Source organism: Barnesiella sp. WM24, assembly GCF_004570975.1.
Lineage (GTDB): Bacteria > Bacteroidota > Bacteroidia > Bacteroidales > Muribaculaceae > Muribaculum.
In genome coordinates, this window is the sequence record NZ_SPPC01000007.1 from 115,344 (window position 1) to 173,014 (window position 57,671).

Sequence of the window (57,671 nt, forward strand, 5' to 3'; positions counted from 1 at the left end):
AAGCTCGCTGTGAAATTCAAATATGCGGCTGAAAGCAAAGGAGCAGAGGATTACAATCGTCACGTTGACGAGATTGTTGGCAATAAGGATTGTGGCGAGAAGCCTTTCAGGCGCGGAGAGGAACCGGTTGATGACGGGACCTTTCGGAGAGTCTTCGATTTCTTCAATCTGTTGCGGGGTCAGGGAGAAATAGGCGATTTCACTGCCTGATACAAAGCCTGAAATCACCAAAGCGAAGACGGCAAATATAAGCGCGACAATACACCCGAAGTCGGGGGCGTTGACTGTCACGAGATGTTCAATAGCCAGTATTAAGCCCATGCAATCGGGCATGGCTGGCAACGGGTCGATATCCAATTGTAAGTAGATTAGTTAAACAATAGCCGCAAAAAATGCGGCGGTCAATCAATGACCACCGCAAATTTATAAGAAATAGTCTAAAAAAACAAATAATTGGGGAACGGGGTCTTATTTCACGGGCATCTTTTCGATGCGGCGTTCGTGGCGTCCGCCGTCAAATGGAGTGTTAAGGAAAGCGTCTACAATGGCAAGCGCAAGCGTAGGCTCGATGAATCGCGCCGGTAATACGAGCACGTTGGCGTTGTTGTGGGCGCGTGCGAGGCGTGCAAGCTCTACGGTCCAGCAGATAGCCGCGCGTATGCCCTGATGCTTGTTAAGGGTCATGCTGATGCCGTTGCCGCTGCCGCAGATGCCTATGCCGGGATAATCCCGTCCTTCTTCTACCGCAAGCGCGCAGGGGTGGGCAAAATCGGCGTAGTCGCAACTCTCTTCACTGAAACATCCAAAGTCCTCTGATTCGATTCCCTGAGAGAGCAGGTAGCCCTCTACAATGCTTTTAAGCTCATAGCCGGCATGGTCGCTACAGATGGCGAGTTTTTTTCCGGGTTCAATAATTGACATGATTTGTAAGAATTAGTGTAATTATAATATGAGAATGATGTCATCAAAATTTCTGCATGTCGACAAGACGTTTGTAGTATCCGTCTTTTGCTAAAAGCTCATCATGAGTGCCTGCCTCCACGATGCGTCCTTCGTTCATGACACATATCATGTCGGCGTTCTTTATCGTGGAGAGGCGGTGGGCTATCACGATTGTGGTACGGTCCTTCATGAGGCGGTCGAGTGCGGTCTGGACCACTTTTTCGTTTTCGCTGTCGAGCGCTGAGGTGGCTTCGTCAAGGATAAGAATCGGCGGATTTTTCAGGATTGCACGGGCTATGGAAAGCCTCTGCCGCTGTCCGCCCGACAGGCGGCATCCGCGGTCGCCTATGTTGGTGTCATAGCCGTTTTCCGACGCCATGATAAAATCATGGGCGTTGGCTATCTTGGCTGCTTCGACCACCTGTTCCATAGTCGCTTCATTTACTCCGAAGGTTATGTTGTTGTAGAAGGAGTCGTTAAACAATATCGCTTCCTGGTTGACATTGCCCATGAACGAGCGGAGGTCTTTTACCTTCAGGTCCTTTATGTTTATGCCGTCAATGGCGATTTCACCGTCGGCGATGTCGTAAAATCTGGGAAGAAGGTCGGCAAGGGTGGATTTGCCCGAGCCGCTCTGACCTACAATCGCCACTGTCGCTCCTGCCGGCACGTGGAGCGACACGTCCTTCAGCACCTTGACATTGTTATTGTAGGAAAAGCTTACATCCTTGTAGTCGATTTCGCCCTTCAATGACTCTACCTTTATCGGCTTTTCCGGGTCGCGGATGGTGTTTACCGCGCCAAGTATGCGGTCGACACGTTCCATCGAGGCAAGACCTTTCTGGATGGCATACATAGCCTTGGAAAGCTCTTTTGCCGGATTGATGATGCTGTAGAATATCACCATGTAGTAGATAAACGACGCCGCGTTGATCGATGACACCCCGGTGAGAATCAGTGTGCCGCCAAACCAAAGCACTATGGCGATTGTCAGAGTGCCGAGAAACTCGCTCATGGGGTGGGCGAGCGACTGGCGCCGGGCGATGCGGTTGCTTATGCGGTAAAAAGTCTGGTTTTCGCGATGGAAGCGGTAGCGCACCTTTTCCTCGGCGTTGAACGCCTTGATGATGCGGAGTCCGCCGAGAGTCTCCTCGATGTTTGACATCAGTGTTCCCCATTGATTCTGTGCTTCAAGCGACTGGCGTTTAAGCCTCTTGCCTATGCGCCCCATGACAAGCCCGGCAAGCGGCAGGAGGATAAACACGAATATCGTGAGCTGCCACGAGATGATTATCATCATGGAGAGGCAGACGATTATCATTATGGGGTTTTTGAAAAACATGTCGAGCGATGACATGATTGAGTTTTCAATTTCCGCGACATCGCCTGTCATGCGAGCCATCACGTCGCCTTTATGGGCGTCGGTGAAAAAGGAGATGGGCAGTTGCAGGATTTTGTCATACATGTAGTTGCGTATGTCGCGCACTATGCCCGAGCGCATTGGGATGATGAAGTAGGAGCTGAGGAAGGTAGTGCCGGTCTTGAGTCCGGTCATCACTACGAGCAGGGCGGAGAGCGCGGCAAGCGCACCTGACGGTCCCCAGTCGGCTATCATTACCTGGGTGTAATAGTAAAAGTTGTTGATTGCTACGTCTTTTATTGACGCGCTTCCTACGGGCATAAATGCGTAATGGGCTTCCTTTATGCCAAAAAGCATCTCCAATATGGGGATAATCACTGCAAAGGAGAACAGGGTCAGGATTGCAGCGAGTATGTTGAAGAAGATGTTAAGCGCAAGGTTTACCTTGTAGGGAGGTACAAAGCGCTTTATAATCTTAAAAAAGTCTTTCATGCCACAAAGGTAATGAAAAATCATAACAATCGTGGCGGGGACTCAAACAATTACAATATTTCTGCGCGTGATGAAGGGTGGTGTAGTTACATTGATTCGGTGTGGGATGAGAATGCGATGGGGAGCATTGTGCCTCCGGCAACGGGTATTCCGCTTATGCCTCCGGCACCGAAGTTGACTGAATAAATGTAGCGGCATCCCGGTTGCCAGTTGATGCTGACCGGAATGTGTAGTTCGCCGAAAGTAACGCTTCCGTCAGGATTTTGTTCGCCGATGAGCATTTCGTCGGTTGGCTGTACGCCTTTAGACGGGTCGGCGAGGTGCCACACGGCACAACGGAATGTGATGCAAGTGCCGTCGGTATAGCCGGCAGCTTCGGTGGCGTTGTCCTGCGACTGCGGGATGAGGTGCATAACTGCTTCTTCGCCAATGCTTTCTTCGTGGCTCATGATTGTTTTTGCAGGGAAAGAGGCTGTCGATTTCATAGGCGAGCTTGCGCTGACATCCCATGATGCCTGTCGGCGTCCGGCGGGGAATATGAAGTCGCCGTGCATGTGGACATGGCTGATGGTGACTCCGCTGATTTCTACATGAAGTTCGTCGCTTGAATTTAGTGCGTTAAACGCAATCTCCGATAGCGCGTGGCTGAATGAGACGGGCACACTTCCGTCCTCGGCGGTGCGGTGCATGCTTGTCGCATATTGCAGGGTGGTCTGGGATTTTGCTTCTGTAGGCACGGCAAACATGCACAGGCGGGCGCAGTCCTGCTCGATGTCAAGCACGGGTGAGATGGCGTTGCCGGCGGGTTCGTCATATTTGTAAGCGAAAAAGTCTACATCGCCGTTGTCGGCAGGCCAGAAATGGTTCTTTCCGCGGCTTGTCCATTTTCCGGTAGATATTGCGACCGATTCTTCATTGATGAAAAGTGAGCCGTTATGGCGAGCCGAGATGGTGAACTCGGTTATGTTGTCGTAGCTGGGGGCTGTCGCCTGACGTGACGCATTGTCGGCTGTCACGTCAAAAGTTATTTCATTTGGTGCTTCAGGGGTGTCGAATCCTTCGTCAACTGTGCAAGCTGTCATCATCGCGATTGAAACACTTGCTATAAGGAGCCCTTTTACCATAATGTAGATGAATTAATCGTTGCTAAATTTTCTAAACTAACATTCACTTTTTCTGCATAACAGACAAGGCGGAATTAAGTTCAATAAAAATGCTGTTTTTAACATATTTTTGCTAATTGGCGTTTTGATTTTTTTCTGCCGCTTTTGCTATGTGCTTGTTTCATAGTGTCTTGTCGGGATTGTGTTTAAGTAGAAAAAAAAGCAAAGGGCAGATAGCCTTGTCGATGGCTTCTGCCCTTTTATGGGAAGGGGTCTTAGGGGTAATGTCTTATTTCGCCGGTTCGATGACGAATGTGTAGGTGTATTTACCGGCGGGTAGCCTGTATTGCCGGTGGGGCTTTGCTCCCCAGCTGTTGTCACCGCCCAATCCGCGTTGCGCGAGGTCGACGTTAAGCCATACGTTGTGGCGGGAGTGGCGCACATCGCTGTTGTGCATCTGATGCTTCTTCACTCCCGGGTCAATGTCGGCGGGGGTCACGTCGAGCGCGCTCACATTGAGGGGCTGTGTGCCCGACACTTTGATGCCGAAGCCCGAGGGACCGGTGAGTGTTGCCCAGCGCACGTCAGTGTGGTTGCCTGTCTCTTGCGGGAAAATATAGGGATAGAAAAGGCTGTCGACATCGCTTTTCCAGACACCCATGAATGATGACGTATTGCGGTCGGAATAGTTTTCCCACGGGCCGCGTCCATACCAGGTCAGCGTGTCCATAGAGCGTGGCGCGGGTATCTGCATACCGAAGCGCATCAGCTCCGGGGTGTCGTCGGAGCAGTCCAGGGAGGCGGTCACGGCGAGCCTTCCGTCAGGCATTACCGTGTATATCACGGTATAGTCGGCATTTACATCGGGAAGCCGGTAGCGTGAAGTCACTGTCGGTAGAGGATTGTTGGGGGAGAATGTCACTTCTTTCACCTTTTTGTTGTCGGCTGCACATCTCCATGCGTTTAGTCTGATATGTTCGCCGCTGCCTCTGTCGTTGTCGGTGGGGGCACGCCAGAATGACGGACGGGGAGTGCCGGCAATCAGCTGACGTCCGCCGATTGAATAGCTTCGCAGCTCTCCGGAGCGCTTGTCAATTATGATTCTTGTGTCGTTGGTGCAGTCAAATACCCAGTTGCCGTTTTCTTCTTTCACTTGGGCGGGGGTGCCTCCGTTGTCCTTTATGTCAAATACATTATTTGACTTGATGACAAACTGCTCCCTTGCCACTTCGTGGCCGGCGGGTAGAATGTCGTCGGCGTTACGGGTGAATGTGTAGACCGAGAGGTGATACTCGTTGCCATCCTCCGTGTCGAGTGCCGGAAATCCTTTTATCTTTACTTTTTTGCTCTTTCCGGCAGGAAGGCTTACGGGGATGTCGCCTGAAGCCACGGGCTCGCCGTTTTTCAGGAGTTGCCACCGGAAGTCGTAATCTCCGAGGTCGCGGTATAGGAAGTGGTTTTCGACGTTAAACTCTCCGTTTGCCGCGTCGGCAGGGGAGAAACGGATGTCCTGATACACTTTCTTGACCTCCATAAGTCCGGGGTGAGGTGTGCGGTCGGGCTGTACGAGTCCGTTGATGCAGAAATTTTCATCGTGGGTATAGTTGTATGCACCGAAGTCGCCGCCATAAGCCCAGTAAGAGTCGCCGTTTTCGTCTTTTGTGAGAAGCCCCTGGTCAACCCAGTCCCAGATGAAGCCGCCCTGCATGTGGGGCGATGAGCGTATTATGTCGAAATATTCCTGAAAGTTGCCGGTTGAATTGCCCATTGCGTGGGCGTACTCACACATTATGTAGGGGCGTCCGGGATTGTCGCGGCGGGCGTAGTCGTTCATGTAGTCGATTGACGGATACATCGGACACACAATATCGGTGTTGGAGGTCTCTCCGGCTTGCTCAAACTGCACGGGGCGGCTGTTGTCACGTGATTTTATCCAGTTGTAGGCAGCGATGAAGTTTTCTCCGTTGCCACATTCGTTGCCCATTGACCAGATAATCACGCTGGGATGATTCTTGTCGCGCTCTACGAGCAGTTTCTGACGGTCGATTATTGCCGGTTGCCACAGAGGTTCGTGGGCGGGATGATTGACGGGATCATACCATCCCTGCAGCGCGGCTCCCATTCCATGGGCTTCGATGTTTGCCTCGTCGACGAGGTATATGCCATATTCGTCGCAGAGGTCATACCATAGCGGGGACTGCGGGTAATGGCTTGTGCGCACCGCGTTTATATTGTGGCGCTTCATAGTGGCGATGTCCTTCATCATGGTTTCGCGGTCGACGACGTGTCCGGTAGTCTCGTTGTGCTCGTGGAGATTTACTCCATGAACCTCAATGGGCTTTCCGTTGATAGTGAGCTTACTTTCGATAATCTCCACTTTGCGGAATCCGATGCGTGCCGAAGTGGCTTCGATAAGCTTGCCGTCACTGTCGGAGAGTGTAAGCAAGAGAGTGTAAAGATAGGGCGTCTCGCCGCTCCATTTATTGACATTTTTTATCGTGGCATCCATGTTGACCGGAATGGTCTCGTGGGCGGGGAGCGACGCGGAGCGCGAGATGGATTTTATTTTCTTGCCCGCTTTGTCATAGATAGATGCCTCGATGACTGCCGGGACAGGGGTGTCGGCGAGGTTGCTCAGCTCTACTTCGAGATTGAGCCTGCCGTCGCGGTAGGTGCCGTCAAGACCGGCATCGGCAAAGAAGTCAAGAATGCGCTGCGGAGCCGTGGAGTATAGGTACACGTCGCGGTCGATGCCCGACAGGCGCCAGAAATCCTGGTCCTCAAGATAGGAGCCGTCGGTCCAGCGGTACACCTCACATGAAATCCTGTTTTCGCCGGGGATAAGATAAGGAGTGATGTCAAATTCTGCCGGATTCTTCGTGCTCTGCACATATCCGGCTTTTTGTCCGTTTACCCATACATACATGCCTGCGGTGGAACCGTCAAAGTGCAGGAACACCTCTCTCCCTTTCCATGACGAGGGGAGAGTGAAGGTGCGCGTATAGCTGCCTACCGGATTGTCGTCGTGGGGTATATTGGGGATGTCTTTGGGAAATGGATATGCGACATTTGTATATATGGGAGTGCCGTAACCTTGCATTTCCCAGTTGGAGGGTACGGGAATCGAGTCCCATGACGAGTGGTCATAGCCTGGCTTGTAGAAGTCGGCGGGGCGGTCGGCGGGTTTCGGGGAGAACTTGAACGCCCATTTCCCGTTCAGGCTCATGAAATAGGGTGATGACGCGGGATTGCCTTTTATCGCCTGAGCCGTAGTTGCATAAGGAAACGCTGTCGCTCTCGGTGCAAGCCTGCCCTCTGCAAATACAGCGGGGTTTTCCCAATCGTTGACGGCGGCTGTCACACTTGCCGTAGCAATTGCCGTGACAAGAATAAGTGATGAAAGTCTGTACATCTTAGATTCTATTTTTTGTGTAATTATGGGTTATTAGGGTTATTACCGTAAAATTACGAAATAAAATCAATAAAACCCTCAAAAGTCAGATGCAAAAAACATCCCCCCAGACTTGCGTGCATAACACCTCCACCCGTAGATACACGATTCTTGACTCAACAACTCAAGGGTATATGCCTGACGGTAAGAGTGCATGTATTATTCCCTGATATTGAATGTGTAGTCGCTTGATTATTATTATCTTTGTTTGACGGGATGAAAAAAAATTGCGTCGATGAAACTTTTGGGGCTAAATATGCACCTAACGAGGCAAAGCAAACAAAACAAACGAAGTATGACAGACCCACCAACAAACGAAAGGGATTTTGCCTCGCTTGTGAAGCAGCACTCCCGAATTATCAACAAGGTCAGCTATTTTTATGCTACTGACAGCTTGCCGTTTGATGACCTGCGACAAGAAATCTATGTTAACATCTGGCTGGGATTAAGCCAATTCCGGGGCGACAGCAAAATGTCAACATGGATTTATCGGGTAGCTGTAAACTCGGCACTAATGGCATTGCGTTCGTCAAGACCAAAAATCGAAACTGTGTCGCTTGATTTCGGACTGCTTGATCGCACAACTGAAATTGACGATACGCAGCGAGAGAATCTTCAGGCGCTGCGCTCGCTGATTAACCGACTTGAAGATATGGAGAAAGCAATAATCCTCCTATGGCTCGATGAATATTCCTACGATGAAATAGCCGATACCCTCGGACTGAAACGCAACACGGTTGCAGTTAAAATCCACCGCATTAAAGAAAAACTCTCAAAACAGATATAACACATGCAACTCGACGAACTCAGAAAAAGTATGTCAACGCTTGAGCAGGTGCTCGCCAAGACAAATGCCGATATAAAGATAAACCTGTCTGTCGCACAGTCTGCACAGGCGAAGCTACTCAAAAAATTCCGTCAAGAATTCACTGTGTTGCTGATTTTAGCGGTTATCTTTGCCGCCGCGGCAATCGGTAACGTCAATCCGCTTTCATTTCCTCTCTATCTGAAAATATACCTGTCATCTTTACTTGCTGTCGGTGCAATATGGTACATTTATTTGTACCGTAAATTAAAGGGCATCAACATTGCTACACTCGCGCCAAGTCAACTCTTCTCCGGGACTGCAAATATAAAACTGCTTATACTGTCAGGAGAGATATTCTTCGGTGCCGGCTTTGTAGTCCTCTTCACTCTTCTTTTTCCTAATGCATGGCATTACAATCGGGTAGCTTTTTGGGCGATGGCTGTGGCTCTTTTGATTGTCATCATATACAGCATTGTTCACTACTATCCAAAATACATTAAGCTATTCCGCGACCTTAATTCCATAAAAGAATAGCGGCTGCAATCATCTGAGCCTTTTGGATAAAATGATGACTGAGGCCGACTGTGGATGGCTTAATTAGGCAATGGCAGGAAAAGAAACTGAGGACTCTCGCGATGAGAATCCTCAGTTCAGTACCCCCAACCGTGCCGTGTTAGAACCAATTTTGGCTGACCTCGACCGATTGTGGGAAATGCGTCACTGGATGCCCGAACCTATAATTTGTAAAACTAATATTAATGGTTTAGTCAAACAGTGATAGATAGGATTTGCAAACATATAATCGGTTTCGGCTTTGACCTGTAACCTCTAACAATAAATTATCTTTTGTCATCATCTTGACAAGCGTATTTGCCGAATTATATGTTATATCACAAATAGCCGCGGCATCGTCAATAGTTATATAGGGATTTTTCATAAGCCTATGAAGCAATCTAATAGCATTAGTAGAGCGACTACGGTAAGAGAATCGTATTAAATCCTCTGCATCGCTCTTAAATCGCAATATTGAGGACAATGTTTCGACTGCTTTAGTCGCGGTTTGTTCAATACCCACAAGGAAGTATTTTATCCACTGCGTCATATCATTTTTTGTGCGAATAGAAGAGAGATTGTCATAATAAAGATCTTTTGGATTCTCGAAAAATGTAGAAAGGTAAAGCAATGGCATATCCAAAACTTTTTCTTTGACAAGAAACAAGGTAATCAATAAACGGCCGATACGTCCGTTGCCATCTAAAAATGGGTGTATAGTTTCAAATTGATAATGAGCTATAGCTATTTTCAACAAAGAAGGGAGATGAATTTGATTATTGTTAAGGAATTTCTCAAGATCTCCCATTAGTTCTCCAATGAGTTGATGAGTGGGGGGGATAAACTTAGCGTCAGCAAGAGATTTACCACCAATCCAATTCTGACTTGTTCGGAACTCTCCAGGAAGTTTGTGTTCACCACGAACGCTATCTAACAATAGTTTATGAGTATTACGAATTAGTCTGCTTGAAATGGGGAGCGTCTCCAAACTTTTGATAGCTTCATTTATTGCTTTTATATAGTTTTGAACTTCTTTCCAATCATCTCTTCTTTCAAACTTGATTTCTGCTTCAGGAAGTAGCGCTTCATCCATCCTTGTTTGAGTGCCTTCAATGCGGCTTGAAACAACAGCTTCTTTAGTTACATGTAGCTGTATGAATAAATCTATATTTGGAACAAGTTTGGAAAACGAATTTAGCTCGCCTAATTTTAAAGCTGCTTTCTCTAATAAATGGTTGATTGTAGAATTGTTCCATGTCCAATCTTGATTAATATAGTTAGGTACAAAGTACTTATAACCATATCCATCTTCGTAGTGTCCAGCATTAAATGTCTCTAAACTTATCATATCGCTAGTTTTCTACAAAATTACAATAAAAATTTGGTTATCTCAAATTTTAACAAAAAAATGAAATAACAAAATTCTTATTTCATTTTTTGGAGGAATGCAAAAATCTAACGAATATGATTGTTGAAAGAATATAGAACCGACTCATATAACAAGGCATTGAAACTTATCTATGATCAGACCAATGAGTTAAGAGGAATGGAAAAAGAAACTGAGGACTCTCGTAGTGAGAATCCTCAGTTCTGTACCCAGACCCGGGATCGAACCGGGATGGATTGCTCCACTGGTGTTTGAGACCAGCGCGTCTACCGATTCCGCCATCTGGGCTTTTGCGAGGGCAAAGGTAATTACTTTTTCTTTTATGTGCAAATATTTGGGTTTAAATTGCAGAATATGAGATTTTGGCTGTAATTATTGAAAAATAATTGTATGATAATTTGTTTTATGTGATAAGTTTGATTACATTTGAGCGCAAACCAAATCAAGTATCTTGCTGAAACACATTTAATAATAACCAAAATAACATTTCTCGTATGAAAAAGAACTTAGTAGTAGCGTTGGTCATGGTATTTGCGGGCTTGTGTGCCCATGCCGTCAATTACGTGACGGCAACTCATAAAGAAGGTAAATATACTATAAAAATTAATCTTGATAAGGCGTATGCCGGCAAGACGACATATCTTGAAATGTCGGTATATGAGGACTTTGGCAGAGTTAGAAGCATGAAAATCTCCCCTGCCGAACTTAACGCAGGGGAAGTGAGGACACGGACTTTTTCCGATTCTGCGCTGCCGGAGGGCGATTACTATTGGCGCATATGTATTTATTCAGCGGATAAAGATGGTTCAAAGTGGATATATCCCGGAGAGACCGACATGCAGACGCTGCATATGACAGGCGAGCCCACTAAATACAATATGCAAGCCGACGATACGGAGTTTGAACCGGCGGAGTTTGACGACGGTACCAGGCTTGAGCTGTCGTCGGTGTGGCTCCGGTCAAGTGTGCTTGGCAATCACCCTTACCCGGGTGTCGACCTTCCGGGTCTTGACAATAAGCGTACGATTGTGTATAACCATGGCGTATATGTAAAAGATGGTGTCATATACCTGTGCAGGGGCAGCTTTATGTCGGCGGGTTGGGCAAGCGACCCTACACGTGTGTGGCTGTTACGTTATGACCTTGCGACCGGCGAGGAGTTGCCGATGCTCCGCGTGTATGCTCCGGGCGGAAATGCTTATCCTGATGCTCTTGTGATGCCGAGGATTCATGTTGACAGTGACGGGACGCTTTATTTCACGACATATCAGGTAGCCATCAGTCCGAAGAGAATGACCATGTATACGGTTGACCTTTCCGACGTTACGCCTGAGACTACCTCTGTAGTGGCACGCGAGGCAATATCACTGGAGAGAAAGAAAGGTGATATGCCCGAATTATTTGCCGTTAAAGGAAGCATACTAAGCGGTGATTATGAAATATGGGGTTATTCCGACAACGAAAGTGATATGGATAATATGGATTATACCGACTGGCATGTCGTAAGATGGAAGGTAAGAGGCGGTGTTGCGACTGAGGAGTGGAGCATCCTGCCTAAAACCGTGTCACCGACAAAAGCGTCATTCCGCGTCAAGTTATATCCTGTAGGTGACGATTGTTTTTATGTGTGTGGCTGCAGCATGTATGGCGAATTGATTTTCCCGGCTCTTTACCGTTTTAATGTAAAGGCGGAAGCCGAGTTGCTGAGCAGTTACACTGACGAGGCGATGCTTCCCGAGGAGGCTGAGCCGCAGGCCAGTGGACTCGCAATGCCTATCATCGCCGGCAAGCAGCTGCTTGTCTATGGCATACACGCTGCCGGCAATCCCGAGGCGACGGCTGCGAGGATTGTGTCTACACCGTCTTTGACTGCTGGCTTCGACACTCATAAGATACTCTGGTGTCCGGGTGATTCCAAAGGGTTTTCTACCAATGACATGCAAGGTCTTGACGCTAAATATATCCCTGACGACAGTGAAAACACCGGTGGCATTCTGGTGTTGTTCCTTGGCAACGGTGCGCTCGGGGTGTATCGCGTCAATGTCACGTCTCCAACTGTCTCGATCAATCAGCCGGGCGTCGCGCCCGTTGCAGTGACCTACGACGGCAGTTATGTGAACCTCGGCGTAAAAGTGGCGGGTGCCGGAGTCTATGACATGCAGGGCCGTCGTATCGCTGCCGTGACTGATGTCGCCGACCGTATTTTCACCGGCTCGCTTGACAAGGGAGTGTATATCGTGAAGTCGGGAGACAATAAGCAAACTATGAAATTAATCGTGTATTGATAATTTGGGTGATAATTGTCGGCTTCCGGCGGTCATATTGCTTCGCTTTTGATAGCGGCAGGGTGGCTGCCGGTTGCATTTTTGCTCAAAAATATGTTATATAGCACATTTTTGCGTCGAGTGTGCCATAGGTTAAGGTTGTGTTAAAATGTGTTGTCGAAGCAAATCTTTTATTATATTTGCCATGAGTTTTACAATAACTAACACATTCTCAACATGGCAAAAGTCCAAGGCGCAGTAATAATAAACGAAGAGCGGTGTAAGGGGTGTGACCTTTGTGTGGTCGCCTGTCCCACCGGAGTACTTGCCCTCCAGCCCAAGGAGGTCAACGACAGGGGTTATCATTTCGCATATACAGATAAGCCCGAGGCATGCATCGGTTGTGCAAGTTGCGCCGTAGTGTGTCCCGACGCCTGTATTGAGGTCTACCGGGTGGTGGAAAAGTAAATCACAAGTCAATTAGTGTTATGAAAGAAGAAGTAAGATTGATGAAAGGCAATGAGGCTATAGCCCATGCCGCTATCCGATATGGCGCCGATGGATATTTCGGCTATCCGATTACGCCTCAAAGCGAAATCCTTGAGACCCTTGAAGAACTGATGCCCTGGGAGACCACCGGCATGGTCGTATTGCAGGCTGAAAGTGAAGTCGCCGCAATAAATATGGTCTATGGAGGCGCGGCTTGTGGAAAAGCTGTGTTCACGTCATCGTCATCGCCCGGTGTCAGCCTGAAGCAGGAGGGCATAAGCTATATCGCCGCAGGAGAATTACCGGCATTGATTATCAATGTGATGCGCGGAGGTCCCGGTCTCGGCACCATCCAGCCGTCGCAAGCCGATTATTTCCAGGCTACAAAAGGTGGAGGACATGGCGACTACCGTCTTATAACCCTGGCGCCGTCGTCGGTGCAGGAGATGGCTGACTTCGTAGGGCTTGGCTTTGACCTTGCGTTTAAATACCGCACCCCGTCGATAATACTTGCCGACGGAATCGTCGGTCAGATGATGGAAAAGGTTGTCCTTCCCGAGCAGCGTAAGCGTCGCAGCGACAGCGAGATTGCCGAGCAATGTCCCTGGGCTGTTACAGGCAAGCCGGCAGGAAGAGGGCGTAACGTGATGACCACTCTTGAGCTTGAACCCGCCGCAATGGAGGTCATCAACAACCGCCTGCAGGAAAAATACCGCCTGATAGAAGAGAATGAGGTGCGCTTCCAGACTTACGATATCGAAGATGCCGATTATCTTATCGTTGCTTTCGGATCCATCGCCCGTATATGTCAGAAAGCAGTGGAGGTGGCGCGTGAAAATGGCGTAAAGATAGGGTTGCTCCGTCCTATAACCCTGTGGCCTTTCCCGACAGAGGAGATCGAGCGTCTGTCATCCCGGATGAAAGGCATACTTGTGGTTGAGATTAACGCCGGTCAGATGATTGAGGACGTGCGTCTTGCCTGTCATGACAATATTCCGGTATATCACTTCGGAAGACTCGGCGGCATCGTGCCTAATCCTCAGGAGGTACTTGATGCGTTTTTCAATCATTTTCCTGAAGCCAACTCCTGATTGTATAACAGCTATAAATGACGACAATGGATATTAAAGATATTATAAAGCCTGAAAACAAGGTTTATTCACGCCCGAGGCTGATGACCGAAAATACGATGCACTATTGTCCCGGATGCAGTCATGGTGTTGTTCACAAGCTGGTCGCCGAAGTGGTCGAGGAGCTTGGTCTTGAGGACAAGACCATAGGCATCGCTCCGGTAGGCTGCGCGGTGTTTGCCTATAATTACATAGATATAGACTGGATCGAGGCTGCCCACGGAAGGGCTCCGGCAATAGCCACGGCGGTAAAGCGTCTACAGCCCGACAAGATGGTGTTTACCTATCAGGGCGACGGCGACCTCGCCGCAATCGGTACATGCGAGTCCATACACGCGGCAAACCGTGGCGAAAATATCGTCATAATATTTATCAACAACGGTATCTACGGCATGACAGGCGGTCAGATGGCGCCTACTACCCTTGAGGGCATGAAGACCTCTACCACCCCCTACGGACGCCGCGTCGACCTTAACGGCTATCCTCTCAAGATAGGCCCTATATTTGCCATGCTTGACGGTACATGCTACGTGACCCGCCAGGCAGTCCACACCCCCGCGAGTGTGCGTAAGGCTAAGGCGGCGCTCAAGCAGGCGTTTAAAAACTCTATGGAAGGACGTGGCACATCGGTGGTGGAAGTAGTCAGCACCTGTAGTTCAGGGTGGAAGATGTCGCCTGAGCAGTCCAACAAATGGATGGAAGAAAACATGTTTGCCCATTATCCTCTGGGTGATCTTAAAAACACAGTCAAGCAATGAAAGAAGAAATCATTATAGCCGGATTCGGCGGACAGGGCGTGCTCTCTATGGGCAAGATACTTGCTTATGCGGCGCTTATGAATGACCTTGAAGTGACATGGATGCCTGCCTACGGTCCGGAGCAGCGTGGCGGCACAGCCAATGTCACCGTGATATTGAGCGACACGCCTGTCAGTTCGCCCGTACTTGACAGTTATGATGTGGCTGTAGTGCTTAACCAGCAGAGTCTCGACAAGTTTGAAGACAAAATCAAGCCCGGAGGCATGTTGATATATGACTCCTACGGCATTCATCGCGCACCCCACCGTAAGGATATAACGGTCCATGAGGTAAAGGCGATGGACGCATCACTTGAGATGGGTAATGTGAAGATTTACAATATGATTGTGTTGGGCGCTTTGCTCGGGTTGCGTGACCTTGTCCCGATGGATGCCGTTATCCGCGGTCTGAAGAAGACGCTTCCGGAGCGTCACCATCATCTTATCCCGCTTAATCAGGAGGCTATAGCCAAAGGCAAGTCACTTGTAAGCCGTTAGTTTATTTCGACTTTCATTCCTGTCGACTGCTTTATTGCCGGTGAGTTGCCCGGGATGAGTTCTGCTGTATAATTGTAGCTCCATCCCTGATGCCAGCTGTTGCCGTCAAGACCATCGATGAGAGAATATCGTGCAACGGCATATTGCTGTTCCTCCCAGTCGAGGTCTTGCTGTGGTGTCTGAGCCGATGGTCACAGCAACTCTCCGCTTTGCCTGTCGTGTACCTGATACAACACCTCTATTCGTGAGCCGTGGTAATATCCGGAGTATTGCAGAGGGTCAAGTTCGCCGGGCAGGAAGAAGCATCTCTCGCCGGTGAGGTGTATAGGTCGGGTGGTAAGGAGTGTGTCTCTTTCTGTCTTGTATAGCGTATAGGTCACTGACGACTTGTTGAACGTGTTCCATTCGCCGTTGACCTGCGACGAGCCGTCGGGCTCCAGGGGAGAGGTGGTTTCCGATGGCAGATAGTAGTTGCCTTGAGAGGCGATGTCTTTCAAGTACACCTTGTGGACGGTTATGTCCATATCGTCGTTTGCAGTAAACAGGTTGACATGCACCTGGGCAAGTGTGTGGCGGAAGTTAAGTTTTATATTACCCTCCCCTTGGTGAGCGTCAAACCGCGTTGCGACAAGCAGGTCCTCCGCTCCGGTGCATATATAGTCCTGAATCACGTTTCGCCACCAGTAGTTTATGTTTATCTTGTTGTCAGCCGGGCTTACGGCAAGGAAATTGACCGGAGCGTCAGGCCAGTCTACCGCCGGGGAGTAGCTCCATTTGTTTGGTCCGGTGCGCCTTACCGTCACCGAGTCGAGAAGGGTGGTGAAGCCATGACCGTCGGGGTAGTAGGCTGTTACTGAAAATTCATCTATTGTTTCAGTCGTCGTCGGGGTATTGCGGTGAGAGGCTACCCCTTCAAAGGCTATCTTCTCCTGCATAGGGCAGTCAGCCTCGGGCGATGAACATCCGAAGCTGACTGCTGTGAGTGATAATATGAGAAACACGCTGCCCCTCATTGCCGTGAAGACTAATTCTCTACAGGAATGTCGTTGAAGTCCTGATACTCATCGACTGTCACGTCAAAGTTGATGCGGTCGGTAGATGACGGGATTCCTATTGTCAGGTTATATCGGTAGGCATTTCCGAGTTCCCAGTTGTTGTTTGAGTCATTTACGAGAGGAAATACGATATATCCGCCGTTCAGGTCATTGACATAGTTGGGGTCGCTTGCCGACGGCCATAAGGTGACGCCTGTAGCCGGGTCGGTTATTTTGCAGAGCACGCGTATGTAAGAGCCGGAATATGTGGCTGCTGTAGCTTCTGTCTCGGTCAATGTCTGCGGAATGGCAAATATGTTTCCGGTATTGCGGTATTCGGCATATTCGTCACCGAGGTCGGCGGTTGCGTTGGCATAGACCGCGATTTCGCCATTGTCGGTTGTGGTCACCCATTCACCCTTGGCTGTCGAAGTCGATGATGTGGTCTCTTTCGGGAAGTTGAATGAGCCTGTCGTGGCAACGTTGACTACTTTCAGCTCACTGATTTTGACATCTATTGCCCGGTTGGATATTGATGCCGGCTGCTTCCTGATAAAGAACCTTATCTGGGATAGCGCATGCCGGAAATTGATGTGTACCTGCTTGTCGGTCTTTCCGTTTACATCCATGTTCACGCCGTAGAGGAGGTCGACGTCACCCGGCGACATGTAGTCGGCGATGTCGGGAGAGTCGGCTGTTACGGGTTTGGTCGTTTCGAGCGCGGGGCTGTAAGAATAGAAGTTCAACGATTCATCCACAGGCCAGTAGGCGGTAGGAGAGTACCCCCATAGACCGTTTTCGCCCTTTACCACCTCGACGTTTGACATGTAAGGCTTGCCGTCGGCAAAAGCCCATGTGTTAAATGTCTTGATGGTTTCTGTCGTTGTCGGGACGCGTGGGGCATTGGGCACATTGACTGAAAATTGGATGGACTGTAAATCAGATGGTGCATTTGATTGTGTGTCATTTGAACATCCGGCTAATAGGCAGACTGCGGGTAGCAGTGCTAAGATAGATTTTGTGTTCATGATGGACGTGTTTTATGTTAGTGTGTCATCTGAGTTGATAACATTACTCAAATGGTTTAAGTTCAATGTCAATCGTGTGCCATGAGTCTACATCCACCCCTATGCCTCCTCCTGCCGGGGCGTCGGGAGGCAGGCTTATTTCCGGCAGGTCAAGACCGTCGATGTTTATTGTCACATTCAGCGGGTCGGGCGCCTCTCTTATCTGTGAAGTCACGTCAAAGGTGCAATAGTATTTGCTCCCGTCTTTAAGCCAGAAATAGAGTGTAAGTATATTGGCAGCGACAGGATTGGCGGGGATGCCAAATGTAATCAGCGAGCCTGTTATGGCTTTGCCTTCCTTTATGGTCGCTTGTGACGGTAGGGTGACGGGATATTCCGCGGGTGTAAGGTTGTTGAGGTAGATGCCGCCTGTGTTTCCGCTGAGAGTGGCGCATAAGTCGCTGACACCATCGGAATTTCTGACTCCGGTCACGTTAAACGTATAGCGTGGCGTGAGCTGTTCAGGCACAAGCGTGACTAAGCCGCCGGTTATTTCAACGTCGGTAGCCGTGGTCCACATCATGTCGGGAGTGATTACCACCGGCTCTGTGATGACAAGTGGAGGAAGAGCCCCTGTATAAGGGGTTTGGGCGCCGTCAAGCAGCCTGCCGCGACGGGTATAGATTTCAAACAGCTCATAGTCGTCAGTGTTGCGAAACAATATGCCGTCAGTGTTATTGTTATAGGTGATTGCGCGATATATGTCCTGCGGCACATTTATTATTCCCCCGTTTTTACTGAGATTGAAAAGCCAGGGATGTTCATCCGTGCCAAGAGGATACATGTATAGTGACATGGCGGAAGGCAGGTCGCCGCTACACCGTGACCAGTCATATTGTATCTCTGTCGTCTCTATCGGCGATTCAGGAAGCCACAGCGGTTTGTGTTCACATGAAGAGGCGGCAATCAGCAGAAACAGGGATAATATGTGGCATAGCGGCTTCATCTGTATTTGATTTTTGACGGGTTGATGTTGCCTTTCCCTATAAGCCAGCAAAGGGAAATCTCCAGACGAGTGGGTCCCACATAATTTATGTCGCGTGTCGATGACCACACATAGCGGTCACACAACGGGTAGTAGCGGTATTGCTTTCCGCCCAGATAGCCTATGCCGATGGTGAAGTCGAGCGACAGTCTTCCGGTGACGGGCAGCGTGTAGCCGTAGGCTATGCCGCCGCCGGCGCTCCAGCGCGGACCCATATAGCCTTTGTTGCCAAACTCGAAGTCGTAGGTGGCAATCTGTCCGTAGATGCCTATGTGATGTCCCTCCATCTTGTTTTTGCCGTCACGGTTGCCGAGATAGGCACGTATCTCGGCGTGTCCGCCATATGTGCGCCAGTAGCGGTGACGGGCGTTGTTTGACCACCACGCGTAACTCCATGACAGGTCGGCGGCCCATCTTCCGGCAATAGGTATTGTCGCGCCTATGTTGGGGATAAGCGCGATGTCGGAGACAAGGTTGGTGCGCAACGCGACAGGCGGTATGCAACATTCCAGACAATTCTCCTGTCCGGCTCTGCTGTCGTCGTTGGCAGCGGCGCTTAGCCCGATCAGCGTTATCAATAAGAGTAAAGTGTAGCGTGTCATATTCCCTCGTTTAGTAAGTGGCTCACGATAAAAACATTTTATTGGTCAATAAGGTTTCGCCGCGATGGCATTACCGGGGCAATGGCTGAACCTTTTTTCATGAGGTTTGTTATGATTGACAAGAGAAGGCATTTTGCTGACGTTAATAAAAAGTCATTTTTAAATAGTCTATCGCCTTCCAAGCCCGCTTTCAGAAATGAATGCGGGCTCTTTTTGTAGGTATGGCTTATTTGTCGTAACTTTAGCGTTGAAATAACACAACCGATTTTTTTCATTTAAGACTCATAAAACATGTTACGACAATTTATTGCTCCCGTCCTTGCCGTGGCTGCATTAGGCTGCACGGCGTCACAGCCGGTATTTGTGTCGCCGTCATCTGATGATATCCTTTATATGGGGCGTATTAACGATGCCGATTCCTCAGCTCTTGAATTTACCTATCCCGGTATTACGGCTATGTTTAATTTCACAGGCACTTCGCTCGCGTTTGCCGCGAGTCCGGGGAGCGGTCAGTTCATGGTGGAGCTTGACTCGATTCCGGCTTACAAGATAAATTTCACACCCGCCGACTCGGTGATTACAATCGCCGATTCGCTTCCCGACGGCAATCACTCGGTGCGCATCACTTATGCTATCGAGGGCTATGAGCGCCATCCTCATTTCCGTGGCTTCTACCTTTCTCCCGGAGCCGTGATGCTTCCCGCGCCGGAGCGTCCACGGCTGAGAATAGAGTTTATCGGTAATTCTATAACATGCGGCTACGGGACAGAGGAGGATAATCCCAAGAAGGGATTTTCATATGACACGGAAAACCATACTCTCAGTTATGCCTATCTCACGGCACGCAGCCTTGACGCTGACGTGAATGTCGTGGCGCGGTCGGGCATAGGCATGTACCGGTATTTCGGCGGCGCTAAGGAGGGTACTGACAAGACGATTCCCCTGGAATATGATAACACGATGCTATACCGCTATGACTGCAAATGGGATCATTCACGTTTCGTCCCCGATATAATCTGCATTAATCTCGGCACTAACGACACTTCGCTCGGAAATTATGACATAAAGCGTTTTGAAGCCGCCTACAGCGATTTTGTAAAGCGTCTGCGCAATCTGCATCCCGATGCAAAGATTGTGCTTCTTACAGGCTCGATGATGTCAGGAAAGCCGCTTGCCGACGTGAAGGGCGTGCTCGACCGTATAGCGGCAACCGACGGGCATGTCTACCGCTTTGACATGACCCCTCAGGACGGTTCGCTCGGCTACGGTGCCGACTATCATCCGTCGCGCCGTCAGGCTCAGAAGATGGCGACAGAGCTTACCGGCTATCTGCGTACACTTGTAGATTGATATACAATAACCTGATTGCCGCAACGCAATTACCTATATGACAACGGGTCTGTGCCAATTTTGGCACAGACCCGTCATTGTAAGGTGTTGCAACCTGATTATTTCTTGTTGAGGTAGGGAGCCACGGCTTTCCATGCCACGGCTGCGATGAGAGCTCCTACGAGCGGACCTACAACCATAATCCAGAAGTCGCCGAACGCTCCGGGGCTCCAGAGGGCGGGACCGAAGCTACGTGCGGGATTTACAGAGCAGTTGTCAACGGGAATGCCCACGATGTTTACGAGTCCGAGCGCGATACCGATTGCAAGACCGGCAAACTTGCCGAATCCGTGGTTTTCGTCAGTTGCGCCAAGGATTATAAACACGAAGAAGAATGTGAGAAGAGCCTCGCAGAGAAGAGCCATGCCGGGGGTTGCTCCGGGCTGAAGCACATTGGTGGCGAGATTGTTGTCACCGGTCACTCCGCCGAAGTTGAATTCGGGCGACATGTTGACAAACCAGAACAGGAAGCCGGCACCGATAGCCGCGCCGATAAACTGGGAAATCCAGTAGCATATCATCTCCTTGCCGCTCATTTTGCCACTGACCCACATACCGAACGACACGGCGGGATTCACATGACAGCCTGAGATATTGCCGATGCAATAGCAAAGACAGATAAGGACGAGTCCGAAACATACACCTACGCCATAGCCGCCTATTGACGGACCGGCAAGAACTGCGCTACCACAGGCGAGAAGCACGAGAAACATTGTTCCGATTGCTTCAGCCAAATACTTTTTGAAGTTCATGTTAGTTGAAATTGGTGAATAAATAAATTATGGTTATGATTGAGTTGTGTCACTCTTCTTCGATAGAGTAGTTGAGAAATTGGATGAACGGTTGCAGCACCCTGAACCTTTCGGCGGCTTTCTCAGGCCAGCGCGGGTCGTGGAAAAATTTTTCGTCAAGAGGGCAGAATTTCCCGTAATCTTTCAGGCGCAGCAGCTCAATCTGCGGATGGTCTTTGTCCCATCCCTTGGGTGCTGTCTTCAGCGTCTCGCTGCTTATCCATCCCGGGAAATAACGGTTTACCGCCTTGTTGTCGGTTATCTCCTCCCATTCTTCGATATTATCTACGATTGCCTTGCGGAGCTTACGCAACAGCGGCGCCTCCGGTCGCCATATTCCTCCATAGAGCCCGGTCTCTCCGGGGCGTATGTCCATCTGGAGATAATAGCCCGGGCGATGAGCGTTTTTTAAATAGGGATTTATCGAGGCGGAGAAAAATACCTTGTAAGGAGTCTTGTCGAGTGAAAACCGCGTGTCGCGGTATATGCGGTAAGCCGATTCCTTTGCCGTGCGCCCTTTCAGCCGCGGCTCCCATTCGCCCATGCAGTCGATGAGGTGTTGCAGGTCGTCAAGCCATAGTTCGCGCAGCCTGTCATACTCTTCCTTGTGGGCGGCAAACCACTCGCGGTTGTTGTTGGCGGCGAGGCGTCGCAGGAAGTCAAAAAGAGCCAGTGTATAGTAATCCATAATCTACTTGATTTCAGTCCACTCGGCATCGCTTACCTGCTCTTCGGTCTCGTAACTTACCGAGGCTGACGATGTGTCGCGCGGAACTGCGGTTATCTCTTCAAAGTCGACATACTCTCCTTCATTCTTGTTGAATATCTTTTTCTTGCGTGAAGGCTGCTGCCGGCGGCGATACTCCTGATATGACGCGTTGTCGCGATTGTAATAGGAGTAGCGCGGTGATTCCTCCTGACCGGTGACGCGTCTCCACCATCCCACCACTTTCTGTAGCAGGATTGCCGGCAAAATCAACAGCAGGAGTAATATGAATAGTAAAAAGGCAAAAAAGCTCATATCTAATTAACGAAGAAAAGTGGAAAATGTTGTGACCCCGCCTGTGTGGTTACGCCTTATTTGCCGCGTGAGGCAGGGATGAGCGACAATAGGATATAGGCAGCTATTGTCCATGCGAGTCCTGCCACTCCGGTAGTGGCGACAAGGATCACCGCTATGATTATGATGAGGTAGCGGCGGAAGTTCTCGCGCAGGTTGAAATTTTTGAATTTCAGCGAGAACATCTTCAGTCCGGTCATGACCATCAGCAGCGACACCACAATCAGCATTACGGCAGCCACTGCATCGCCCGGATAGCCGAACCGGTGAATAGAGTCGCAGGCGCCGATCCAGAAAAGGGCGTTTGCGGGGATGGGAAGTCCGAGAAACGAGGTTGTCTGGCGGTCATCGATATTAAACCGGGCAAGTCGCAGCTCGCCCATTACAGGTATCAGTATGGCGAGGTAGGCTATCCAGTGGCAATCAGCCGAAGTCAACAGGGTGTTGTACATCAACATTCCCGGCGCCACGCCGAAGCTTACGAGGTCGCTCAGTGAATCCAGCTCCTTGCCGAGAGCCGAGTAGGCGTGGAGTGCCCTTGCCGCAGCTCCGTCAAGAAAATCACATACAGCCGCAACGCCTATCAGCACAAATGCCCATTGATAGCCTTTCAGCCCGAGGCAGTAGACGGTGTCGTAGCTGAACGACATGATTATCGCGAGGCAGCCACACACGAGACTCAGGCAAGTGATAGTGTTGGGTATGTTGGATATCATTTTTTTCAGCATCGCCGGAGATTATTGTTTTGACTTGAGGCGGGCTACTTCTGTGACTCCGCCGGTGGTAATGTCGCCAAGTTTTACGAGAATCTCTGCATCAAGGGGAAGATACAGGTCAACCCTTGAGCCGAACTTGATGAATCCCATGTGGTCGTTGATGTCGGCTGTGTCTCCCGGCTGCGCATAGGTCACGATGCGGCGGGCGAGCGCACCGGCAATCTGTCTCATAAGTATAGTCTGACCGTTAAGGGCACGGATAGCCACTGTCGAACGTTCGTTTTCAGTGCTTGATTTGGGAAGGTAGGCCGACAGGTATCTTCCGGAGTGGTGACGCACATACAATACCTCGCCGTCGACCGGAAACCAGTTGGCGTGTACGTTAAGCACACTCATGAATACTGACAGCTGGATGCAGCGGCAGTGCAGATATTCGCTTTCGTAGGTCTCTTCAAGCGCCACGACCTTTCCGTCGGCTGAGGCAACCACCACATTCTCCCTGTTGCCGCGGAAATGCCGGCGCGGCGATCGGAAGAAATTCAATACAAGCAGATAGACTATCGCTGAAATAGCGGAAAAAGTGACAGGGATGGCGACAGGGCGTATGAAAAGCCATGCCGGGAAATTAATCACCAGCAGAATCGCCAACAGGATAGCTAATATGTTAAGTCCTTCTCTATGTATCTTCACGGATGTTGCCTATTCAAAGTAGTGCAAAGTTATACTTTATATGTAGAAATCGCAAATTTTACCGCAAAAGTTGACAATTTATTCCTGCAATGACTTTTTTAACTATCCGTATTCCACGCCAATCAAGATTTTTTAGTACTTTTGTGAAAATTTGCTATCGGATTTTAAACAGGAACCATAATAAATTTTATCGTTAACATTTCTAACAAGTCATCATTATGTTGAAGAGACTTCTTCTCTTAGTCAGCACAGTCTGGCTCATGTGTGCGGCGGCATTCGCTGCGCCCGGTGATATTAAATGCAGTGGCGTTGTTGTGGACGACCAGGGAGAGCCGATTATCGGCGCTACGGTCTCTGTACCCGGCACTTCAGTCGCTATCGCCACTGACATTGACGGTCGCTTTCTCCTCGATGTGCCCAAGGGCAAGACTATCCGTGTCGTATATATCGGCTATAAACCTGTGACTCTTTCCGCAAAGGAAGACATGGGCAATATCGCTCTTGATATTGAGGCACAGTTGCTCAAGGACGTCGTGGTGGAGCAGTCGGTGGCAAAGACCCGTCTTACTCCTGTCGCAGCCTCCACTATCGGAGCGCAGACCATCGATGTCAAGATGGGCAACCAGGAGCTGCCCGAGGTGTTGAAGACCACTCCCGGTGTGTGGGTGACACGCGACGGCGGCGGTTTCGGCGATTCAAAGATTAACATGCGCGGTTTCAAGAGCGAGAATATCGCCACCATGGTCAACGGTATTCCTATCAATGACATGGAGTGGGGTGGTGTCTATCAGTCCAACTGGGCGGGTCTCGGTGACGTGATGGCAAATATCCAGACTCAGCGCGGTCTTGGCGCGACTATCGTCTCTACCCCCTCTGTCGGCGGTACGGTCAACTACACCACCCGCACTATCGATGTAGAGAAGGGCGGCCGTGTATGGTACGGAATGGGTAATGACGGCTACAACGTATATGGCGTGAAGCTTTCTACCGGTCTTATGAAAAACGGCTGGGCCATCACGTTGCTCGGCTCTCGCAAGTGGGGTGACGGTTACATCCAGGGTACTCCGTTTAACTCTTACAACTACTTCCTGAATGTGTCAAAGCGTCTTAACGAGAATCATCAGCTTTCGTTCACGCTTACAGGCGCTCCCCAGACCCACTACAAGCGCAGCTCGCAGGACGGTCTTTCAATCGAGGGCTACCAGACCTACGGCAAGCGTTACATGGACGGCGAAAGCATGTACAAGTACAACCCCGTCTACGGTTTTGACAAGCAGGGACAGATGCGCAGCTCAGGCTATAACTTCTATCACAAGCCTCACATGTCGCTCAACCATATCTGGAAGATTGACGAGACTTCTTCTCTGTCATCGGCGGTTTACTTCTCGTTTGGTACAGGTGGTGGCTACAGCGGACAAGGCAACGGTCTTGACGGATACAGCTACAGTGACTGGTATGGTGCAAGCAGCGGCGCGCTTAACATGAAGTTCCGTGCTGCCGACGGTACATTTGACTACGCCGCAATCCAGGATCTCAACGCCCAGAGTACAAAGGGTTCTTATCTTGTGATGTCGCAGTCGCTCAACAACCACCAGTGGTATGGTCTTGTGTCATCTTACAAGAAGGAGTGGACACAGAACAACGGCAACCGAATCAACCTTACCGCCGGTCTTGACATGCGTTACTATATCGGTGACCACAAGAACAAAATCTGTGACCTCTATGACGGTGAATACTTCATGGACTACTCTACACGTAAGAACGTAGACCCGACCCTTAACGCGGCGGCAGCCGACCCCAACTGGAAATATCAGAAGCTCGGTGTGGGCGATGTCGTATATCGTAACTACAAGGGTTATACCGTTCAGGAAGGTGTATATGCACAGGGTGAATACACCATGCTTGACGGCAATCTTAACTTCGTAGTGGCAGGCGCCTTGAACAATAACACTTACTGGCGCCGCGACTTCCTTTACTATGATAAGGATCATGAGCGCTCTTCTACCAAAAACTTTATCGGTGGAACTATCAAAGGTGGTGTGAACTACAATATCGACCGTTTCAACAACGTGTTCTTCAACCTTGGTTACATCAGCCGTGCGCCTTTCTTCTCTGGCGGTGTGTTCTTGAACGCCACCACTTCCAATGAGATAAACAAAAACGCAATCAACGAGAAGGTAGTTTCCTTCGAGCTTGGCTACGGTTACACTTCCCGTCCGTTCTCAATGATGGTGAATGCTTACTATACACGCTGGATGGACAAGACCACTACCCGTGGAGGTAACTTCTCCGATGCCGACGGCCGCTACTATATCAACATGCAGGGTGTGGACGCTCGTCACATGGGTATCGAGCTTGACTTCGCCTGGGTTCCGGAGCGCTGGCTTGACATCAAGGGTATGCTCTCATGGGGCGACTGGATTTGGGACAGCAATGCCTCGGGTTACTTCTACAATCAGCTCGGACAGCCTATCACCAACCTCCGCGACGGTGCTCTTGCATCGGGAATCGGTGCTGAGGACCACCTCAAGTCAACCATCAATCAGAAGGGTGTGAAGATAGGTGGATCGGCACAGACCACTGCTTCTCTTACCGCTACCTTCATGCCGTTCAAAGGCTTCCGTATCGGTGCCGACTGGCTCGTGGGCGCACGTAACTACAGTGACTTCCAGGTTAGCTCAAGCAGCCTTAACGGTTCAGTGGTTAATGTCAACGACCCGTGGGAAATACCCTGGGGACAGCAGTTTGACCTGCATGCCAACTACCGCTTCAAGATTGGCGGCGTAAACGCTACCATCTATGGTAATGTAAACAATGTATTCAACTACAACTATATAGTTGATGCCTATACCTCAACCAGCTCAAAGGGTACATGGCAGGATGCTTACCGTGTGTTCTACGCATTCGGCCGCACCTACTCTGTACGTCTGCAAATCAACTTCTAACCATTAACCGCGAATTACAATTATGAGATACAATATTTTCAAGAGCCTGCTCGCGTGTGGTGCATTGATGGCTTTTGCAAGCTGCTCGGAAAACTCATGGAATGATGAATATCTCGATGATTTCGAGACTGAGACTCCGTCGGTGTATCCTGACAAGCAGTCGGCGGAATATGAGCTTCTCGCCAAGGACTACAAGACCATCGCATCGCTACAGGAAAATATCGACAAGGCGACTGCCGCCGGTGTGCTTGAACAGCTTGAGGCTGTAGGTGCGAATGGTTATTTCAACGATGCCATCTCGCCCGCCGAGTATCTTCCCGCGTTCCTTAACAGCGTGAAGGCAAACACCAACTATCCTCTATATTATCTGAATCCGAAGTCGTCGCTTCGCGTCATCTTCAAGAGTGGCGCCGCACAGCCTGCCGAGGTGACTGACATTGAAAAGGCTCCCGCCTACACTGTCACCACCGCCGACTATCAGTCAGTGTGGGGCAGTGACGAAGACTATGCCGAGAGCTTCGCTCCTTCACGCAAGCCTGCGAAGTTTGTGCCCGCGATGTTATCAGCCGCTTATCCCAATGCTGCCGAGGGTGACTTTGCTTATGTGACTTACAACATGGCGTCGCAGGACCCCGTATTTGGCGGTTCGGCTCCCGCAGGTCCCGCGTTTGAGCAGACAAGCGTGGCTGCGACCGTTGAACTTACCAAGACTTATACCATCAGCGGTATCGTCACCGGTCTCTGCGCGCAGGGATTGATGATTACCGACCTCAGCGGTACTGTATTCGTGTATAAGGGTTCAAGTTTCGATATTTCCGCTTATTCTATCAACGAGCAGCTCACTGTCACCGGCAAGGGTGCTCAGTATAGCGGAGGTATGCAGATCAGCTCTCCTGAGTTTGAATCGGCAGGTATCGCCGCCGATCCCTATGTATATCCCTCAGTCACTCCTCTCACCGATGCAGAGTGGGAAGCTGATTTCGCAGTGTTCAAGGCTGCCAACCAGGCTAAGGAGGGTGCGTTCCCCATTTATGCCGAGGTTGATGTTGAAATCACCAAGTCGGAAAAAAATGACAAGGGTTCAATCTATCTTAATTATAAGGTAGGCTCTTCACTCGTGGAAGGTGCCATCTATCAGGCTACCGACGCTCAGATGAATGCTCTTACCGTAGGCAAGAAGTGCCGCCTTGCCGGCTACCTCATGTCATGCTCTACCAGTGGCAACGGCCGTCTTAACATGCTTCTTGTATCTGTTGACGGTGTGCCCGAGTTTGGTGGTTCGGCAGCCAAGGCTCCTGTAAGAAAGGTTGCCACTCTGGCTTCTGAGGTAGAAAGCGAGGTTTACGCTTACAATGGTTCGGCATGGACTCCCGCCGAGAATGTCGTAGTCGTTCAGGCTTCTGACTATGCCGCAATGGGGGTAAGCAATTTCAGCTCTTCTAATGTCGCCACCTATGTTCCCGAGTTCCTGAAGCAGGAGTTCCCCTATGCTTCAGCCGACGACGTGAAGTATGTCGTATGCAAGTATTACGACTCGTCAAGCAAGGAGACCATCGCGCAGCACTGCGAGCGTGCCGTATTTGACGGTACTGTCTGGACGGTAAATACCATCGAGACTCTCAGCGACAAGTTTGCGTTGAATGGCTCTACCTGGGTATATGACCCGTCAGTGACCATTGACCTTCCCCGTAACGGCAAGCCCCAGATTTCAGTTGACTTCTATCAGGCTTGTGTAAACTGGGTATATAACAATATCGATGTGCCTCAGTTTGGCTCGGAGGATATCAAGAGCGGCAAGGGCTATGTGACCTCTTACGGTAATAATGAATATTATTCCGGAGCTTCCGCTTACCAGTGTGACGTCGACCTTCGTCCCTCGGAGGCTAAGAAGCAGTGTCCTGCCGGATGGGAAGGCAAGAGCGACGAGCAGATTCTTGCCGACATGAAGTCTCACTTCGAGAAGGAAGTGTGTCCCGCTGTGCTTCATGAGCTTTATCCTGACCAGATGCCCGGCAACGGTGTCGACCTCTACTACTACATCAACTTCATCGGTTACACCGTGGAGGATGGCAACGTAGAGTATACAGCTACCTATCTTGTTACCGCCAAGGGCGAGTTCAAGTATATCAGCTGTACATGGAATGATGCAGAATAGTTTTCTTCATGATAAATGATTGATTTGGGGCGGTTCCTTCGGGAACCGCCCTTTTTTGTTAATTAAAAGTGAACTAAATGTTATATAGAGTAATATCGGCAACATATTTTGCGTTACATGTATATGAGATTATATTAACTTTGTGAAAAACCAACCATCTAACTTATTTTCTTTACATGAAGCATACTATATTTGCTATGGCTTGTGTGGCTGCGTCGCTCCCCGCTTTCGCGTCACAGCCTGCCTACCTTAATGAATCACTTCCGCTGGAAGAGCGAGTGGAGGATGCTCTTGCCCGCATGACTCTTGATGAAAAGATTGCGATGTGTCATGCCGAGGGTAAGTTTGCCGCCGCAGGTGTGCCGCGTCTTGGCATTCCCGACCTGTGGACCAGCGACGGACCTCACGGAGTGCGTGCCGAAATAAACTGGAACGACTGGGGCTACGCCAATCACACCAATGACTCAATCACCGCGTTCCCCGCCCTTACGGCGCTTGCCGCCACGTGGAATCCTCAGCTGTCATTTGACTATGGCAATGCCATAGGCGAAGAAGCGCTTTATCGTGAAAAGGATGTCATGCTCGGCCCCGGTGTAAATATATACCGCACGCCGCTCAACGGGCGCAACTTCGAGTATATGGGCGAGGATCCCTATCTTGCGTCGGTGCTTGTGGTGCCTTACATCAAGGGCATGCAGCAAAACGGTGTTGCAGCTTGTGTGAAGCATTATGCACTCAACAATCAGGAGAAATGGCGCGGACATATCGACGTGGAGCTTAGCGACCGTGCGCTCCATGAGATATACCTGCCGGCGTTCAAGGCTGCTGTCACTGAAGGCGACGTGTGGTCGATAATGGGTGCCTACAACAAGGTGCGCGGTCAGCATGCCTGTCATAACGAACTTCTTCTTAACGACATTCTAAAAAAAGACTGGGGCTTTGAGGGAGTCGTGGTGACCGACTGGGGTGGAGCCCATGACACAAAGGAGGCGGCTCTCTACGGTCTTGACCTTGAGATGGGTTCGTTTACCAACGGTCTTACCTCGGAAAGCGATTTCGGATATAACGACTATTATCTTGCCGATCCTTATAAGAAGATGCTTGAAAGCGGCGAGGTGCCTATGTCGACTCTTGACGACAAGGTGCGCCGCCTGTTGCGCCTTAACTTCCGCACGGCGATGAACCGAAACAAGCCTTTTGGTTCTGTCGCTTCTCCTGAGCATTATGCCGTAGCCGAGAATATCGGTGATGAGGCAATCGTGCTCCTTAAAAACGCTCCTGTCACTAAAGGCGGCTCCAGGCTGCTCCCTATCGACGATTCCAAATATGGGTCAATACTTGTTGTCGGAGACAATGCCGTGAGGATGCTCAACAAGGGCGGCGGCTCAAGCGAGCTTAAAGTGAAGGATATGGTAAGCCCTCTTGACGGTATGAGAGCGCTTTATGGCGACAAGGTAAAGTTTGCGCAGGGCTACAAGGCAGGCAAGCCTATGTATAATCATGTCGAGGAAATCCCTCAGACTGTAGTGGACTCTCTGCGTGAAGAGGCTGTCGCGATGGCGCGTGAGGCTGACCTTGTGGTGCTTTTCGGAGGCCTTAACAAAAATGCGGAGCAGGATTGCGAGGCCGATGACCGCACTATCTACGGGCTGCCTTTCAGCCAGCCTGAGCTTATAGAGTCAATTCAGGCTGTCAACCCCAATCTTGTTGTAGTGCTTCTTAGCGGTAATGCCGTGGAGATGCCCTGGGAGTCCAAGGTGCCTGCTATCGTGGAAGGATGGTATCTCGGGTCGATGGGCGGCAATTCGCTTGCCAATGTGCTTAGCGGCAAGGTAAATCCGTCGGGCAAGCTTCCCTTCTCGTTTCCTGTGAAACTGGAGGACTGCGGCGCCCACTCTTTCGGCGAGATATGCTATCCGGGCGACAGCATCACCGAGAAATATCTTGATGACATCCTTGTCGGCTATCGCTGGCATGACACAAAAAAGATAGCGCCCAAGTATTCTTTCGGTCACGGATTGAGCTATACTGACTTCCGTTATGGCAAGGCTGAGGCTTCGGCTAAGGAGCTTGCCGCCGACGGCGAAATATTGATAAACGTGCCGGTCACCAATGTCGGCGACCGCAAGGGTAAAGAGACTGTGCAGCTCTATATCGGCGATGACAAGTCGTCGGTCATGCGCCCTGTGAAAGAACTGAAGGGTTTTGAAAAGATTGCCCTTGCTCCGGGAGAAACGAAAAATGTGACATTCACCATTGACATAGACGACCTGAAATTTTATGATGAGACACTGAAGGACTGGAAAGCCGAGCCGGGCAGATTTACCGCCTACATAGGCAGCTCTTCGACCGACATACGTTGTAAAGTCCCCTTCACATTAAAGTAATTACATAACCCACATTTTCTATTGCGTCAGCCGGTAGTCCGAGAAGGATTACCGGCTTTTTGCGTTTACTTAATGAACACGAAATACACTGCGAGAATCAGGCATATGAACGCGGCGAAATGATTCCAGTGAAGTGACTCCCCGTTGAAAAATACTACGGTGAACAGTGTGAACACCACCAGCGTGATAGCCTCCTGAATGACTTTCAGCTGCATCAGTGAAAATGTGCCGCCGTTGCCTATATAGCCCATGCGGTTGGCGGGCACCTGGCAGGAGTATTCGGCAAGCGCTATCACCCATGATATGAGGATTACCACATATAGCGGGGTGTTGGAGGTGATGACTTTCATCTGTTGCAGTTTCAGATGCCCGTACCATGCAAAAGTCATGAAAATATTGGAGATTACAAGAAGTCCTACTGTCAGCCAGCCGTTCATAATGTTGTCGTTTTTTATTTCGAGGTGCAAATTTACGACTATCCTTTATGATTTACAACATGTGAACCCCTTGTTGACCGATGATGTTATATATCCTGTAGAAGAACCTAAAAAACACTACTATTATACTATGACTAAAGTGACTTATCTTGACCATAGCGGATTTGCCGTTACCACTCCGCAGGTCATAATTGTATTTGATTATTTCCGTGACCCTTCCCACGCTCTTGAGAAACTCCTGGACCATAACAAGGAGCTTCCGGTGGTTTTCTTTGCGAGCCATCGTCACCCCGACCATTTTAATCCGGTGATATTCAATCTTGCCCAGAATCATGAGCGCGTCTATGTGCTTTCCAATGACATTGTGGTGCAGCAGCTTCACAAGGGTGTCAGCGTGGCGGCTATGAGCAAGGGCGATGTGCTTGAAAATCTTCCCGGCGGAGTCAGGGTAAAGGCTTTCGGCTCCACTGATGAAGGGATAAGCTTCCTTGTCACGCTCAGTGACGGGACCACGGTGTTTCATGCCGGCGACCTTAATGACTGGCATTGGAAAGACACTTCGACCGAGCGCGAGGTGCAGAAGGCTGAAAATGACTTTAAGGTGATTGTCAACCGCATAAAGAGTGAATTTCCTGAGATTAATATCGTTATGTTTCCTGTCGACCCGCGACAAGGCAGCGACTTTGCCCGTGGAGCCACGATATTCCTTGACGAGATTGCCACAGGCGATTTCTTCCCGATGCACTTTCAGGGCGAACACTCGGAGGCGTGTGACTTCGCGTCATATGTCCCGGAAGGCAAGACGTCGTGTCATTGTCTCGCCACCCCCGGAGAGTCGATAAGCCTGTAGCTTCAGCTTGGCTGTAGCCGATTGACAGAATAAATTCAGGGCGTATCAAATGGAAACATTCGATACGCCCTGAATTTAGTGTAGACAAAAGTATTATTTTATCAGTATCTTTTCTTTAGTTGAGCCTTGACGGCGTATGTAAATTCCGCCTGTTGCCGGCTCGTTGACGCGTACGCCCTGAAGGTTGTAGTATTCAACCTCGGCTGACTTGTCGGCATTTATATTGTCTATCGACACGGTGGGGTCTATTACCGCTTTCATGTAGCGGAAGGGAAGAGTGCATTTAAGAGAGAGCTGTCCATAACTTACTTCGTTAATCATCTTTATGAGTTCGGGAGTAAGGTCGACCGTCACTGTGGATAATCCTTCGGAACTGATAAATGATTCTTCTTCAAAGATTATATTGTTGGAGTCATCACCCGGAGTCGGATAGAAAGTCAACTCTTTGGACCCGTTGATTTTCTCGTCGTCAAATGTAATTTCAAGGGCGATCGCGTTATGCGGGATTTTGACGGTGATATTGGTATTTGAATGTTCTGTGGTGCCATAGGCAAGCATATCAGTCGGGTCAAAGCGGTCGCGCAGGATTTCCACCTTGTTAATCATGTATGAGCCATGCAGCAAGATGTTGTCATTGCAGCTCTCGATGAACTGATTGGTAATGCCTATGTCCTGATAGCATTTGTTATATCCGTAATCCATAATCCAGTTGACAGTGCCGCTGATAGTGCCGTAGTTGTCAGTATAAGGGGTAAGGTGGTTGAGATTGCCGGTTTCCGATGCGAAATGAATCCGGATTACGTCTCCGGCATTTATCCCGTCGGCAGGCATGGTGAATGGCTGCGAGTATTTTTCATGCCAGGTGCCGTAAAATTGGTGGAACCCGTAGAAAAGATTGTCATCGGGCTTCATTGCGCTTTCGATTGACACATGTGACAAGGTGAATCCATCTCCCGCGATCACAATCCCTTCAGCTTTCAGGCGCTCGGCTTGCTCATTGTCAAGAGTTATCTCCACTCGGCACAGACCGTCGGGATTAAGTTCCTCCTGAAAAAAGTTGTAGTAGTAAAATTGTTCCCAATTACTACCATACATGATTGCAATTATGCCATAACCTTTGTCGGTGGTGGCATCATCGACATGGAAGTAAATCTTGTCACCGGCACTGACATGGCTGAACACTCCGGCGGAAAACTTCAGATAAGTCACCCAATCACTGATTTTCATCGCCTTATCCCAGATAAGGTCGTGGGTGTCATCTACTCCGGGCACATCCATGGTCGGATTGGTATAGACATATTTGAAGTCGGCATCCGACTCGATTCTGAAATGCCCTGTCGTGCGTATCGCGTTAATGATTTCCGGGGTCATGTAAAATACCATCACTGTCGAGCCGTCGGCGCGTACACGGCTAAGAGCTGTGGATTGGTCGCCGATTTTTACCGAGTAGTCGGTTCCGGTGCTGAGGGTGACCGATGTGGGCTTGCGTGAGAACATGACGGCGATTTTGTCATCGGAATCGGTCGGGTAGGTGTATATGTTACGGGCTTTACAGGTGTTGTTGTCATGATGCCCGTAGGCAATTACCCCCTTGGGGTTGAATCCCGACTCCACGCGCTCGATTTTGACAAGCCGTGGCGAGTATGCCGGCAGTTCAAATACGATTCCTTCAGATTTAAGATTATACAGCATTTCATTTGTGACTCCGATTTCCAATATACCGTCGGTGATGTCGGAGATGGCCGGGTCGGCGATGCCGTTCTGATGGATTTTTGCGTGGAATAATGCCACGGGGATGATATTTATGATGTCGGTGGAGAGTTTGGCGTCTTGCGAGAATGTCAGCCTTATAATATCACCCGCGGAGATTTCATCTGGATTAATCAAGCCCGCATAGCCGGAGTCCTGTCCGTTGCCTGACCATAGCAGATTCATGTCGGGTTTTGATTCGAGATAGGGACCGAAGCGCACGTTGTCGATGTAGAACGAGCCTTTTTCTTTACCAAACTGGATGACCAGTGCATCAGCTTCTTCTCCTTCTGAGATTTCAAATTCGGCTTCAATCTTGCTCCAGTCAGTGCCGGCAGTCACATTGTGAAATTTGACTCCGAAATAATTGGTTGAATTAGAGAGCACAACTAACAGGCTGCCACCGGTGTCAATATCTGATTTGACGTTAAATTCAAGCTTGTATTTTCCGGGGGCAAGAGTCTCGGGGAATATATATCTGAATTGGTTTTCCCATATTTCACCTTCGCTTGTGTTTACAAGCTTCATGGCTGTGTCGCTATTATATCCGTTGCCGTAATCAACAGCTTGTATGGCGTCAAAGTGTGCTCCCCATGTATCCCAGCCGCTTTGCGGTGCTTCAAATCCGGAGTTTTCACCCCATATCATGTCGTGGATATATCTGGGACGCTCACTGAAGTCTACAGTGACTTTGGTGAGATAATAGTTGCATCCATGGATAATCACGCCGGTAGAGTTTACTGCAGCTGTTTGTTCGGGAGTCAACGGGACCGATAATTTGCCGGATCGAGAACCGGTCAGGACATTGTAGAAGCTGAATATCTCTATTGCTTTCCAGTTGCCGTCGCTCAACTGTATTGTCGCATCAAACTCCCCGTTATAAAATAGGTCGTCATAGTAAAGGTTAATGGTAGTGAAACCTTGATGTTGCTGAAAAACGGAGGCATCGATAATCTCGTAGTGGTTCCAGTCCGGTGTAAATTCCGCTTTAGATTCCCAGATAGTGGATTCTTGTGAGTGAATTGCCGAAGCAGTCAGCAAAAGACATAAAGATAAAAGTAGTTTTTTGATCATAAGCACTTCTTGATGATTGGTTTAAATCACAAAGATATGCGTGGATGCTTTGATTTGATAATACTTTTTTGTCTTTTTATGATGCTTTTGTGTGATTTTGTTATAATCAGGATTTGCCGGTTATTATGGCGCGGATGTCGTTGAGCTTGTTGAGGGCAGCCATGGGAGTGAGGTTGTTGATGTCGATATTGAGGATTTCATCGCGAATCTGGGTGAGCACGGGGTCGTCGAGCTGGAAAAACGAGAGCTGCACTCCGGCGCGGTCGTCGGCTACAGATGAAAGGTCTTTGGCGATGCTCTCCTGACGGTTGCCGGTCTCAAGGCGTGTCAATACCTCGTCGGCGCGCTTTACAATCGAGGGGGGCATGCCGGCAAGTTTGGCGACATGTATACCGAAGCTGTGCTCGCTGCCACCGCGGGCGAGTTTGCGCAGAAACACTACCTTGCCGTTGATTTCCTTGACCGAGACGTTGAAGTTCACAACCCTTCCGAAGCTTGACTCCATCTCGTTAAGTTCATGGTAATGGGTTGCAAAGAGCGTCTTTGGGTGCATTGAGCCATGTTCGTGGATATGCTCCACGATAGCCCAGGCTATAGATATGCCGTCGTAGGTTGAGGTGCCTCTGCCGAGCTCGTCAAAGAGTATCAGGCTGCGCTCGCTCATGTTGTTGAGTATTGACGCCGCCTCGTTCATCTCGACCATGAATGTCGACTCTCCGAGCGATATATTGTCGCTTGCGCCTACTCGGGTAAACACCTTGTCGACCACTCCTATGCGTGCGCTGTCGGCAGCCACGAAGCATCCTATCTGGGCGAGAATCACGTTGAGGGCGGTCTGTCGGAGAAGCGCCGACTTACCCGACATGTTGGGACCCGTGATCATCATTATCTGAGTGCCCGAATTGCTGAGGCGCACACTGTTGGTGATATATGGCTCACCCGGGGGAAGCTGTCGCTCGATTACCGGATGGCGTCCCTCCTCGATGTCAATGTCAAGTGAATCGTCGACCACGGGGCGGTTGTAATGGTTTTCCATCGCCACGCGCGTAAATGCGGCAAGCACGTCAAGCCGTGCTATGAGGTTGGCGTCAAGCTGAATCACGGGTATGTATTCGGCAAGACGTGTTATCAGTTCGGTGTACAGCCGGGTCTCGATGATTGCTATTTTTTCTTGTGCGCCGAGTATTTTCTCCTCATATTCCTTCAGCTCCTGGGTGATATATCGCTCGGCGTTGACAAGAGTCTGCTTGCGAATCCAGTCGGCAGGCACTTTTGACTTGTGGGTGTTGGTCACCTCGATATAGTAGCCAAACACATTGTTGTATCCGATCTTGAGGCTTGATATTCCTGTCGCCTCGACCTCCCGCTGCTGCACTTTAAGCAGGTAGTCCTTGCCCTGGAAGGCGATTTCGCGGAGCTCGTCAAGCTCGGCGTCGACCCCGGGGCGTATTACGGTGCCGCGGTTCACGGCTATCGGGGCGTCGTCGACAATCTCGGCGGCTATGCGGTCGCGGATGAGGGTGCATGGATTGAGCTGTTCGCCTATGGCGCGCAGAGCCTCAAGCTCGCTGTCGCAGCATAGATTCTTGATTGGCTCGATGGCAGTCAGCGCATTTTTCAGCTGCACGACTTCGCGCGGGGTCACGCGGCCTACCGCCACTTTGGATATTATGCGCTCAAGGTCGCCTATCTGTTCAAGCAGGCTTTTCAGTTCCTCCCGCTGTTCCGGATGGCGGAAGAAGTATTCCACAACGTCAAGACGCCTGTTGATTGCGGCTACATCCTTGAGGGGGAACAGGAGCCAGCGGCGCAACATTCGTGCCCCCATAGGGCTTATAGTGCGGTCTATCACGCCAAGCAGGCTTTTGCCCTCTTCACCCATGCTGTCGATAAGCTCGAGGTTGCGCACCGTAAACTTGTCGAGCCTCACGTAAGAGTCTTCCTCGATGCGCTGCAGCTTGGTTATGTGGCTTATGCGGCTGTGCTTGGTGATGTCAAGATAGTGAAGCACCGCGCCTGAGGCTATAATCGCGGAGTGCAGGGTGTGTACGCCGAATCCTTTCAGATTGCGGGTCTCAAACTGCTTCAGCAAGCGGTCGCGTGCCGCCTCTTCGGTAAATATCCAGTCGTCAAGCTCAAAGGCGAGATAGCGGTTGTTGAACGTCTCGTCGAGCAGCTTGCGGTTGCCGCGCTCTACGAGCACTTCTTTTGGCGCGAAGTTGTTAAGGAGCTTGTCGATATAGTCGGCATTGCCCTCTGCCGTAAGGAACTCTCCTGTGGAGATGTCGAGAAACGCCACTCCTATCATTCCCCCGCGGGCAAAATGGAGCGCCGAGAGGAAATTGTTTTCGCGGTGGTTGAGCACAGTGTCGTTGATTGACACTCCCGGGGTCACCAGCTCCGTGATGCCGCGCTTCACCAGCTTTTTGGTGAGCTTCGGGTCTTCAAGCTGCTCGCATATCGCCACGCGCTTTCCCGCCCTTACGAGTTTGGGCAGGTAAGAGTCGAGCGCATGGTGGGGAAATCCGGCAAGCTCGACATACTGCGCCACTCCGTTGGCGCGTCGGGTCAGCGTGATGCCGAGAATCTCTGACGTGACTATGGCGTCTTCGGAAAAGGTCTCGTAAAAATCGCCGACACGAAACAGGAGTATTGCGTCGGGATGTTTTCCTTTCATCTCGACATACTGTTTCATCAATGGGGTCTCCGCGATTTTTTTTGCCATTTCCTTTTCTTTTATTTTCAGTCAAAGTTACAACTTCTGCGGCTTTTCAGCAAATCACGATAGTTAATTTGATATGCAAGGAGGGGTGTCGCATGTCGCGACACCCCTCCTCAAATGTACTTCATAGTTATTAGCGAACGATAATCTTGCTGTGTTCTGTGGTTGTCACGCCGTCGCTGACAGTGACAACATACATTCCCGAGGGGAGGGAGCCTGTGGCGATTTCAGCCGATGAAACGCCCGGGGCGAGCTGACGGCGCAGGTGACACACTCCGTCGGTGCCTGTCACGGCAAGCGTCATCGGCTTCCCGTTGCTCTCGCCGAGTGTCACGGTTACAGGTATCGACCGGTCGACTACCGACGGGCTTACCGAAATCTTAGCCGGCTGACATGCCATCTGCAGACTTCCGGTTGACTTGTCGATGCGGTAGACCGCCGTCATGTCGCTATCCGATTCACGATAATTTATTGACATGTATTTGATGTCACCGATTTCAAACAGCCTGATGCTGCCGGGATAGTAATACTCGGCAAAATTGATTGTGGCTACTGTCGCGCCGTTATCTGACTTCACGCAGAGTGATGTGGGCATGTATGTATCCTTTATATCATAAAACATCGCATAATCCGATTGTCCGTTTTCTTCTACTACTGTATAGGGGGTGTATACAGGCACGATATATTCAACGGCATCGTCGGCGTTGAAAAAGGCTGTGGTGACCGCAACGCGGGTCTCGCTGCCGGTGTCAGTGACATAGACGGGGGTGTCGAGCATTGACAGCCGGACAGTCGAGCCGTAGGGCTCGCCATAAGGGATACGCTCGGTCTCAAAATTGCCTGTGGGGTAATACGAGGTTTCATATGTGACGCGCAGCTCGCCTTCGGAGGTGAGGCAGGCATAGCGCGTGGGATATCTTTTGCCGAATATATCATAGATAAAGAAATAGTCATTGGTAGCGTCGACGAATAGATAGTTGCCATCCTGCTTCCTGATTTCATAGGTCGACTCATCATAGCCAAGTGACAGGAGCACTTCTTTTGCTCCTTCAAGAGAGAAAGTCATTCCTTCTGTCCCCGGGAAAGGTCGTGAATAGTCTCCCCGCTGCTCAAGGATTGCGGGTCTTATCTCGCGCTTTTCGGTTATTGACTTATTGACGACTGAAGTTACAGAGAAGCCCGACGTGCGTCTGAAATTTTTATCGTAGAAAGAAAATTCTGTCTCGTTGTCGTTTTGCTGCGCGATGTAAGGCATTGCGATGTGATCTGACGACAGCGCCGCCGGCATAATGCTGACGCCAGTTGCTGAATTGAACGCTGTTACCTGTTCTGCCGATGTCTGCGCCGATGATGCCATTGTGCCAATCATCGCCGCCATTGTGATTAGTGAGATTTTCGATTCCATTGCTTTTGTAATGATGTTGTGAGATTTTTTACCGTTAAAAGCGGGTCGCCGTTTATGGACTTATGCAATGGATATCGTCACCGGATTCAGACACGAACAAAGGTCGTGTGGAAATTGGCTATACTATGAGGTAACTGAATTGTCCGGACTGAAAAAGGGGGGATTAGTGAGGATATCAATACATGCGTGTCACAAATGGCTTCTTTCCCCGGCATTGCGGAAGAAGAAGCTGTTACTGACGACCCGATGTTAAATCTACGATACTTTTAAGTAAGTTATCTTAAATTTAAGTTACACGTATATGATAATCCTCAGCGAGCTGTGTCGCCTACGATGACTGTCTGACAGGAAGTGGATGTCTCCCGGTGTCGGATTGACCTATGTTGTTGCCGTTGTGCTGTCGACCAGGCTATTCCCTTCTCAATGGCAAGCGCCATCTTCCACACTCCGGCGGTCAAAACATCCCGTTTGGACGAAACATCCATGAGAATAACCACTTCCGGCAATTGTTTGCCATAGCGGTGGTTTCGTCTGCAAATATAAACGATATGATTGAATTGTGCAAAAAAATGTTGTCCCGGCAGGCGGGCAGAACAAAGTGGACGGGGAAATCGTTTCAACATAAAACTTTATTACATATGGAAAATCCGATGTTTAAGATCCCTTACGGGCTTTATGTCGTAACGGCTAATGTGGACGGTCGTGACAACGGCTGTATATCAAATACTTTCGGACAGGTGACTGTCGAGCCTAATCAGGTCTCGCTGTGTATCAACAAGCTTAATCTTACATGTGAGATGATTATGAAATCGAAGGTCTATACTGCCTCGATTATCAGTGAGAAAGCCGATTTTTCGCTTTTCAAGCGTTTTGGATTCCAGACAGGAAGAAAGGTCGACAAGTTCAAGGATTTCACTGCCTGCCGTCGTCTTGACAACGGTACAATGGCAATCACCGAGGGGACAAACTCCTATATCAGCGTCAAGGTCACTGACTCGCTTGACCTCGGCACCCACATGATGTTTATCGGCACGGTGACCGGCATGGAATCGTTGTCCGACGTGCCCTCTGCCACATATTCCTATTATCAGGAGCATATCAAGCCGAAACCTCAGCCGAGCGAGGCTGCCCAAAAGGGTCACACAGTGTGGCGCTGCAAGGTGTGCGGCTATGAATATGTGGGCGATGAGCTTCCGTCTGATTTTGTTTGCCCTGTGTGCAAGCATCCCGCCTCTGATTTCGAGAAGGTCGAGATTACCGACAATGTTGCCGACCAGCCTGCCAACCAATACTCCGGGACAAAAACCGAGCAAAATCTCCGTGACGCATTTGCCGGAGAGAGCATGGCGCGTAACAAATACACTTATTTCGCATCGGTGGCGCGTAAGAACGGCTTTGAGCAGATTGCGGCCCTTTTCCTGAAGACCGCCGACAATGAGAAAGAACACGCCGAGTTGTGGTGCAAGGCTTTAGGCGGCATAAGCCAGGACACTGCGGTCAACCTGCTTCATGCCGCAGAGGGCGAGAATTACGAGTGGACCGACATGTATGACCGTTTTGCCCGCGATGCCGATGAGGAAGGTTTCCACGAGCTTGCGGAGCAGTTCCGCGGAGTCGCCGCAATCGAGAAGCATCATGAAGAGCGTTACCGTGCGCTGTTGCGCAATGTGGAGGCCCACGAAGTGTTCCGCAAGAGCGGAGTGACGGTGTGGGAATGTCGCAATTGCGGTCACATCTGTATAGGCACCGAAGCGCCCGAGGTATGTCCCGTATGTTTCCATGCTCAAAGCTATTTTGAGGTTCATGCCGAAAATTACTGATAAGGTTACTATTGAAAAAGACACTATAGATTGAAAATGAGAGAGCCGTTCCGCCTGCATGTCATGTAAGCGGAACGGTTTTTTTATTCAGCAAGTCATATAGGCGTTTGTGCGGATTGCGTAGTATGCAGAGATGTGTTAAGGCATGTACATGCAGTGTAGGGGCGAGTGGAAGCTCGCCCGCGATACGGGCATGGGGATATGCAATCTATCCCCGGGAGGGGATAATCTTTGTTTAGCCGTGGGTTGAGCGCAGCGATACCCACGGTTTGGTTGGCATTTTAATTATGTTTCCGTAGGAATCATCAATGTACACATTAATTTCGCAGGTTCTTCGTTTGCATGCCGTTTTCCTTCATCCATATTTCAATTTCTTCGATGAAAGACACTCTCTTATGATGCTCCTTCTGCCCTTTGATGTAATTTATAATCTTATCAGCCTCATTGCGAGAATAGGTGAACGCACCATAACCCTCTTGCCAGCCATCCCATTTCGGTAAAATCGAATCTCTATTTATGGCAAGACTTGATTCACGTTTTAATTTCTGGATAAATTCTGATACAGCAAAAGTCGGTGGGATGGATATGAATAGATGAATATGGTCGGGCATGCCCCCAATCCTTAATGTTTCAGCACCATATTTCTTTAATATTGCAAACAGCAACCCGTACACCCTTCGCTCGTTTTTTATTAAAATTAATGGTCGTCGATTGCGGGTAGAAAATATTATGTGGTAAAGGAGATGGGTGTAGCTCATGTTTAATTAACTTTTTGCTAATTAATACAAATAAATTCAAAGATGCAAATAGTTTGTGATTATTTTGATGATTCCTGTCGGAAACATCATTTGTGATGACGCTTGTCCGTGGGTATCGCTTCGCTCAACCCACGGCTACAAGTAGGATTATCCCCTGGCGGGGAAACCATGAGCCCGCGATACGGTCATTGCGTTTGCGTGAACTTGGGCGACCGGGAGCTTGTCTGCGATACGGTCATTGCGGTTGCGAGAACTTGGGGCGACCGGGAGGTCGTCAGCGATACGGGCATTGGGATATGCAACCTATCCCCGGGAGGGGATAATCTTTGTTTAGCCGTGGGTTGAGCGCAGCGATACCCACGGCTTGTTTGGCATTTTAATTATGTTTCCGTAGGAATCATCAACGTTCACATTAGTTTCGCAAGTTCTTCGTTTGCATGCCGTTTTCTTTCATCCATATTTCAATTTCTTCGATGAAAGACACTCTCTTATGATGCTCCTTCTGCCCTTTGATGTAATTTATAATCTTATCAGCCTCATTGCGAGAATAGGTGAACGCACCATAACCCTCTTGCCAGCCATCCCATTTCGGTAAAATCGAATCTCTATTTATGGCAAGACTTGATTCACGTTTTAATTTCTGGATAAATTCTGATACAGCAAAAGTCGGTGGGATGGATATTTCTGATGATTCCTGTCGGAAACATTATTTGTGATGACGCTTGTCCGTGGGTATCGCTTCGCTCAACCCACGGCTACAAGTAGGATTATCCCCTGGCGGGGAAACCGTGAGTCAGCGATACGGGCATTGCGGTTGCGTGAACTTGGGGCGACCGGATGGGGATTGGCGCCGGTGTTTGTTAAATTTGATTTAAAGCTAATGTTATGATTAAACTATGTAATTTCAGCGATGTTGTCATTTTATAGACAGTAGAAATTGTCATTGATTAATAACAAACATAAATAATAGATATTATGAACAATGCACCATTGCAAGGAATCAAGGTGATAGACTTTACCGAGGTTCAGTCAGGACCGTCATGTACACAGATGCTCGCGTGGCTCGGCGCCGAAGTGATAAAGATTGAGCGTCCCGGTGTGGGCGACGCCACCCGTAAGGAATTGCAGTTTGACCCTGACCTTCCAAGCTATTATTTCCTTCAGCTTAACTCCGACAAAAAGTCGCTTGCTCTTGACGCCAAGACTCCCGACGGCAAGGCTATACTCACCAAGCTGATAAAGGAGGCTGACGTGTTCATCGAGAATCTTCATCCGGGAGCTATGGACAAGCTCGGTTTCAGTTGGGAAGAGGTCCACAAGCTCAACCCGAAATGTATCTATGGCACAATAAAGGGATTTCCGCTCTCTTCCAGATTCAAGGACCTGAAGGCTTACGAGCCTATAGCCCAGGTGACAGCCGCAGCAGCCTCGACCACAGGATGGTATGAGGGCGAGTATAACATCCCGACACAGTCGGGTGCGGCGCTCGGTGACTCCAATACGGGCATGCACCTAACCATCGGCATACTTGCCGCACTGATGCAGCGTGAACACACCGGCGAGGGCAGCTATGTCTATCAGTCAATGCACAACGCATGTCTTAACCTCTGTCGTATCAAGACACGCGACCAACTTACCCTTGACAGGATAGGCTATCTGACCCAATTCCCGCAGTATCCCGACCAGAAGTTTGGCGACTTTGTGCCGCGTGCCGGCAACATGGAGGGCAGCGGAGTGCTTGGCTGGACTTACAAATGCAAAGGATGGGAGACCGATCCCAATGCCTACGTGTATGTGATCCTGCAGCGCGGGGCAAAAGATTTCGAGCTTGCCTGCAAGGGTCTCGGCTTCGAGGACTGGCTCACCAATCCGGATTTCAACACCGCCGATGCCCGTGACCGCCACAAACAGGAAATCTACAAGCGCATCGAGTCGTTTACTATTGACAAGGACAAGATGGAGGTAGTCAAACTGCTGTCGCCTTACGGCATACCTTGCGGTCCGGTGCTGTCGACCAAGGAGATTATGAGCGATGAATCGCTTTATGACGGCAACACTCTTGTAAAGATAAACCAGGGCGGCAAAATCGGCGAGTTTGTGACTGTGGGATGCCCGTTCACCATCTCCAATTATCAGCCCGTCTACGGTCCGTGTCCGGAACTTGGAGGAAATACCGAAGAGGTGCTTACCTCGCTGGGATATACGGCTGAAGAGCAGGCTCAGTTCAAGGCTAACGGCACAACAGCCCCGCTTCCAAAGGAGGCTGAGAAATAACAAGGCTTTATAATTACCTGACATAAAACACTACTATTATGTATATAGATAAAATTCCCCATACCGACCCTTCCACTGCAAATGAAGTGACAGGAATGTGGATTCTTGCCCAGGCTCTGAAGAAGGTGGGAATCGACACCATGTACGGGCTTGTGGGAATACCGGTGACTGAATTTGCCTACATCGCCCAAGGTGAGGGCATACGGTTTGTCGGATTCCGCCATGAGCAGCAGGCGGGCATGGCAGCCGCTACCCACGGCTATCTGACCAAGACACCCGGTGTATTGCTTACTGTGTCGTCGCTCGGCTTCCTGAACGGACTGACGGCGACTGCAAATGCCACTGTCAACTGCTATCCTATGATTCAGATTTCAGGGTCAAGCGACAGGGTGCCTATCGACCTTGAACAGGGCACATATGAGGGTCTCGACCAGTTGAATATCGCCAAGCCTCTTGTCAAGGCGGCTTACAGGATAAACCGTCCCGAGGATATCATGACAGGTGTGGTGCGCGCCTATCGCGCCGCCGTCTCAGGGCGTCCCGGAGGTGTCTATCTTGACGTGACCACCCCGTGTCTCGGCGCGGTAATGGAGAGGAGCGCCGCCGAGGCTACGCTATACACCCCTGTCGACCTCTGTCCGGCTATGGTCCCCTCGCCGCAGTCGGTGACCCGCGCCCTCGAGCTGCTTGCCTCGGCTAAGAAGCCGGCGATACTGATAGGCAAGGGTGCGGCATATGCCGGGGTGGAAGACAAGGTAAAGAAACTTGTCGAGTCAACCGGCATTCCGTTTTATCCGATGTCGATGGCTAAGGGCGTGCTGCCCGACGATCATCCGCTCTCGGCATTGTCGTCAAGGAGCCTTGTCATGGAACAGGCCGATGTGGTGATGCTCGTAGGCGCCCGTCTTAACTGGCTGCTTTCGCGCGGACACGGCAAGTGGAATCCTGCCGGCAAGTTCATCCAGCTTGACATAGACCCGGAGGAGATTGACATAAACCGCGCCATTGCGGCTCCGGTGGTCGGTGACTTGGCGTCGTCGCTTGACGCCCTGTTGACAGCGCTGCCACAGTATAAGATGTCGGTCGACCCGGATTGGGTCAAGACGATACAGACCGAGGGCAAGGCTAAGGATGCGAAATTTGCCGAGCGTCTTGTCCCGCAGACTGTGCCGATGACCCACTGGAGCGCGTTGAGCGCCATAAAGAAAGTGTTTGAGAAAAATCCCGACGTGATACTTGTCAATGAGGGCGCCAACACGCTTGATGACACCCGCGACACTCTGCTGATGAAGCTGCCGCGCCACCGCATAGACTGCGCGACATGGGCTATCATGGGCATGGGTATGGGCTCGACCGTTGGTGCGGCGATTGCCACCGGCAAGTCGGTAGTGGCTATCGAGGGTGACAGCGCTTTCGGCTTCAGCGGAATGGATTTCAGCACCATATGCCGTTTTGACCTCCCCGCTACTGTCGTAGTCTTCAATAACGGCGGTATATACAACGGTGTAGGTGAGAACCTCAGCGGCAACGGTGACCCTGCTCCGACAACTCTTGACGTCAAGGCCCGTTACGACAAACTTGGCGAGGCGTTTGGCGCTACTACCTATTATGTCGCAACCCCTGCCGAGCTTGAGACCGCGCTGACCGAGGCAATTGCGTCGCGCAAGCCATGTCTTATCGACGTCCAGCTTGCTGCCGACTCCGGCAAGGAGAGCGGTCATATAGGCTATCTGAATCCCGAGGCGCTTATACCTATCAAGGTGTAAGCCCCGGGCTTCACCCGAAATTATGTGCAATCTTTTAAACGCGATGACTTATGGGACATATTATACTTTACGCCATAGTCCCGATATTTGTGATAATGGCACTGGGATATATCTCGGGAAAGAAAGGGGCATTTTCAGGCGCTGATGCCAAGATATTGAACAAGGTGGTGCTTAACTATGCGTTGCCCGCCGCCCTGTTTGTCTCCATCATCAAGGCTAACCGCGAGATGCTGAGTGTCGACCTGAAGCTGACGGTGATAAGTTTCACTGTGCTGATAGCCTGCTTCTTCCTTGTCTATTTTGTGTTCAAGTATCTTTACAAGGACACAACGGCTGAATCGGCGGTGTCGGCTCTTATCAGCGGTTCGCCGACAATCGGATTTCTCGGTTTTGCCGTGTTGCAGCCTATATTCGGCTCGTCGGCATCGGTGGGTCTTGTAATCGCGATAGTGGCAATTGAGGTCAATGCTGTCGGTATACCTATCGGACTGTCGCTCCTTAACGCCGGAAATGAAGCTGCGGCGGCAAAAAACGGCGGCAAGAAGCCTAATCCGTGGAAGCCGGTGATTCACGCCCTCGAGCAGCCTGTCGCCTGGGCGCCGATACTGGCGGTGATTCTCGTGTTGTGTGGCGTGAAGTGGCCCGCCTGCCTTGACCCGTCGTTCAACCTTATCGCCGGAGCCAATGCCTCTGTGGCTGTGTTTGCCGCCGGCATCACGCTTTCATCGGTGAAGATAGTGCTCAACGGTCAGGTGTTCATGGGCTCGTTCCTGAAACTGATTGTCATGCCTCTCGCCATACTGATTGTGGGTCTCCTCTTCCACATGGAGCCGTTCAATCTGAAGATGCTTGTAGTCTGTGCGGCACTCCCGCCGGCATTCTCCGGAATCATCATCGCGAGCCGTTACAACACTTACGTTGCGACCGGAACATCATCGCTTGCGGTAAGTACACTGCTATTCATGGGCGCGTGTCCGTTGTGGATATGGCTTACCGACCTTGCCCTGAAGTGGTGGGCATAACCGAGGCTATCGCCAAGTCTATATAAATCCAGCGGATGGAAAGGTTTCATCGCCTTTCCACCCGCTTTCTTTGTGTGTGTCTCTCTCGCTGTGATTGCTTGTCAGCGGATTATGATCTTGCAGTTTTCAACCATCTTGTCGCCCTCGCTGACCAATACGATATAGGTGCCTGACCTGAATCGTGATGTATTGATTGTGGCTGATGTCGAGCCTGCCGGTATCTTGGTTGTGGTCATTATGCTGCCGTTGGCAGAGATTACCTTTATTGTGCGGTCGCTGTCGCTTTCTGTTGCTGTAATGTTGACCGGTGTCGAGTTCTGCGCCACGCGTGGAGAAATGCTTACTCCCGAGGGCATGCTTACTTCGGCAAGGGTGCTGCTGCCCGATTTGTTTACACGGTAATATTTTTCACTATCCGGAGTGAAATATATATTCTCCCCGAGAATAAATGCATACATGCGATGCCAAGAAGAGTTAAATGTCTGCAAGGTTTCGCCTTTGTCATTCATAATCTTGAATCCGGTCACAAAGTCACCAACTTCTGCGGTTTTATATTCATACATTCCATTAATGCACGCTCCTTCATAGTATTCTGCTGTCTTGTAGGTGAATATGGGAACAATATATTCATATGCGTCATCATCGTTGAACAGCTTTTGTGTAGCAGTAAGCGATCCATCGATTTCTCTTCCATTGATGTTAAGATATGTATTCCCGGGGTAGGAAGTGTATTCGTATACGGTTGGCTCATGGATTTGTATCCACTTGTCGGAGTATGCTGTAATTTCCTTATACAATATATATGTATACCAAAGTGAACCGTCGCTCTTTAATGAATAGTAAACCCTGGGGAAATTTTCTTCATATCTCCATGAATCATAATATTCACATACAAACCATGTCTCCGTTCCATGTTCCTCGACTTTTATATTATTATTAAGATTTTCTTGAATATATGAAAGTGCGGTACCTACGGTGAATTTAGTCCCTTCCGCCACAGGATATTCTTCTTTGTCGGTTGCAAATATTGGCAAAGCACGATAATCCGTTTCTACCGGTTTCACTTCCTGTGTCTCGAAAGAGAAACGCTTTATTTCCTTGAAGTTGTCATCAAGTACAACAATCTCGTTTTCATTAGTATATACTATTTGCGGTAGATTGCCGTCACATATCTCGGGTGGAGCTACGTCAAGGGTACATCGTGTTTCGTGCTCGAATACGGGTGTGTCTGATACCTGTGCGACAACTGTTGACGCAACGACCATAGCCACGCCTGAAAGGAGTAGTTTTTTCATCATAGTCAAAATTTGTTTTGTGATAATGAGGTTTTATAATATGATAAGTGAGTGCAAGTTACCATATAGATTCCGTGTGTGCCCCCCCATTTCAGGAATGTTTAACACTTGGCTGGCTAAATGTTAATAAGTGTGTTTGTCGCAACGTCCTGCCGTGTAGTGGATAAAAAAGAAAGGCGCGCCGTTGAGGGCGCGCCTTGTATCTAAAAGGTGACGGTAATGATTAGCCGTTAACTTTCTTCATGTGAGCGATGAGGTCAAGCACCTTGTTAGAGTAACCGATCTCGTTGTCATACCAAGATACAACCTTAACGAAAGTCGGAGTCAACTGGATACCTGCCTTCTTGTCGAAGATAGAAGTGCGGGGATCGCCGAGGAAGTCGCTTGATACTACATCGTCCTCAGTGTAGCCGAGCACACCCTTGAGTTCGCCTTCAGAAGCTTCCTTCATTGCAGCGCAGATTTCATCATAGGTAGCGGGCTTAGCGAGGTTAACGGTAAGGTCAACAACAGATACGTCAAGAGTGGGGACACGCATTGACATACCGGTCAACTTGCCGTTGAGCTCGGGGATAACTTTACCTACAGCCTTAGCAGCACCGGTTGAAGAGGGGATGATGTTGCCGGCAGCGGCACGACCACCACGCCAGTCCTTCATAGAGGGACCGTCAACAGTCTTCTGAGTTGCAGTAGTAGAGTGAACAGTAGTCATAAGACCTTCAACAACGCCAAACTTGTCGTTAAGCACCTTGGTGATAGGAGCAAGACAGTTGGTGGTGCAAGATGCGTTAGATACGAACTGAGTACCCTTTACATACTTGTCAAGGTTAACACCGCATACGAACATGGGGGTGTCATCCTTAGAAGGAGCTGACATAACTACATACTTAGCGCCTGCCTCGATGTGAGCCTGAGCTTTTTCCTTGGTAAGGAAAAGACCGGTTGACTCAACAACATATTCAGCGTTTACAGCGCCCCAGTTGATTTCTTTCGGGTCACGGCATGCAGTAACGCGGATTTCCTTGCCGTTTACGATAAGGAGGCTCTTTTCAAGGTTGTAGTCAACAGTGCCGTCAAACTGACCGTGCATTGTGTCATACTTCAGCATGTAAGCCATGTAGTCAACGGGAAGAAGGTCGTTGATTGCGACAACTTCGATGTCATCTCTCTTGGTGGAAGCACGGAATACGAAACGTCCGATGCGACCAAAACCATTAATACCTACTTTAGTCATAATTTTTGTTAATATTGGGTTTAATGTAAATCTTCTACCTTGTTTTAATTGTACTCGTATCACAAATCGGAAATATATGATACTTGAATTTGCGTCACAAAATTACTAATTTTTTTCCAATAAAATTATTCTGCATATAAAATAAAGGAAAAAAATCTTTAATTTTGCGTGAAAATGTAGGAATGAGCAATTTATGAACTAATAAAATATTGATTATGGGAAAATTTCTCACTGAATTCAAGGAGTTTGCCATGAAGGGAAATGTCGTTGACATGGCGGTCGGTGTAATAATCGGTGGCGCATTTGGAAAAATCGTGTCTTCGCTGGTCAATGATGTGGTGATGCCTGTCGTGGGGCTTGCCACAGGCGGACTTGATTTCAAAGAGCATAAGCTCATATTAAAGGAGGCGGTGATGAACGGTGAGGAGATTGTGACTCCCGAAGTGGCGATGACCTGGGGCGTCTTTGTCCAAAACATCGTCGATTTCCTTATCGTGGCAATCTGTATCTTTGTGGCAATCCGTTTCATGAACCGCTTCAAGAAGAAGGTGGAGGAAGCTCCCGCCGCTCCTGCGGAGCCTACCAAGGAGGAGGTGCTGCTTACCGAGATACGCGACTTGCTGAAGCAGCAGGCTGCCGATAAAAAATGATATTACTTACCTAAATAATATAATAATGGCAAAAGTCATAATAATAGGAGCCGGCGGCGTAGGTACGGTCGTGGCTCACAAGTGTGCGCAGAATCCCGATGTATTCACCGAGATCGTGCTTGCATCACGCACTCAGAGCAAGTGTGACGCCATCGCAAAGGCGATTGGTGCCAAAAACATAACCACCGACCACGTCGATGCCGACAGCGTTGAGGAGCTTGTGGCTCTTTTCCGCCGTCATAATCCCGACCTGGTTATTAATGTGGCTCTCCCTTATCAGGACCTTACGATTATGGACGCGTGTCTGGAGTGTGGGGTGAATTATCTCGACACGGCAAATTATGAACCCAAGGATGAGGCTCATTTCGAGTATTCATGGCAGTGGGCTTACCGCGAGCGCTTCGAGAAAGCCGGTCTGACGGCGATACTCGGCTGCGGATTTGACCCCGGAGTGTCAGGTGTGTTCACCGCCTATGCGGCAAAGCACTATTTCTCGGAGATGGAGTATCTTGACATCGTTGACTGTAACGCCGGCGACCACGGAAAGGCGTTTGCGACAAACTTCAACCCTGAAATCAATATCCGCGAGATCACCCAGAACGGACGCTACTATCAGGAAGGAAAATGGGTCGTGACAAAGCCGCTCGAAATACACGCTCCGCTCACATATCCCAATATCGGCGCACGCGATTCTTATCTTCTCTATCATGAAGAGCTTGAATCGCTTGTCGAAAACTTCCCGACAATCAAGAGGGCGCGTTTCTGGATGACATTCGGACAGGAATATCTGACCCACCTGCGTGTGATACAGAACATAGGCATGGCGCGCATCGACGAGGTAGACTACAACGGCACCAAGATCATTCCGCTGCAATTCCTGAAAGCCGTGTTGCCCAATCCTCAGGATCTCGGCGAGAACTATCACGGCGAGACCTCAATCGGCTGCCGTATATCAGGTAAGGATAAAGAGGGCAAGGAGCTGACATATTATATATATAATAACTGTAGCCACGAGGCTGCTTACAAGGAGACAGGCATGCAGGCTGTCAGCTATACGACCGGAGTGCCGGCGATGGCGGGCGCCATGATGTTTCTTACCGGAAAATGGGTGAAGCCCGGCGTACATAACGTTGAGGAGTTTGATCCCGATCCGTTCCTTGAGGTTATCGCGGCACAGGGACTGCCCTGGCACGAAGTGTTTAACGGCGACCTTGAGGTCGACAAGATCTAAGAGGTTATCATAATAAAGAAGGAGGGTCTGCACCCTCCTTTTTTTATTATCTGTAGCTGAAACTACTTTTAATCGTCAAGCTTGTCGGCGAGATTGTGAAGCGCGTCGCCTCCTGAGTCAAGCAGGTCTGACGCCTTGTCTTTCAGTTTGTCTATAAGCGAGCCGCCTTTTTCTTTTGCAGAGGCGAGCATATCGGCGGCCTGGTCCTTGATGTCACCGAGCTTGTCGGCGGCTGCATCCTTGATGTCGCCTAATTTGTCGGCAGCCTGGTCCTTGATGTCACCGAGCTTGTCGGCAGCGGCTTCTTTAGCCGTCGCAGCGCTTTGTTTCAGGTTTTCAATCTGCTGTTTGGTCTCGTCCTTTACAGCTGTCTTTGCGGCATCGACGCTTACCTTTGCGGCGTCGGCGCTTATTTTAGCCGCGGCCTCCGAGGTCTGAGCGGCAATTTTAGCATTGGTATCCATAATAAGTTGAATTTTGGTGTTCTTAGATTCAACATCCGCGGTGCATCCAAGGTTGACGCTGTTAACTCCTTTTAGTAGAATTGCCGCGGCTTTCTGTGGATTCCCGCTCATGGCGCCGGCTCATAAATGAAAATATGTCGGTTATTGTAGGCTGATAAGGAATAATTGACTAATTTTGTAATGTAAGGAAAAACATTTTGAACATGAAATATCTTATAGCATCCATTCTTGCCGGCGCGCTTGCCTTTGACGCGGCCGCCGATGATAAAGTGATTGTCCCGGACAGCACCGGCTTCAAGTTTACCGACGTAAAGGTGGTTAAGACCACTCCTGTCCGTGACCAGAACCAGTCAGGCACATGTTGGTGTTTCTCTACCAATTCGTTTCTTGAGGGAGAGATGATGCGTCAGGGCGCAAAGCCTGTCGACCTTAGCGAGATGTACACTGTGCGTCACTGCTATCTTGACAAGGCGCGCAAATATGTCAGGATGGACGGCAAGGTCAACTTCTCCGAGGGCGGTGCGGCTCACGACGTGCCCTATGTCATCGAGATGTACGGCGCCCTGCCTGAAGAGGCTTATCCCGGACTTAACTATGGCGAGGACAAGCATGTCCACGGCGAGCTGTCGTCAGTGCTGAAGGCTTACCTCGACGCCGTGATACGCGTTCCCGACCGCAGGCTCTCGACAGCGTGGGAAAAGGGATTCAACGCTATCCTTGACGCTTATTTCGGCGAGGTGCCGGAGACATTTGAGTATGAAGGCAGGACCTATACCCCCAAGTCATTTGCCGAGTCTCTGAGCATAAAGCCCGAGGACTATATCGAAGTCACTTCATTTACCCATCATCCGTTCTATAAGCCTTTCGCTCTGGAAGTGGCCGACAACTGGCTCTGGGGCACGATGCAGAATGTCCCGCTTGAAGAGATGAAGGCAATCGTTGACAACGCCATTGACAACGGCTATCCCGTAGCGTGGGGTGCCGATGTGAGCGAAGGCGGCTTCAAGTGGCGTAAGGGCTATGCCGTGATACCTGTGGAGAAGGGAGAGAAGGACCTCACCGGAACCGAATTGTCGCGTTGGGTGCAGCTCAGCGACAAAGACCGTCAGGATGAACGCTATGACATTAACGGTCCTGTCGAAGAAATCACTGTCACCCAGGAGTCACGTCAGGCGATGTTTGACCGAAAGGAGACTACCGACGACCACGGAATGGTGATTGTAGGAAAGGCAGTCGACCAGAATGGCAACAAGTATTATAAGGTGCAGAACTCATGGGACACCAACCAGCTATATGGCGGATATTTCTATGTGTCGGAGCCTTATTTCCTTGCCAAGACTATGGATGTGATGGTACACAAGGATGCAGTTCCATCTGCCATTGCCGCTAAGTTCAAGAACTAAAAGAGACCGACTAAATAATCAGGATTATGCAACTCACCCCGTTTCACGAGCGCACAGCGTTGCTTCTCGGCGACAAGGCGATTGAGCGCCTTGCCGGCAGTCATGTCATGGTTGTCGGCACAGGGGGTGTAGGCGCATATGCCGTCGAGATGCTCGCGCGTGCAGGCGTGGGGCATCTGACGCTGATTGACGGTGACACAGTGTCGCCCACCAATCTTAACCGTCAGCTTCCGGCGCTTAACTCCACCATAGGCGAGCCCAAGGTCGAGGTCATGCGCCGCCGGGTGCTTGACATTAATCCGGAGTGTGACGTGGTCGCCGAGATGCGTTTTATCACGCCCGACGACATCGCTCCCTTGCTGGAGCGGCGTCCCGATTTCGTGATTGACGCCATAGATGCCCTGTCACCCAAAGTGGCGTTGCTCGCCTGCTGCTACCGTAACCGTGTAAAGGTAATCTCTTCAATGGGAGCCGGGGGCAGGGTTGACCCTACAAAGGTGAGATATGCCGACATACGTGACACATTTCATGACGGGCTTGCCCGCGAGGTGCGTCGCCGGCTCAAAAAGGAGGGTATCACTTCCGGCATAAAGACCGTGTTTTCGGAAGAGGCACCGCGCAAAAACGCGCTGGTGATGACCGATGAAATTGAGTATAAACGCTCGTCCTACGGCACAGTGGCATGGCTGCCCGCAATTTTTGGCATGATGCTTGCTTCCTATGCTGTAGAACGGCTTATAGCTGACACAAGATGATAAAGGTAAGAGACATATCAAAGAGCTACGATAATCTGAAGGTGCTTGACGGGATAAACCTTGACATCAACCGTGGTGAGGTGGTGTCGATTGTGGGTCCGAGCGGTGCCGGAAAGACCACTCTGCTCCAGATAATAGGCACGCTTGACCGTCCCGACTCCGGCACGGTGACCTATGAAGGCGAGGATGTGCTGTCGATGAAAGACCGGTCTCTTGCACGCTTCCGCAATAGCAATATCGGCTTTGTGTTTCAGTTTCATCACCTGCTCCCGGAGTTCACGATGCTTGAAAACGTGGCGCTCCCCGCGATGATAGGCGGCAAGAAAAGAGACGAGGCTTTTGCTATGGCAAGAAAGCTGATAGATTACCTCGGACTCGCCGACCGCCGGTCACATAAGCCGGGAGAGCTTTCGGGCGGAGAGCGGCAGCGCGCGGCGGTGGCAAGGGCTCTTGTCAACAATCCGCGTGTCGTGCTTGCCGATGAACCGTCGGGTAGCCTTGACTCCCATAACCGCCACGAGCTTCACCGGCTCTTTTTCGACCTGCGCCGCGACATGGGACAGACATTTGTCATCGTGACCCACGATGAAAGCCTTGCCGAAGAGTGTGACCGCGTGATACACATGCGCGACGGTCGTATAACCGATATAACAGGACGCCGATGATGTCACGATTACATTACATCTTGCCTTTAGCCGCATTGTCGTTCCTGGCTTCATGCTCTGACGACGCTGATTATAACGACAGCGCCTTCTTCAGCGACATCGTTACGGTGGAAAGCACCGGTGACACAGGGTCGCGCTTCACTTTCCGCCGCTACGGCGACTCTCCGCTTGTCACGCTTACCGACCCGGCTCTGACGCTTGACGACGAGCTGACCGGGAAGCGCGTCTTGCTCAGGTATTACGCCGAGTCGGGAGAGCCTTATACCGACGGACTGATACGCACAATCGGTCTAAGCCGGGTAAACTGCGACACGACGGTCATACGTCCCGTCGAGCGCTATGACTGGGATGCCGACGCTGTGTTCCTTAACTCGATATGGCGCAGCGGCAATTACATAAACCTTCATCTCCGGGCGGTGTATTCCGACAAGCCGCGCTATTTCAGCCTTATGGTGGACTCGCTGACGCTCACCGATCCGGTGCCGCAGGTGTATCTGGTGCATAATACGCTGGGCGCTCCCGACAATTATATGAGCGAGGTATATGCATCGTTTGACATTACCAACGTGTGGGACCTCCCCGGCTGCGACGGAATAGAGATTCATGTCAATGACAGCAATTTAAAGAAAGATATATACACATTTAATAAATAACATCATTAAAAATTGAAAGATATGGAAAATAACAACAAGAAAAATGAGATAAAAATCGAGCTTACTCCTGAAGTAGCCCACGGTCACTATGCCAACCTCGCCATGATTGCTCATTCACCGACAGAATTTTTTATCGATTTTATCGCAATGGCTCCCAATATGCCTCAGGCAAAGGTGCAGAGCCGCATCATCATGTCGCCTGAAAACGCCAAGCAGCTTCTCTTCGCGCTCCGCGAGAATGTAGAACGCTATGAAAACACTTTCGGCGTCATCGAGCGCAAGGTGCCCAAAAACGCCGGCAACAACGGTGACATGAACCCTTTCAAGGCATAACCACCCCGATTCATAAAGTCAATCATGATTAAAGAAAACGATTTTACAATTTATAACTCACTGACACGCTGCAAGGAGCGATTTGTGCCTATCCATGAGGGAAAGGTGGGAATGTACGTCTGCGGACCGACAGTGTATGGCGAGGGTCATCTCGGTCATGCGCGTCCGGCGATTACATTTGACGTGCTTTTCCGCTACCTTACCCATCTCGGTTACAAGGTGCGCTATGTGCGCAATATCACCGATGTCGGTCATCTCGAACATGACGCCGACGATGGTGAAGACAAGATTGCAAAGAAAGCGCGTCTTGAGCAGCTTGAGCCGATGGAGGTGGTGCAGCACTATCTCAACAGCTACCACAAGTCGATGGAGGCGCTCAATGTGCTTTCTCCGTCGATAGAGCCTCATGCGTCGGGTCATATCATCGAGCAGATAGAGTATGTAAAGAAAATACTTGAGAGCGGATATGCCTACGAGAGCAACGGATCGGTATATTTTGATGTCCCCAAGTATAACCGCGACCACCGCTATGGCAAGCTTTCAGGCAGAAATATCGATGAGCTGCTTGCCACTACGCGTGCGCTCGACGGACAGGAAGAGAAGCGCAATCCCGCTGATTTCGCCCTATGGAAAAAGGCTTCGCCCGAGCATATCATGCGCTGGCCTTCTCCCTGGAGCGACGGTTTCCCGGGATGGCACCTCGAATGTTCGACGATGGGAGAGAAATATCTCGGCACACCCTTCGACATCCACGGAGGCGGCATGGACCTGATGTTTCCTCATCATGAATGTGAGATTGCCCAGTCGGTGGCTCACAACGGAAAGGATTCAGTACATTACTGGATGCACAATAACATGATTACCATCGCCGGAAAGAAGATGGGCAAGAGTCTCGGCAATTTTATCACGCTCAATGAGTTTTTCAACGGAAGTCATCCGTTGCTGACTCAGGCTTACTCGCCGATGACGATACGCTTCTTCATCCTGCAGGCTCAGTACAGAAGCACACTCGATTTCTCAAACGAGGCTCTGCAGGGCGCGGAAAAGGCTCTTGCAAGAATGCTTGACGGATGGCGACGCCTCAACGAGCTTACTCCTTCGGAGAAGTCGACGATTGATGTGAGCGACCTGCGCCGCAAGTGTTACGAGGCTCTTGACGATGACCTGAACACGCCCGTTGTCATAGCTCATCTCTTTGAAGCGTGCCGCCTCATCAATCAGGTGAATGACGGTAACGCCACAGCTACCGAGGCCGACATCAACGAGCTGAAGGAGCTGTTTGGCATATTCCTTGTCGACATCCTCGGAGTGCGCACCGACCTCGTGGGCGCCGACGGTGACGGAGCGGCTCTGAAGCCATTTGAAGATGCCGTGGCGTTGCTGCTTGAAATGCGTGCCAAGGCAAAGGCTGACAAGGACTGGGCTACCAGCGACCTTATAAGAAACCGTCTTGCTGAAATCGGATTTGATGTCAAAGACACCAAAGACGGCTTCGAGTGGAGCCTTAAAAAGTAGTGGATCTACTCCAGTTTGCACAACTTGTACTCGATAATCTGCCCTATGAGCCCACCTCCCAGCAGGTGGAGCTCATAGCGGCGTTGTCGAGATTCTGTTCGGCGCGTACGGCGTCGGACTCCGTGTTTCTGCTCAACGGCTATGCCGGCACGGGCAAGACCTCGCTCTGCGCCGCGCTGGTAAAGGCTCTAAACATGGCAGGGATAGGGACAGTGTTGCTTGCCCCTACAGGTCGTGCGGCAAAGGTGTTCAGCCGTTTTGCCGGTCACCCCGCCTACACCATACACCGCCGCATCTATTCCGTGGGCGGCAACGGGGTCACGTCACCGCGAGACATACGTCCTGCCGCCAACCGCTCGGTAAATACAATCTTCATTGTCGACGAGGCGTCGATGATAGGCGCCGATTCCGGTTCCGGAAACCTCCTGGAACATCTGATTCATTATGTCTATTCCGGGGTAAACTGTAAGCTTATACTGCTTGGCGACACCGCCCAGCTGCCT

At 50.0% G+C, this 57,671-nt stretch carries 50 protein-coding genes, 1 tRNA gene and 1 pseudogene (2 of these 52 cut by a window edge); 26 read left to right on the forward strand and 26 right to left on the reverse strand.

Features of this window, described 5'->3' with window-relative positions:
• From gldE to E4T81_RS09060, 5 genes are all read right to left on the reverse strand, one after another.
• A protein-coding gene (gldE, locus tag E4T81_RS09040; protein WP_135043755.1) for a gliding motility-associated protein GldE crosses the window boundary here: on the reverse strand, nt 1-321 show its 5' portion. It extends 999 nt beyond the left edge of the window; the window shows 321 of its 1,320 coding nt (coding positions 1-321); the start codon lies at nt 319-321; the stop codon falls past the left edge of the window.
• 147 nt (nt 322-468) lie between these two features.
• Entirely contained in the window at nt 469-921 is a 453-nt protein-coding gene (rpiB, locus tag E4T81_RS09045; RefSeq protein WP_135043758.1) for a ribose 5-phosphate isomerase B, read from the reverse strand.
• Nucleotides 922-964: 43 nt separating this feature from the next.
• Entirely contained in the window at nt 965-2,794 is a 1,830-nt protein-coding gene (locus E4T81_RS09050) for an ABC transporter ATP-binding protein (protein ID WP_135043761.1), read from the reverse strand.
• Between the two features lie 86 nt (nt 2,795-2,880).
• Nucleotides 2,881-3,918, reverse strand: coding sequence for a fimbrillin family protein (locus tag E4T81_RS09055; protein ID WP_135043764.1), 1,038 nt, complete (start codon nt 3,916-3,918; stop codon nt 2,881-2,883).
• Between the two features lie 268 nt (nt 3,919-4,186).
• Nucleotides 4,187-7,309, reverse strand: coding sequence for a glycoside hydrolase family 2 TIM barrel-domain containing protein (locus E4T81_RS09060; RefSeq protein WP_135043767.1), 3,123 nt, complete (start codon nt 7,307-7,309; stop codon nt 4,187-4,189).
• Between the two features lie 334 nt (nt 7,310-7,643).
• On the opposite strand from E4T81_RS09060, the gene E4T81_RS09065 reads away from it, so the two are divergent.
• Both E4T81_RS09065 and E4T81_RS09070 read left to right on the forward strand, forming a co-directional pair.
• Nucleotides 7,644-8,135, forward strand: a complete 492-nt coding sequence (locus E4T81_RS09065; RefSeq protein WP_167761813.1) for an RNA polymerase sigma factor — start codon at nt 7,644-7,646, stop codon at nt 8,133-8,135.
• Nucleotides 8,136-8,138: 3 nt separating this feature from the next.
• Nucleotides 8,139-8,690 carry a hypothetical protein gene (locus E4T81_RS09070; RefSeq protein WP_135043773.1) on the forward strand — a complete coding sequence of 184 codons (552 nt, stop codon included), beginning with the start codon at nt 8,139-8,141 and terminating at the stop codon, nt 8,688-8,690.
• Between the two features lie 229 nt (nt 8,691-8,919).
• On the opposite strand, the gene E4T81_RS09075 is transcribed toward E4T81_RS09070, so the two are convergent.
• Both E4T81_RS09075 and E4T81_RS09080 read right to left on the reverse strand, forming a co-directional pair.
• Nucleotides 8,920-10,056, reverse strand: coding sequence for a Fic family protein (locus E4T81_RS09075; protein WP_135043775.1), 1,137 nt, complete (start codon nt 10,054-10,056; stop codon nt 8,920-8,922).
• 245 nt (nt 10,057-10,301) lie between these two features.
• Nucleotides 10,302-10,383 (reverse strand) — tRNA-Leu (locus tag E4T81_RS09080).
• A 206-nt stretch (nt 10,384-10,589) separates the two neighbouring features.
• Here E4T81_RS09080 and E4T81_RS09085 point away from each other — a divergent pair.
• The 5 genes from E4T81_RS09085 to E4T81_RS09105 all read left to right on the forward strand — a co-directional run bounded on the left by E4T81_RS09085 (nt 10,590) and on the right by E4T81_RS09105 (nt 15,272).
• Entirely contained in the window at nt 10,590-12,380 is a 1,791-nt protein-coding gene (locus E4T81_RS09085; protein WP_135043777.1) for a T9SS type A sorting domain-containing protein, read from the forward strand.
• A gap of 216 nt (nt 12,381-12,596) precedes the next feature.
• Complete coding sequence (locus E4T81_RS09090; RefSeq protein WP_135043779.1) at nt 12,597-12,827, forward strand: 4Fe-4S binding protein; 231 nt, start codon at nt 12,597-12,599, stop codon at nt 12,825-12,827.
• A 20-nt stretch (nt 12,828-12,847) separates the two neighbouring features.
• Entirely contained in the window at nt 12,848-13,939 is a 1,092-nt protein-coding gene (locus E4T81_RS09095; protein ID WP_135043781.1) for a 3-methyl-2-oxobutanoate dehydrogenase subunit VorB, read from the forward strand.
• Between the two features lie 26 nt (nt 13,940-13,965).
• A complete protein-coding gene (locus E4T81_RS09100) occupies nt 13,966-14,736 on the forward strand; it encodes a thiamine pyrophosphate-dependent enzyme (RefSeq protein WP_135043784.1) in 771 nt (256 codons plus the stop codon).
• Nucleotides 14,733-15,272 carry a 2-oxoacid:acceptor oxidoreductase family protein gene (locus tag E4T81_RS09105; protein WP_135043786.1) on the forward strand — a complete coding sequence of 180 codons (540 nt, stop codon included), beginning with the start codon at nt 14,733-14,735 and terminating at the stop codon, nt 15,270-15,272. The genes E4T81_RS09100 and E4T81_RS09105 overlap by 4 nt, the downstream gene beginning before the upstream one ends.
• A 191-nt stretch (nt 15,273-15,463) precedes the next feature.
• On the opposite strand, the gene E4T81_RS09110 is transcribed toward E4T81_RS09105, so the two are convergent.
• The 4 genes from E4T81_RS09110 to E4T81_RS09125 are packed head-to-tail and all read right to left on the reverse strand — an operon-like array spanning nt 15,464 to nt 18,960.
• Nucleotides 15,464-16,285 (reverse strand): fimbrillin family protein, encoded by an 822-nt coding sequence (locus E4T81_RS09110; protein ID WP_135043788.1) that lies wholly within the window; start codon nt 16,283-16,285, stop codon nt 15,464-15,466.
• An 11-nt stretch (nt 16,286-16,296) separates the two neighbouring features.
• Entirely contained in the window at nt 16,297-17,334 is a 1,038-nt protein-coding gene (locus E4T81_RS09115; RefSeq protein WP_135043790.1) for a fimbrillin family protein, read from the reverse strand.
• Nucleotides 17,335-17,377: 43 nt separating this feature from the next.
• Nucleotides 17,378-18,319, reverse strand: coding sequence for a DUF5119 domain-containing protein (locus E4T81_RS09120; RefSeq protein ID WP_135043792.1), 942 nt, complete (start codon nt 18,317-18,319; stop codon nt 17,378-17,380).
• Nucleotides 18,316-18,960: a DUF3575 domain-containing protein gene (locus E4T81_RS09125; protein WP_135043794.1), complete on the reverse strand. Its 645-nt coding sequence runs from the start codon at nt 18,958-18,960 to the stop codon at nt 18,316-18,318. Before E4T81_RS09125 ends, E4T81_RS09120 begins: the two co-directional genes overlap by 4 nt.
• Nucleotides 18,961-19,251: 291 nt before the next feature.
• Here E4T81_RS09125 and E4T81_RS09130 point away from each other — a divergent pair, with 291 nt between their 5' ends.
• The gene (locus E4T81_RS09130) at nt 19,252-20,310 is read left to right on the forward strand and encodes an SGNH/GDSL hydrolase family protein (RefSeq protein ID WP_135043796.1); all 1,059 of its coding nucleotides are present in this window, start codon (nt 19,252-19,254) and stop codon (nt 20,308-20,310) included.
• 98 nt (nt 20,311-20,408) lie between these two features.
• Here the strand turns inward: E4T81_RS09130 and E4T81_RS09135 are convergent, their stop codons facing one another.
• From E4T81_RS09135 to E4T81_RS09155, 5 genes are read right to left on the reverse strand one after another with little or no spacing between them, the layout of a single operon-like run.
• Nucleotides 20,409-21,101 (reverse strand): MIP/aquaporin family protein, encoded by a 693-nt coding sequence (locus tag E4T81_RS09135; protein WP_135043798.1) that lies wholly within the window; start codon nt 21,099-21,101, stop codon nt 20,409-20,411.
• 49 nt (nt 21,102-21,150) lie between these two features.
• Nucleotides 21,151-21,828: a DUF2461 domain-containing protein gene (locus E4T81_RS09140; protein ID WP_135043800.1), complete on the reverse strand. Its 678-nt coding sequence runs from the start codon at nt 21,826-21,828 to the stop codon at nt 21,151-21,153.
• A 3-nt stretch (nt 21,829-21,831) separates the two neighbouring features.
• Nucleotides 21,832-22,161, reverse strand: a complete 330-nt coding sequence (locus E4T81_RS09145; RefSeq protein ID WP_135043802.1) for a DUF4834 family protein — start codon at nt 22,159-22,161, stop codon at nt 21,832-21,834.
• 56 nt (nt 22,162-22,217) lie between these two features.
• Nucleotides 22,218-22,928, reverse strand: coding sequence for a CDP-diacylglycerol--serine O-phosphatidyltransferase (gene pssA / locus E4T81_RS09150; protein ID WP_209308173.1), 711 nt, complete (start codon nt 22,926-22,928; stop codon nt 22,218-22,220).
• Nucleotides 22,929-22,937: 9 nt separating this feature from the next.
• Entirely contained in the window at nt 22,938-23,606 is a 669-nt protein-coding gene (locus E4T81_RS09155) for a phosphatidylserine decarboxylase family protein (protein WP_135043804.1), read from the reverse strand.
• Between the two features lie 218 nt (nt 23,607-23,824).
• Here E4T81_RS09155 and E4T81_RS09160 point away from each other — a divergent pair, with 218 nt between their 5' ends.
• The 3 genes from E4T81_RS09160 to E4T81_RS09170 all read left to right on the forward strand — a co-directional run bounded on the left by E4T81_RS09160 (nt 23,825) and on the right by E4T81_RS09170 (nt 31,093).
• Nucleotides 23,825-26,551, forward strand: coding sequence for a carboxypeptidase-like regulatory domain-containing protein (locus tag E4T81_RS09160; protein WP_135043806.1), 2,727 nt, complete (start codon nt 23,825-23,827; stop codon nt 26,549-26,551).
• 22 nt (nt 26,552-26,573) lie between these two features.
• Complete coding sequence (locus E4T81_RS09165) at nt 26,574-28,706, forward strand: hypothetical protein (protein ID WP_135043808.1); 2,133 nt, start codon at nt 26,574-26,576, stop codon at nt 28,704-28,706.
• A gap of 176 nt (nt 28,707-28,882) precedes the next feature.
• Nucleotides 28,883-31,093, forward strand: coding sequence for a glycoside hydrolase family 3 C-terminal domain-containing protein (locus tag E4T81_RS09170; protein ID WP_135043810.1), 2,211 nt, complete (start codon nt 28,883-28,885; stop codon nt 31,091-31,093).
• A gap of 65 nt (nt 31,094-31,158) precedes the next feature.
• On the opposite strand, the gene E4T81_RS09175 is transcribed toward E4T81_RS09170, so the two are convergent.
• The gene (locus E4T81_RS09175) at nt 31,159-31,530 is read right to left on the reverse strand and encodes a DMT family protein (protein WP_135043812.1); all 372 of its coding nucleotides are present in this window, start codon (nt 31,528-31,530) and stop codon (nt 31,159-31,161) included.
• Between the two features lie 130 nt (nt 31,531-31,660).
• Here E4T81_RS09175 and E4T81_RS09180 point away from each other — a divergent pair, with 130 nt between their 5' ends.
• Complete coding sequence (locus E4T81_RS09180) at nt 31,661-32,380, forward strand: MBL fold metallo-hydrolase (protein WP_167761815.1); 720 nt, start codon at nt 31,661-31,663, stop codon at nt 32,378-32,380.
• 93 nt (nt 32,381-32,473) lie between these two features.
• On the opposite strand, the gene E4T81_RS09185 is transcribed toward E4T81_RS09180, so the two are convergent.
• The 4 genes from E4T81_RS09185 to E4T81_RS09200 form a co-directional block, all read right to left on the reverse strand.
• Nucleotides 32,474-35,203 (reverse strand): carbohydrate binding domain-containing protein, encoded by a 2,730-nt coding sequence (locus E4T81_RS09185; RefSeq protein WP_135043816.1) that lies wholly within the window; start codon nt 35,201-35,203, stop codon nt 32,474-32,476.
• A gap of 106 nt (nt 35,204-35,309) precedes the next feature.
• Nucleotides 35,310-37,928: a DNA mismatch repair protein MutS gene (mutS, locus tag E4T81_RS09190; RefSeq protein ID WP_135043818.1), complete on the reverse strand. Its 2,619-nt coding sequence runs from the start codon at nt 37,926-37,928 to the stop codon at nt 35,310-35,312.
• A 130-nt stretch (nt 37,929-38,058) separates the two neighbouring features.
• A complete protein-coding gene (locus E4T81_RS09195; protein WP_135043820.1) occupies nt 38,059-39,330 on the reverse strand; it encodes a hypothetical protein in 1,272 nt (423 codons plus the stop codon).
• A 311-nt stretch (nt 39,331-39,641) separates the two neighbouring features.
• Nucleotides 39,642-39,827, reverse strand: a complete 186-nt coding sequence (locus tag E4T81_RS09200; RefSeq protein ID WP_135043822.1) for a hypothetical protein — start codon at nt 39,825-39,827, stop codon at nt 39,642-39,644.
• Between the two features lie 153 nt (nt 39,828-39,980).
• Between E4T81_RS09200 and E4T81_RS15905 the strand changes: the two are divergent.
• Both E4T81_RS15905 and rbr read left to right on the forward strand, forming a co-directional pair.
• A pseudogene (locus E4T81_RS15905) lies at nt 39,981-40,421 on the forward strand (flavin reductase family protein); the annotation flags it as partial.
• A gap of 54 nt (nt 40,422-40,475) precedes the next feature.
• On the forward strand, nt 40,476-41,150 hold the full coding sequence (gene rbr / locus E4T81_RS09205) for a rubrerythrin (protein ID WP_245207049.1): 675 nt from the start codon (nt 40,476-40,478) through the stop codon (nt 41,148-41,150).
• Nucleotides 41,151-41,467: 317 nt separating this feature from the next.
• On the opposite strand, the gene tnpA is transcribed toward rbr, so the two are convergent.
• Nucleotides 41,468-41,908: an IS200/IS605 family transposase gene (tnpA, locus tag E4T81_RS09210; RefSeq protein WP_135043825.1), complete on the reverse strand. Its 441-nt coding sequence runs from the start codon at nt 41,906-41,908 to the stop codon at nt 41,468-41,470.
• A 412-nt stretch (nt 41,909-42,320) separates the two neighbouring features.
• A complete protein-coding gene (locus E4T81_RS16095; protein ID WP_135043956.1) occupies nt 42,321-42,590 on the reverse strand; it encodes a transposase in 270 nt (89 codons plus the stop codon).
• A 293-nt stretch (nt 42,591-42,883) separates the two neighbouring features.
• Here E4T81_RS16095 and frc point away from each other — a divergent pair, with 293 nt between their 5' ends.
• The 3 genes from frc to E4T81_RS09230 are packed head-to-tail and all read left to right on the forward strand — an operon-like array spanning nt 42,884 to nt 46,970.
• Complete coding sequence (gene frc / locus E4T81_RS09220; RefSeq protein ID WP_209308174.1) at nt 42,884-44,182, forward strand: formyl-CoA transferase; 1,299 nt, start codon at nt 42,884-42,886, stop codon at nt 44,180-44,182.
• A gap of 38 nt (nt 44,183-44,220) precedes the next feature.
• On the forward strand, nt 44,221-45,948 hold the full coding sequence (oxc, locus tag E4T81_RS09225) for an oxalyl-CoA decarboxylase (protein WP_135043829.1): 1,728 nt from the start codon (nt 44,221-44,223) through the stop codon (nt 45,946-45,948).
• A gap of 50 nt (nt 45,949-45,998) precedes the next feature.
• Nucleotides 45,999-46,970, forward strand: coding sequence for an AEC family transporter (locus tag E4T81_RS09230; protein ID WP_135043831.1), 972 nt, complete (start codon nt 45,999-46,001; stop codon nt 46,968-46,970).
• A 101-nt stretch (nt 46,971-47,071) separates the two neighbouring features.
• Here the strand turns inward: E4T81_RS09230 and E4T81_RS09235 are convergent, their stop codons facing one another.
• Both E4T81_RS09235 and gap read right to left on the reverse strand, forming a co-directional pair.
• The gene (locus E4T81_RS09235) at nt 47,072-48,268 is read right to left on the reverse strand and encodes a T9SS type A sorting domain-containing protein (protein WP_135043833.1); all 1,197 of its coding nucleotides are present in this window, start codon (nt 48,266-48,268) and stop codon (nt 47,072-47,074) included.
• A gap of 220 nt (nt 48,269-48,488) precedes the next feature.
• Nucleotides 48,489-49,499, reverse strand: a complete 1,011-nt coding sequence (gene gap / locus E4T81_RS09240; RefSeq protein ID WP_135043835.1) for a type I glyceraldehyde-3-phosphate dehydrogenase — start codon at nt 49,497-49,499, stop codon at nt 48,489-48,491.
• Nucleotides 49,500-49,714: 215 nt separating this feature from the next.
• On the opposite strand from gap, the gene mscL reads away from it, so the two are divergent.
• Both mscL and E4T81_RS09250 read left to right on the forward strand, forming a co-directional pair.
• Nucleotides 49,715-50,149, forward strand: a complete 435-nt coding sequence (gene mscL / locus E4T81_RS09245; protein WP_135043837.1) for a large-conductance mechanosensitive channel protein MscL — start codon at nt 49,715-49,717, stop codon at nt 50,147-50,149.
• A 25-nt stretch (nt 50,150-50,174) separates the two neighbouring features.
• Entirely contained in the window at nt 50,175-51,380 is a 1,206-nt protein-coding gene (locus E4T81_RS09250) for a saccharopine dehydrogenase family protein (RefSeq protein ID WP_135043839.1), read from the forward strand.
• 68 nt (nt 51,381-51,448) lie between these two features.
• Here E4T81_RS09250 and E4T81_RS09255 read toward each other — a convergent pair whose 3' ends face one another.
• Nucleotides 51,449-51,844: a hypothetical protein gene (locus E4T81_RS09255; protein ID WP_135043841.1), complete on the reverse strand. Its 396-nt coding sequence runs from the start codon at nt 51,842-51,844 to the stop codon at nt 51,449-51,451.
• Between the two features lie 203 nt (nt 51,845-52,047).
• On the opposite strand from E4T81_RS09255, the gene E4T81_RS09260 reads away from it, so the two are divergent.
• The 7 genes in view from E4T81_RS09260 to E4T81_RS09290 are tightly spaced (at most 26 nt apart) and all read left to right on the forward strand, a layout consistent with a single transcriptional unit that may run on beyond the window.
• A complete protein-coding gene (locus tag E4T81_RS09260) occupies nt 52,048-53,247 on the forward strand; it encodes an aminopeptidase C (protein WP_135043843.1) in 1,200 nt (399 codons plus the stop codon).
• Nucleotides 53,248-53,273: 26 nt separating this feature from the next.
• Nucleotides 53,274-54,002, forward strand: coding sequence for a ThiF family adenylyltransferase (locus E4T81_RS09265; protein ID WP_135043845.1), 729 nt, complete (start codon nt 53,274-53,276; stop codon nt 54,000-54,002).
• The gene (locus tag E4T81_RS09270; protein WP_135043847.1) at nt 53,999-54,667 is read left to right on the forward strand and encodes an ABC transporter ATP-binding protein; all 669 of its coding nucleotides are present in this window, start codon (nt 53,999-54,001) and stop codon (nt 54,665-54,667) included. Before E4T81_RS09265 ends, E4T81_RS09270 begins: the two co-directional genes overlap by 4 nt.
• A complete protein-coding gene (locus tag E4T81_RS09275; RefSeq protein ID WP_135043850.1) occupies nt 54,664-55,320 on the forward strand; it encodes a NigD-like C-terminal domain-containing protein in 657 nt (218 codons plus the stop codon). The genes E4T81_RS09270 and E4T81_RS09275 overlap by 4 nt, the downstream gene beginning before the upstream one ends.
• Before the next feature lie 21 nt (nt 55,321-55,341).
• On the forward strand, nt 55,342-55,653 hold the full coding sequence (locus tag E4T81_RS09280) for a DUF3467 domain-containing protein (RefSeq protein ID WP_135043852.1): 312 nt from the start codon (nt 55,342-55,344) through the stop codon (nt 55,651-55,653).
• A gap of 24 nt (nt 55,654-55,677) precedes the next feature.
• Nucleotides 55,678-57,168 (forward strand): cysteine--tRNA ligase, encoded by a 1,491-nt coding sequence (cysS, locus tag E4T81_RS09285; protein ID WP_135043854.1) that lies wholly within the window; start codon nt 55,678-55,680, stop codon nt 57,166-57,168.
• Nucleotides 57,168-57,671: the 5' end (the start) of an ATP-dependent RecD-like DNA helicase gene (locus E4T81_RS09290; protein WP_135043856.1), read on the forward strand. Its footprint extends 894 nt past the window's final position; the window shows 504 of its 1,398 coding nt (coding positions 1-504); the start codon lies at nt 57,168-57,170; the stop codon falls past the right edge of the window. The genes cysS and E4T81_RS09290 overlap by 1 nt, the downstream gene beginning before the upstream one ends.

Excerpts from the sequence above, each read along its gene's own strand:
- rpiB (WP_135043758.1), bottom strand. The coding sequence starts at position 921 with ATGTCAATTATTGAACCCGGAAAAAAACTCGCCATCTGTAGCGACCAT.
- E4T81_RS09050 (WP_135043761.1), bottom strand. The coding sequence starts at position 2,794 with ATGAAAGACTTTTTTAAGATTATAAAGCGCTTTGTACCTCCCTACAAG.
- E4T81_RS09055 (WP_135043764.1), bottom strand. The coding sequence starts at position 3,918 with ATGGTAAAAGGGCTCCTTATAGCAAGTGTTTCAATCGCGATGATGACA.
- E4T81_RS09060 (WP_135043767.1), bottom strand. The coding sequence starts at position 7,309 with ATGTACAGACTTTCATCACTTATTCTTGTCACGGCAATTGCTACGGCA.
- E4T81_RS09065 (WP_167761813.1), top strand. The coding sequence starts at position 7,644 with ATGACAGACCCACCAACAAACGAAAGGGATTTTGCCTCGCTTGTGAAG.
- E4T81_RS09070 (WP_135043773.1), top strand. The coding sequence starts at position 8,139 with ATGCAACTCGACGAACTCAGAAAAAGTATGTCAACGCTTGAGCAGGTG.
- E4T81_RS09075 (WP_135043775.1), bottom strand. The coding sequence starts at position 10,056 with ATGATAAGTTTAGAGACATTTAATGCTGGACACTACGAAGATGGATAT.
- E4T81_RS09085 (WP_135043777.1), top strand. The coding sequence starts at position 10,590 with ATGAAAAAGAACTTAGTAGTAGCGTTGGTCATGGTATTTGCGGGCTTG.
- E4T81_RS09090 (WP_135043779.1), top strand. The coding sequence starts at position 12,597 with ATGGCAAAAGTCCAAGGCGCAGTAATAATAAACGAAGAGCGGTGTAAG.
- E4T81_RS09095 (WP_135043781.1), top strand. The coding sequence starts at position 12,848 with ATGAAAGAAGAAGTAAGATTGATGAAAGGCAATGAGGCTATAGCCCAT.
- E4T81_RS09100 (WP_135043784.1), top strand. The coding sequence starts at position 13,966 with ATGGATATTAAAGATATTATAAAGCCTGAAAACAAGGTTTATTCACGC.
- E4T81_RS09105 (WP_135043786.1), top strand. The coding sequence starts at position 14,733 with ATGAAAGAAGAAATCATTATAGCCGGATTCGGCGGACAGGGCGTGCTC.
- E4T81_RS09110 (WP_135043788.1), bottom strand. The coding sequence starts at position 16,285 with ATGAGGGGCAGCGTGTTTCTCATATTATCACTCACAGCAGTCAGCTTC.
- E4T81_RS09115 (WP_135043790.1), bottom strand. The coding sequence starts at position 17,334 with ATGAACACAAAATCTATCTTAGCACTGCTACCCGCAGTCTGCCTATTA.
- E4T81_RS09120 (WP_135043792.1), bottom strand. The coding sequence starts at position 18,319 with ATGAAGCCGCTATGCCACATATTATCCCTGTTTCTGCTGATTGCCGCC.
- E4T81_RS09125 (WP_135043794.1), bottom strand. The coding sequence starts at position 18,960 with ATGACACGCTACACTTTACTCTTATTGATAACGCTGATCGGGCTAAGC.
- E4T81_RS09130 (WP_135043796.1), top strand. The coding sequence starts at position 19,252 with ATGTTACGACAATTTATTGCTCCCGTCCTTGCCGTGGCTGCATTAGGC.
- E4T81_RS09135 (WP_135043798.1), bottom strand. The coding sequence starts at position 21,101 with ATGAACTTCAAAAAGTATTTGGCTGAAGCAATCGGAACAATGTTTCTC.
- E4T81_RS09140 (WP_135043800.1), bottom strand. The coding sequence starts at position 21,828 with ATGGATTACTATACACTGGCTCTTTTTGACTTCCTGCGACGCCTCGCC.
- E4T81_RS09145 (WP_135043802.1), bottom strand. The coding sequence starts at position 22,161 with ATGAGCTTTTTTGCCTTTTTACTATTCATATTACTCCTGCTGTTGATT.
- pssA (WP_209308173.1), bottom strand. The coding sequence starts at position 22,928 with ATGCTGAAAAAAATGATATCCAACATACCCAACACTATCACTTGCCTG.
- E4T81_RS09160 (WP_135043806.1), top strand. The coding sequence starts at position 23,825 with ATGTTGAAGAGACTTCTTCTCTTAGTCAGCACAGTCTGGCTCATGTGT.
- E4T81_RS09165 (WP_135043808.1), top strand. The coding sequence starts at position 26,574 with ATGAGATACAATATTTTCAAGAGCCTGCTCGCGTGTGGTGCATTGATG.
- E4T81_RS09170 (WP_135043810.1), top strand. The coding sequence starts at position 28,883 with ATGAAGCATACTATATTTGCTATGGCTTGTGTGGCTGCGTCGCTCCCC.
- E4T81_RS09175 (WP_135043812.1), bottom strand. The coding sequence starts at position 31,530 with ATGAACGGCTGGCTGACAGTAGGACTTCTTGTAATCTCCAATATTTTC.
- E4T81_RS09180 (WP_167761815.1), top strand. The coding sequence starts at position 31,661 with ATGACTAAAGTGACTTATCTTGACCATAGCGGATTTGCCGTTACCACT.
- E4T81_RS09185 (WP_135043816.1), bottom strand. The coding sequence starts at position 35,203 with ATGATCAAAAAACTACTTTTATCTTTATGTCTTTTGCTGACTGCTTCG.
- mutS (WP_135043818.1), bottom strand. The coding sequence starts at position 37,928 with ATGGCAAAAAAAATCGCGGAGACCCCATTGATGAAACAGTATGTCGAG.
- E4T81_RS09195 (WP_135043820.1), bottom strand. The coding sequence starts at position 39,330 with ATGGAATCGAAAATCTCACTAATCACAATGGCGGCGATGATTGGCACA.
- tnpA (WP_135043825.1), bottom strand. The coding sequence starts at position 41,908 with ATGAGCTACACCCATCTCCTTTACCACATAATATTTTCTACCCGCAAT.
- frc (WP_209308174.1), top strand. The coding sequence starts at position 42,884 with ATGAACAATGCACCATTGCAAGGAATCAAGGTGATAGACTTTACCGAG.
- oxc (WP_135043829.1), top strand. The coding sequence starts at position 44,221 with ATGTATATAGATAAAATTCCCCATACCGACCCTTCCACTGCAAATGAA.
- E4T81_RS09230 (WP_135043831.1), top strand. The coding sequence starts at position 45,999 with ATGGGACATATTATACTTTACGCCATAGTCCCGATATTTGTGATAATG.
- E4T81_RS09235 (WP_135043833.1), bottom strand. The coding sequence starts at position 48,268 with ATGATGAAAAAACTACTCCTTTCAGGCGTGGCTATGGTCGTTGCGTCA.
- gap (WP_135043835.1), bottom strand. The coding sequence starts at position 49,499 with ATGACTAAAGTAGGTATTAATGGTTTTGGTCGCATCGGACGTTTCGTA.
- mscL (WP_135043837.1), top strand. The coding sequence starts at position 49,715 with ATGGGAAAATTTCTCACTGAATTCAAGGAGTTTGCCATGAAGGGAAAT.
- E4T81_RS09250 (WP_135043839.1), top strand. The coding sequence starts at position 50,175 with ATGGCAAAAGTCATAATAATAGGAGCCGGCGGCGTAGGTACGGTCGTG.
- E4T81_RS09255 (WP_135043841.1), bottom strand. The coding sequence starts at position 51,844 with ATGGATACCAATGCTAAAATTGCCGCTCAGACCTCGGAGGCCGCGGCT.
- E4T81_RS09260 (WP_135043843.1), top strand. The coding sequence starts at position 52,048 with ATGAAATATCTTATAGCATCCATTCTTGCCGGCGCGCTTGCCTTTGAC.
- E4T81_RS09265 (WP_135043845.1), top strand. The coding sequence starts at position 53,274 with ATGCAACTCACCCCGTTTCACGAGCGCACAGCGTTGCTTCTCGGCGAC.
- E4T81_RS09270 (WP_135043847.1), top strand. The coding sequence starts at position 53,999 with ATGATAAAGGTAAGAGACATATCAAAGAGCTACGATAATCTGAAGGTG.
- E4T81_RS09275 (WP_135043850.1), top strand. The coding sequence starts at position 54,664 with ATGATGTCACGATTACATTACATCTTGCCTTTAGCCGCATTGTCGTTC.
- E4T81_RS09280 (WP_135043852.1), top strand. The coding sequence starts at position 55,342 with ATGGAAAATAACAACAAGAAAAATGAGATAAAAATCGAGCTTACTCCT.
- cysS (WP_135043854.1), top strand. The coding sequence starts at position 55,678 with ATGATTAAAGAAAACGATTTTACAATTTATAACTCACTGACACGCTGC.